Annotated in this window: 48 protein-coding genes (1 of these 48 only partly in view); 19 read left to right on the top strand and 29 right to left on the bottom strand. The window is 61.4% G+C overall.

The window, feature by feature from the left end; translation table 11 throughout:
• A protein-coding gene (locus ACTJJ6_RS21955; protein ID WP_028128093.1) for a sugar kinase crosses the window boundary here: on the bottom strand, nt 1–611 show its 5' portion. The gene continues 322 nt to the left of window position 1, outside the view; 611 of the gene's 933 nt are visible here — the first part of the coding sequence; it begins with the start codon at nt 609–611; the stop codon falls past the left edge of the window.
• A 238-nt stretch (nt 612–849) separates the two neighbouring features.
• Between ACTJJ6_RS21955 and pdeH the strand changes: the two genes are divergently transcribed.
• The gene (pdeH, locus tag ACTJJ6_RS21950; protein WP_079450475.1) at nt 850–1,641 is read left to right on the top strand and encodes a cyclic-guanylate-specific phosphodiesterase; all 792 of its coding nucleotides are present in this window, start codon (nt 850–852) and stop codon (nt 1,639–1,641) included.
• 91 nt (nt 1,642–1,732) lie between these two features.
• Nucleotides 1,733–3,772 carry an AsmA family protein gene (locus ACTJJ6_RS21945; RefSeq protein ID WP_123867988.1) on the top strand — a complete coding sequence of 680 codons (2,040 nt, stop codon included), beginning with the start codon at nt 1,733–1,735 and terminating at the stop codon, nt 3,770–3,772.
• Here ACTJJ6_RS21945 and ACTJJ6_RS21940 read toward each other — a convergent pair whose 3' ends face one another.
• From ACTJJ6_RS21940 to yhjD, 3 genes are all read right to left on the bottom strand, one after another.
• Nucleotides 3,773–4,540, bottom strand: a complete 768-nt coding sequence (locus ACTJJ6_RS21940; RefSeq protein WP_440804424.1) for a CDP-diacylglycerol diphosphatase — start codon at nt 4,538–4,540, stop codon at nt 3,773–3,775. It abuts the gene before it with no gap.
• A 101-nt stretch (nt 4,541–4,641) separates the two neighbouring features.
• Complete coding sequence (locus tag ACTJJ6_RS21935) at nt 4,642–5,964, bottom strand: MFS transporter (RefSeq protein ID WP_016930463.1); 1,323 nt, start codon at nt 5,962–5,964, stop codon at nt 4,642–4,644.
• A 329-nt stretch (nt 5,965–6,293) separates the two neighbouring features.
• Nucleotides 6,294–7,313 (bottom strand): inner membrane protein YhjD, encoded by a 1,020-nt coding sequence (yhjD, locus tag ACTJJ6_RS21930; protein WP_016930462.1) that lies wholly within the window; start codon nt 7,311–7,313, stop codon nt 6,294–6,296.
• A 341-nt stretch (nt 7,314–7,654) separates the two neighbouring features.
• On the opposite strand from yhjD, the gene ACTJJ6_RS21925 reads away from it, so the two are divergent.
• A complete protein-coding gene (locus ACTJJ6_RS21925; RefSeq protein WP_016930461.1) occupies nt 7,655–8,521 on the top strand; it encodes a crotonase/enoyl-CoA hydratase family protein in 867 nt (288 codons plus the stop codon).
• 16 nt (nt 8,522–8,537) lie between these two features.
• Here the strand turns inward: ACTJJ6_RS21925 and pdeR are convergent, their stop codons facing one another.
• Nucleotides 8,538–10,532 (bottom strand): cyclic di-GMP phosphodiesterase, encoded by a 1,995-nt coding sequence (gene pdeR / locus ACTJJ6_RS21920; protein WP_016930460.1) that lies wholly within the window; start codon nt 10,530–10,532, stop codon nt 8,538–8,540.
• Nucleotides 10,533–11,063: 531 nt separating this feature from the next.
• Here pdeR and spy point away from each other — a divergent pair.
• A complete protein-coding gene (gene spy, locus ACTJJ6_RS21915) occupies nt 11,064–11,555 on the top strand; it encodes an ATP-independent periplasmic protein-refolding chaperone Spy (RefSeq protein ID WP_028128096.1) in 492 nt (163 codons plus the stop codon).
• Nucleotides 11,556–11,649: 94 nt separating this feature from the next.
• On the opposite strand, the gene ACTJJ6_RS21910 is transcribed toward spy, so the two are convergent.
• Nucleotides 11,650–12,867: a Tm-1-like ATP-binding domain-containing protein gene (locus ACTJJ6_RS21910; protein ID WP_028128097.1), complete on the bottom strand. Its 1,218-nt coding sequence runs from the start codon at nt 12,865–12,867 to the stop codon at nt 11,650–11,652.
• A gap of 250 nt (nt 12,868–13,117) precedes the next feature.
• Between ACTJJ6_RS21910 and ACTJJ6_RS21905 the strand changes: the two genes are divergently transcribed.
• The 4 genes from ACTJJ6_RS21905 (at nt 13,118) to ACTJJ6_RS21890 (ending at nt 21,802) form a co-directional block, all read left to right on the top strand.
• Nucleotides 13,118–13,771 (top strand): TetR/AcrR family transcriptional regulator, encoded by a 654-nt coding sequence (locus ACTJJ6_RS21905; RefSeq protein ID WP_042706136.1) that lies wholly within the window; start codon nt 13,118–13,120, stop codon nt 13,769–13,771.
• Between the two features lie 478 nt (nt 13,772–14,249).
• Nucleotides 14,250–17,273 carry an autotransporter serine protease gene (locus ACTJJ6_RS21900; protein WP_097101220.1) on the top strand — a complete coding sequence of 1,008 codons (3,024 nt, stop codon included), beginning with the start codon at nt 14,250–14,252 and terminating at the stop codon, nt 17,271–17,273.
• 118 nt (nt 17,274–17,391) lie between these two features.
• Nucleotides 17,392–20,496, top strand: coding sequence for an autotransporter outer membrane beta-barrel domain-containing protein (locus ACTJJ6_RS21895; RefSeq protein ID WP_440827439.1), 3,105 nt, complete (start codon nt 17,392–17,394; stop codon nt 20,494–20,496).
• A 454-nt stretch (nt 20,497–20,950) separates the two neighbouring features.
• Nucleotides 20,951–21,802 (top strand): helix-turn-helix domain-containing protein, encoded by an 852-nt coding sequence (locus tag ACTJJ6_RS21890; protein ID WP_016930454.1) that lies wholly within the window; start codon nt 20,951–20,953, stop codon nt 21,800–21,802.
• On the opposite strand, the gene ACTJJ6_RS21885 is transcribed toward ACTJJ6_RS21890, so the two are convergent.
• From ACTJJ6_RS21885 to ACTJJ6_RS21875, 3 genes are all read right to left on the bottom strand, one after another.
• Nucleotides 21,792–23,576, bottom strand: a complete 1,785-nt coding sequence (locus tag ACTJJ6_RS21885) for an ATP-binding response regulator (RefSeq protein WP_016930453.1) — start codon at nt 23,574–23,576, stop codon at nt 21,792–21,794. The genes ACTJJ6_RS21890 and ACTJJ6_RS21885 overlap by 11 nt on opposite strands.
• Nucleotides 23,573–24,067 (bottom strand): molybdopterin-dependent oxidoreductase, encoded by a 495-nt coding sequence (locus ACTJJ6_RS21880; protein WP_004931017.1) that lies wholly within the window; start codon nt 24,065–24,067, stop codon nt 23,573–23,575. Before ACTJJ6_RS21880 ends, ACTJJ6_RS21885 begins: the two co-directional genes overlap by 4 nt.
• Nucleotides 24,068–24,228: 161 nt before the next feature.
• Entirely contained in the window at nt 24,229–25,578 is a 1,350-nt protein-coding gene (locus tag ACTJJ6_RS21875; protein WP_016930452.1) for an aminotransferase-like domain-containing protein, read from the bottom strand.
• A 139-nt stretch (nt 25,579–25,717) separates the two neighbouring features.
• Here ACTJJ6_RS21875 and ACTJJ6_RS21870 point away from each other — a divergent pair, with 139 nt between their 5' ends.
• The 3 genes from ACTJJ6_RS21870 to ACTJJ6_RS21860 all read left to right on the top strand — a co-directional run bounded on the left by ACTJJ6_RS21870 (nt 25,718) and on the right by ACTJJ6_RS21860 (nt 27,817).
• Nucleotides 25,718–26,347: a LysE family translocator gene (locus ACTJJ6_RS21870; protein ID WP_016930451.1), complete on the top strand. Its 630-nt coding sequence runs from the start codon at nt 25,718–25,720 to the stop codon at nt 26,345–26,347.
• A gap of 33 nt (nt 26,348–26,380) precedes the next feature.
• A complete protein-coding gene (locus ACTJJ6_RS21865) occupies nt 26,381–27,232 on the top strand; it encodes a PhzF family phenazine biosynthesis protein (RefSeq protein ID WP_016930450.1) in 852 nt (283 codons plus the stop codon).
• 66 nt (nt 27,233–27,298) lie between these two features.
• The gene (locus ACTJJ6_RS21860) at nt 27,299–27,817 is read left to right on the top strand and encodes a DinB family protein (RefSeq protein WP_110147503.1); all 519 of its coding nucleotides are present in this window, start codon (nt 27,299–27,301) and stop codon (nt 27,815–27,817) included.
• Nucleotides 27,818–27,895: 78 nt separating this feature from the next.
• On the opposite strand, the gene gorA is transcribed toward ACTJJ6_RS21860, so the two are convergent.
• Nucleotides 27,896–29,248 (bottom strand): glutathione-disulfide reductase, encoded by a 1,353-nt coding sequence (gene gorA / locus ACTJJ6_RS21855; protein WP_016930448.1) that lies wholly within the window; start codon nt 29,246–29,248, stop codon nt 27,896–27,898.
• Nucleotides 29,249–29,378: 130 nt separating this feature from the next.
• Nucleotides 29,379–30,221, bottom strand: coding sequence for a 23S rRNA (adenine(2030)-N(6))-methyltransferase RlmJ (locus ACTJJ6_RS21850; protein WP_004931012.1), 843 nt, complete (start codon nt 30,219–30,221; stop codon nt 29,379–29,381).
• 135 nt (nt 30,222–30,356) lie between these two features.
• Between ACTJJ6_RS21850 and ACTJJ6_RS21845 the strand changes: the two genes are divergently transcribed.
• The 4 genes from ACTJJ6_RS21845 (at nt 30,357) to rsmJ (ending at nt 34,155) form a co-directional block, all read left to right on the top strand.
• On the top strand, nt 30,357–30,761 hold the full coding sequence (locus ACTJJ6_RS21845) for an ASCH domain-containing protein (protein ID WP_033631853.1): 405 nt from the start codon (nt 30,357–30,359) through the stop codon (nt 30,759–30,761).
• A gap of 16 nt (nt 30,762–30,777) precedes the next feature.
• Nucleotides 30,778–31,239, top strand: coding sequence for an HIT family protein (locus ACTJJ6_RS21840; RefSeq protein WP_049300429.1), 462 nt, complete (start codon nt 30,778–30,780; stop codon nt 31,237–31,239).
• Nucleotides 31,240–31,357: 118 nt separating this feature from the next.
• Nucleotides 31,358–33,400, top strand: a complete 2,043-nt coding sequence (gene prlC, locus ACTJJ6_RS21835) for an oligopeptidase A (protein ID WP_016930445.1) — start codon at nt 31,358–31,360, stop codon at nt 33,398–33,400.
• A gap of 8 nt (nt 33,401–33,408) precedes the next feature.
• Nucleotides 33,409–34,155: a 16S rRNA (guanine(1516)-N(2))-methyltransferase RsmJ gene (rsmJ, locus tag ACTJJ6_RS21830; RefSeq protein ID WP_028128290.1), complete on the top strand. Its 747-nt coding sequence runs from the start codon at nt 33,409–33,411 to the stop codon at nt 34,153–34,155.
• Between the two features lie 28 nt (nt 34,156–34,183).
• Here the strand turns inward: rsmJ and ACTJJ6_RS21825 are convergent, their stop codons facing one another.
• From ACTJJ6_RS21825 to ACTJJ6_RS21780, 10 genes are all read right to left on the bottom strand, one after another.
• On the bottom strand, nt 34,184–34,783 hold the full coding sequence (locus ACTJJ6_RS21825) for a KpsF/GutQ family sugar-phosphate isomerase (RefSeq protein WP_164053900.1): 600 nt from the start codon (nt 34,781–34,783) through the stop codon (nt 34,184–34,186).
• Nucleotides 34,783–36,420 (bottom strand): FGGY-family carbohydrate kinase, encoded by a 1,638-nt coding sequence (locus tag ACTJJ6_RS21820; RefSeq protein ID WP_016930442.1) that lies wholly within the window; start codon nt 36,418–36,420, stop codon nt 34,783–34,785. The genes ACTJJ6_RS21825 and ACTJJ6_RS21820 overlap by 1 nt, the downstream gene beginning before the upstream one ends.
• 10 nt (nt 36,421–36,430) lie before the next feature.
• Entirely contained in the window at nt 36,431–37,384 is a 954-nt protein-coding gene (locus ACTJJ6_RS21815) for an ABC transporter permease (protein WP_016930441.1), read from the bottom strand.
• 1 nt (nt 37,385) lies between these two features.
• Nucleotides 37,386–38,375 (bottom strand): ABC transporter permease, encoded by a 990-nt coding sequence (locus ACTJJ6_RS21810; RefSeq protein WP_004930997.1) that lies wholly within the window; start codon nt 38,373–38,375, stop codon nt 37,386–37,388.
• Entirely contained in the window at nt 38,368–39,867 is a 1,500-nt protein-coding gene (locus ACTJJ6_RS21805) for a sugar ABC transporter ATP-binding protein (RefSeq protein WP_164053902.1), read from the bottom strand. Before ACTJJ6_RS21805 ends, ACTJJ6_RS21810 begins: the two co-directional genes overlap by 8 nt.
• Before the next feature lie 105 nt (nt 39,868–39,972).
• On the bottom strand, nt 39,973–40,959 hold the full coding sequence (locus ACTJJ6_RS21800; protein ID WP_028128102.1) for an autoinducer 2 ABC transporter substrate-binding protein: 987 nt from the start codon (nt 40,957–40,959) through the stop codon (nt 39,973–39,975).
• A 328-nt stretch (nt 40,960–41,287) separates the two neighbouring features.
• Nucleotides 41,288–42,631 carry an NADP-specific glutamate dehydrogenase gene (gdhA, locus tag ACTJJ6_RS21795; protein WP_016930438.1) on the bottom strand — a complete coding sequence of 448 codons (1,344 nt, stop codon included), beginning with the start codon at nt 42,629–42,631 and terminating at the stop codon, nt 41,288–41,290.
• 199 nt (nt 42,632–42,830) lie between these two features.
• Complete coding sequence (gene uspA / locus ACTJJ6_RS21790) at nt 42,831–43,268, bottom strand: universal stress protein UspA (RefSeq protein WP_004930988.1); 438 nt, start codon at nt 43,266–43,268, stop codon at nt 42,831–42,833.
• Between the two features lie 267 nt (nt 43,269–43,535).
• On the bottom strand, nt 43,536–44,444 hold the full coding sequence (locus ACTJJ6_RS21785) for a LysR family transcriptional regulator (protein ID WP_016930437.1): 909 nt from the start codon (nt 44,442–44,444) through the stop codon (nt 43,536–43,538).
• Nucleotides 44,445–44,547: 103 nt separating this feature from the next.
• Nucleotides 44,548–45,321: an SDR family oxidoreductase gene (locus ACTJJ6_RS21780; protein ID WP_016930436.1), complete on the bottom strand. Its 774-nt coding sequence runs from the start codon at nt 45,319–45,321 to the stop codon at nt 44,548–44,550.
• A gap of 433 nt (nt 45,322–45,754) precedes the next feature.
• Between ACTJJ6_RS21780 and uspB the strand changes: the two genes are divergently transcribed.
• Nucleotides 45,755–46,090: a universal stress protein UspB gene (uspB, locus tag ACTJJ6_RS21775; protein ID WP_004930978.1), complete on the top strand. Its 336-nt coding sequence runs from the start codon at nt 45,755–45,757 to the stop codon at nt 46,088–46,090.
• A gap of 73 nt (nt 46,091–46,163) precedes the next feature.
• Here uspB and pitA read toward each other — a convergent pair whose 3' ends face one another.
• The gene (pitA, locus tag ACTJJ6_RS21770) at nt 46,164–47,666 is read right to left on the bottom strand and encodes an inorganic phosphate transporter PitA (RefSeq protein ID WP_151254288.1); all 1,503 of its coding nucleotides are present in this window, start codon (nt 47,664–47,666) and stop codon (nt 46,164–46,166) included.
• Nucleotides 47,667–47,966: 300 nt separating this feature from the next.
• Here pitA and ACTJJ6_RS21765 point away from each other — a divergent pair, with 300 nt between their 5' ends.
• A complete protein-coding gene (locus ACTJJ6_RS21765) occupies nt 47,967–49,166 on the top strand; it encodes an NAD(P)/FAD-dependent oxidoreductase (protein ID WP_406889166.1) in 1,200 nt (399 codons plus the stop codon).
• A 28-nt stretch (nt 49,167–49,194) separates the two neighbouring features.
• Here the strand turns inward: ACTJJ6_RS21765 and add are convergent, their stop codons facing one another.
• Together add and ACTJJ6_RS21755 are read right to left on the bottom strand one after the other, a co-directional pair.
• A complete protein-coding gene (add, locus tag ACTJJ6_RS21760) occupies nt 49,195–50,187 on the bottom strand; it encodes an adenosine deaminase (RefSeq protein ID WP_049300432.1) in 993 nt (330 codons plus the stop codon).
• 9 nt (nt 50,188–50,196) lie between these two features.
• Nucleotides 50,197–51,138, bottom strand: coding sequence for a nucleoside hydrolase (locus ACTJJ6_RS21755; protein ID WP_440803914.1), 942 nt, complete (start codon nt 51,136–51,138; stop codon nt 50,197–50,199).
• A gap of 160 nt (nt 51,139–51,298) precedes the next feature.
• Here ACTJJ6_RS21755 and ACTJJ6_RS21750 point away from each other — a divergent pair, with 160 nt between their 5' ends.
• Nucleotides 51,299–51,982, top strand: coding sequence for a Crp/Fnr family transcriptional regulator (locus ACTJJ6_RS21750; protein WP_151254287.1), 684 nt, complete (start codon nt 51,299–51,301; stop codon nt 51,980–51,982).
• Here ACTJJ6_RS21750 and ACTJJ6_RS21745 read toward each other — a convergent pair.
• The 4 genes from ACTJJ6_RS21745 to ACTJJ6_RS21730 all read right to left on the bottom strand — a co-directional run bounded on the left by ACTJJ6_RS21745 (nt 51,979) and on the right by ACTJJ6_RS21730 (nt 54,842).
• Nucleotides 51,979–52,398, bottom strand: coding sequence for a VOC family protein (locus ACTJJ6_RS21745; RefSeq protein WP_016930429.1), 420 nt, complete (start codon nt 52,396–52,398; stop codon nt 51,979–51,981). The genes ACTJJ6_RS21750 and ACTJJ6_RS21745 overlap by 4 nt on opposite strands.
• Before the next feature lie 127 nt (nt 52,399–52,525).
• Nucleotides 52,526–52,942, bottom strand: coding sequence for an SRPBCC family protein (locus tag ACTJJ6_RS21740; RefSeq protein WP_028127813.1), 417 nt, complete (start codon nt 52,940–52,942; stop codon nt 52,526–52,528).
• Between the two features lie 36 nt (nt 52,943–52,978).
• Entirely contained in the window at nt 52,979–53,776 is a 798-nt protein-coding gene (locus ACTJJ6_RS21735) for an SDR family NAD(P)-dependent oxidoreductase (RefSeq protein WP_028127812.1), read from the bottom strand.
• 55 nt (nt 53,777–53,831) lie between these two features.
• The gene (locus ACTJJ6_RS21730; RefSeq protein WP_016930426.1) at nt 53,832–54,842 is read right to left on the bottom strand and encodes an aldo/keto reductase; all 1,011 of its coding nucleotides are present in this window, start codon (nt 54,840–54,842) and stop codon (nt 53,832–53,834) included.
• 142 nt (nt 54,843–54,984) lie between these two features.
• On the opposite strand from ACTJJ6_RS21730, the gene ACTJJ6_RS21725 reads away from it, so the two are divergent.
• A complete protein-coding gene (locus tag ACTJJ6_RS21725) occupies nt 54,985–55,884 on the top strand; it encodes a LysR substrate-binding domain-containing protein (RefSeq protein WP_016930425.1) in 900 nt (299 codons plus the stop codon).
• Between the two features lie 33 nt (nt 55,885–55,917).
• On the opposite strand, the gene ACTJJ6_RS21720 is transcribed toward ACTJJ6_RS21725, so the two are convergent.
• On the bottom strand, nt 55,918–57,123 hold a 1,206-nt coding region (locus tag ACTJJ6_RS21720; RefSeq protein ID WP_440827437.1), incomplete at its 5' end, for a virulence factor SrfC family protein.

Below are 57,123 nucleotides of genomic sequence, written 5' to 3'. Positions count from 1 at the left end.
AATTCTTCGTCATCCAGCGTCAAAAAGGCGATGTCGGTGCAGGCCAGCACCTCGCGGTAGGCCTGCTGCGTTTCCTCACGGCTTGGCCACAGACGCGGGCGGTAGTTGTTGTCGAAGATCACCTGGCCGCCGTTGGCGCGACAGCGGCGCAGCAACGTCAGCAGCTTCGTGCGGTCGGCAGGCGCGAGGATCGCCAGGCTAATGCCGCTGAGGTACAGGTAATCGAACTGCGCCAGCCGCGCGCACAGTGCGTCGGCCTGCGGTCCAGCAAGCCAATAGCGGGCGGCGGCGTCATTGCGCCAATAGTAGAAAGTGCGTTCGCCGGCGGCGTCGGTTTCGATCACGTACAGGCCCGGCAGCTTGTTGTCGAACTGCTGAATCAACCCGGTCTCGATCTTCTCCTGCCGCCAGGCCTGCAGCATCTCGCCGCTGAAGCTGTCGGTGCCGAGCGCAGTGACGTAATGCACCTGCAACGTCTGTTTCGGCATTTGGCGGGCGAGGTAGACGGCGGTGTTGAGGGTATCGCCGCCAAAGCCGCGCGTCAGCTGTGCGCCCTGCTGTGACAGCTCGATCATGCATTCGCCGATCACGGCGAGGTTTCGGATAGTCATCGTCAATAAGCCCTGGCTAAAGAAGAAGCAACAGCCACCAGTCTCCACGCAAGGCGGTAAGGGAGTCAATAAATTAAAACAGTGTTTTAATTTTTTATGATCGCGATCGGCCAACGCCGACAGGGTGAAGAGGAAAGCGTGCGGCAATTCGTGCTTAAAGTTTTACGTGGCGTGGCCGATAAGTTGGGTAAAGAAACAGCGGCAGCGCTCTCACTTCCCCGCCACGGCGATAGTACCGATGATAACCAATCTGATCTCGGGTCTGCTGGCGCCCTGTTTTGCCCTCTATGCCTGCGCCAAATCGCGGCGCTACTGGCGGCAATGCCGGCGCTTGTATACCTTCCAGCCGATTTATCGCACCAGCGGCGCGCTGTTGGCGGTGGAACTGCTGACGGCGGTGCATCACCCGAATGAGCCGGACAAGCGGCAATCCCCGGAACAGTATTTTGCCTCGCTCGGCGTCGCCCAGCGTTTGCGGGTGGTTCAGGAACAGCTGGCGCTGTTGCAGCGCTGGCAGGCGTTGTTCATCCGCCACGCGGTGATGGTATCGGTCAATATCGACGGCATCGCGCTGCAAGCATTGCAGCGTCATCGCGCGTTGCAACGGCAGATCGCCGAGATGCCCTATCTGCGCTTCGAGCTGGTGGAGCACGCCGCAACGGCATCAAACCGCCCGCTGCAGCAGATTGTCGGCGGCGAGCGGCTGTGGCTGGACGATTTCGGCAGCGGGCTGGCCAACTTCACCGCCGTCGGTGCCTGGCGGTATCAATACATCAAGGTGGCGCGCGAATTGTTCACCTTGCTCAAACAATCGGAAGAGGGGGTGCAGCTGCTCGGCACCCTGATCAAGATGATGAACCAGCACAGCGACGGGGTGATCGTCGAGGGGGTGGAAACCGAGCAGGAGTGGCGCCTGGTGCAGCGCTCCGGCGCGTTGGCCGCACAGGGCTACTACCTTTCCCGTCCGGCGTGCTTTGAAACGCTGCACAGCGTGCCGACGCTGTTCGCCGCGCCCGGCGCGTCGGCGTGAACTCCGGCCTATCCTCAGCTAGGCTTAAACGGGGCTGCTAATTCCTTTTCCTTTTATTCGGCAGCCTGGCTTATGCGCTGAGGGAGCCGCTATGACAAGAACAGGAAAGGTTTTCAGCTGGCTGGGCGGCATTGTGCTGCTGGCGATCGCCGCACTGGCGATCTTCATCGCTACCTTCGACTGGAATCGACTCAAGCCCACCATCAACGACAAAGTGTCGGCCGAACTGCGGCGGCCGTTCGCCATCCGCGGCGATCTGGGCGTCGACTGGTCACGTAATCCGGATGAGGGCGGCTGGCGCGCCTGGGTGCCCTGGCCGCATATTCATGCCGAAGACGTGTGGCTGGGTAATCCGAAAAACATGCCCGGCGACAGCATGGTGACGCTGCAGCGCATCGACGCCAGCATCGCACCGCTGGCGCTGCTGGGTAAAGAGCTGCTGATCCCGCGCATCTGGCTGAAGCGGCCGAATGCGTCGTTGCAACGCCTGGCCAACGGCGACAACAACTGGACGTTTGACCTGGCCGGCGGCCAGGATCCCAAGCAGCCGCCTTCCGACTGGTCGTTCACCGTTCACGATATCGTGTTCGACAAGGGACAGATCGCCTTTAAAGACGCCACGCTAAAGGCGGATTTCCGCGCCGTTATCGATCCGCTCGGCAAACCGCTGCCGTTCAGTGAAGTGACCGGCAAACAGAGCGGCGGCAAGAGCGCTACACCCGATTATGTTTTCGGCTGGCAGGTGAAAGGCAAATATAACGGCGAACCGCTGAGCGGCAGCGGCAAGATCGGCGGCATGCTGTCGCTGCAGAGCGCCGATTTGCCGTTCCCGCTGCAGGCCGATGTGCGCTCCGGCAGCACCCGGGTGGCGGTGGCGGGCACCTTGTCCGATCCGCTGAATCTCGGCGGCCTGGACGTGCAGCTGAAATTTTCCGGCGACAGCCTGGGCAACCTCTATGGCCTGACCGGCGTGCTGTTGCCGAACACGCCGCCGTATGCGACCGATGGCCATCTGATGGCTCGTCTGCATCAGCCGGGCGGCGCCGTGTTCGAGTATCAGAAATTTGACGGCAAAATCGGCGACAGCGACATTCACGGCAGCTTGAAGTACGTCGCCGGTAAACCGCGGCCCACGCTGAGCGGCGCGGTGAGCTCCCGGCAGCTGAGGTTGGCGGATCTGGCGCCGCTGATCGGCGCGGACTCCAACGCCGCCAAAGCCGGGCGCGGCGAGAAGAGCCGCCAGCCGGCGGATAAGGTGCTGCCGGTCGAACAGTTCGATACGCAAAGCTGGCGCAAGATGGATGCGGACGTGAAGTTTGCCGCCGCGCGCATTGAACGCGGCAGCGATTTGCCGCTGAGCGATCTGGCCACGCACCTGAAACTGAACAATGGCGAACTGCGCCTGGATCCGCTGCGCTTCGGCATGGCGGGCGGCAGCCTGAGCGCCGTCGTGCGCCTCGATGGCGGCAAAAAGCCGATGCGCGGTCAGGTAGATATGCACGCGCGCAAACTCCAGCTCAAACAGCTGTTGCCGAACGTGGCGGCGATGAAGCGCAGCCTCGGGCAGATGAACGGCGACGCCAGACTGACGGGCAGCGGCAATTCGGTGGCCGAACTGCTGGCGACCAGCAACGGCGACCTGCGCCTGTTGATCAATAACGGGGTGATCAGCCGTAGCCTGATGGAGATCCTCGGTCTGAACGTCGGCAACTATCTGGTGGCGCAGCTGTTCGGTGACGACGTGGTGGGCATCAACTGCGCGGCGGCGGACGTCGGCATCCGCAGCGGCGTCGCCGCGCCGCGGCTGTTCGTGTTCGACACCGAAAACGCGGTGATCAACATCACCGGCAACACCAACCTCGCCACCGAACGGCTGGATTTGTCCATCGATCCGGAAAGCAAGGGGATGCGCGTGCTGACCCTGCGCTCGCCGCTGTACGTGAAAGGCACCTTCAAGCATCCGGACGCCGGGGTCAAAGCCGGGCCGCTGATCGCGCGCGGCGCGGCGGCGGTGGCGTTGGGGGCGGTGCTGACGCCGGCGGCGGCGCTGCTGGCGCTGGTCTCGCCCAGTGAGGGCGGCGAGGAGAACCCGTGCGGGCAGATCCTGCGGGAGATGAAAGGCAAAAAATAATCAGGCGTGCGGCGGCGGCGTGAGCAGCCGGCAGTCGTGATCCTGGATCTCTTCCGCCGAGGCCAGGGTAAACGGCAGCAGGCTGCGCTCGGTCGCCAGCAGCAGGAAATCGCCGTCCGGCAGCGCGGTCATCGCCAGGCCGAAGCTGCCCATGCGCCCGTCGGCGCGCGGCAGGCCGGAGGCCAGCAGGCGGAAGGCGCCCTGTTGTTCCAGTTCGGCGGGGGTCACCCGCCGCCCCAGATAGTCATGCCCCAACAGGCCGCCGGGCAGCGGTTGCCATTGCTCGATGAAATCGGGGCCAATCTGCGCCAGCCGCTGTTTTACCGCCGGCGACAGACAGGAGATATGAATGTGCAGCTGGTTTTGCGTGCGGCCATATTCCGAGTTGATCGCCAGTGAAATATCGCCGTCGTCGATGGGTTTGCCATAACGCTCCGCCATCACGTGGCGCGCGCGCCAGGCCTGCGCGAAGAAATTCGGCGTGGCGGCGTCCAGCAGCGCCGGGCTTTCGATACCGGTGATTTTGGCGCTGGGCATCAGCAGGTATTGCAACGGCCCGTTGCGATCTTTAAACACCACGAAACCGGCCGGCGCATCCACCTGCGCGCAGGGCGCCGGGTTGTCATGCGCTTGCTGATTGGGCAGACATTGCTGGCTGACGATGCGCCATAGCGCATCGGGATGGTCAGGCTTCAACCCGTAATAGAGCGCGATGGCGAGAGCCGCCAGCAGCGCCACGCAGACAAATACCCCACGACGCAAAGACATCGGCCGATCCTGTTACCGAGAGAAACATTCAGCATAGCCCGGTTTTATGACAGGAAACGAACAACGCGTGCGGCCCCCCGCAGTGAGGGGGCCGCAGAGGATCACAGCGACTGGTGGCGGGTTTCTTTCATCAGCAGCAACGCCAGCAGCGTCAGCCCGGCCATCGCCGCCAGGTACATGCCGACGTAGAACAGCCCGTAGTGGGCCGCCAGCCAGGTGGCGATATAGGGCGCCACGGACGCGCCGAGGATCGATGCGACGTTGTAGGAGAACGACGCGCCGGTATAGCGCACTTCGGTAGGGAACAACTCCGGCAGCAGCGCGCCCATCGGGCCAAAGGTCAGCCCCATGATGCTCAGGCCGCACAGCAGGAAGCCCATCACCAGCGCCTGGTTGCCGGAACCCAGCAGGGTCGGGAACAGGAACGCGAAGCCGATCATCAGCAGGGTAATGGCGATCATGGTCTTGCGGCGGCCGAACGCGTCCGCCAGCAGACCGGCGATCGGCACCATCACGCCGAAACCAATCACCGCCACCATCAGCATCCACAGGAAGCTGTTGCGGGAGTAACCGAGGCCCAACGGCTGCGGCGCGGTGCCGTAGGTCATCGAATACACCGTCATCAGATAAAACAGCGTGTAGGTCGCCAGCATGATGAAGGTGCCGAGGATGGTGGCTTTCAGATGCTTGCTCAGCAGCGTGCCGAGCGGCACTTTCACCTGTTTGCCGGCCTTGGCCGCTTTGGCGAACACCGGCGTTTCATGCAGCGATACCCGCACATACAGGCCAATCAGCACCAGCGCCGCGGAGAGGATGAACGGCACGCGCCAGCCCCATTCCATAAATTGCTGGTCGCTCAGCAGCCATGAGAGCAGCAGGAAGGTGCCGTTGGCGAAGAAGAAACCGATAGGCGCCCCCAACTGGGGGAAAGAACCGTACAGCGCGCGCTTTTTGGCCGGCGCGTTTTCCGTCGCCAGCAGGGCTGCGCCGCCCCATTCGCCGCCCAGCCCCAGGCCCTGGCCAAAGCGCGCCAGCGCCAGCAGGATAGGGGCGAAGATGCCGATGGTTTCATAGCTCGGCAGCAGGCCGATCAGCACGGTGGAAATCCCCATGGTCAGCAGCGAGGCGACCAGCGTGACCTTGCGCCCGACGCGATCGCCGAAGTGGCCGAACAGCGCAGAGCCGATAGGGCGCGCGACAAAGGCGACGGCGAAGGTGGCCAGCGACTGCAGCGTCGCGGTGGTCGGGTCGCCCTGCGGGAAGAAGATGTGTGGGAACACGATCACCGCGGCGGTGGCGTAGATGTAGAAGTCGAAGAACTCGATGGCGGTGCCGACCAGCGAGGCGACGATGACTTTCCCGCGGGAATTCACCGGTGTAGACGCGTCGTCGGCGTCGAGTGGGGGTGCGATGGTGGCTTGCATATCTATTTCTTATTGTTGGAGGGGGTAAAAATCCATCTTAGTGACAGCATTCCGCCTTTTCAACGCTGTAACTTTGGGCAACGCCGCCGCTAACCGGTTAAAAAGACTAATGTTTTACCGGGCTTCTTTTCTGTAGCGTTAAACGTTGAGAAATGGGTTTCATACAGAGGGAATGGCTGTAAAAACGGGAAAGAAAAGTGAATGGGTAGTTTGTTATGCTGGTTTTCCGAATGTCATGCCGCATGATTTAGAGGGATTGACTGGGTTTTTGCTTATTAACCAGAGGAAAGTGCCGGCGTGTGCGATAACACCGGCACGATTGCATGGCTTCAGGGGGCCGGCGGCTCGCGTTCCGGCAAGGCTTTGTCGCCTTGGTAGTCGGCGGTAGCGATCCAGGCGGCACAAAACAGCGTCAAACGGGCGAAGAAGTAGAAGAACGCCATCAGCCCGATCACCGAGCCGAAGGCCGCGCCGGAAGGCGACTTCGCCACCTGCGGCAGCGTCATCGTCATCACGAACTTGATCACCTCAAAGCCGATAGCCGCGAGCAAGGTGCCGCGCAGCAGCGCTTTTTTCTTCGGTTTGTGGCGCGGCAGCATCCAGAAAATCCACAGGAACAGCAGATAGTTGGCGAAGATCGAGATCGACAGCGCGATCAGCGTCAGCGCCGGCCGCAGCCATTCGATGCCGTCCAGCCCCAACGCGTTGACGATCGCCGCCTGCGCCGACCCGGCGACCGAGGTCAGCGACAGCGTAATAATGAGCGCGACCACCAGGCCGGTCAGCGAGATGAAGTCGCGGGTGTACTTGAAATAGATTTTCTCCTGATCCTGCGGATTGCGCTCCCAGACATCGCGTGACTGCGCGCGGATCGCCTCGCGCAGGTTGCCCATCCAACTGATGCCGGAATAGAGCGCCAGCGCCAGACCGGTCAATCCCACGGTGGTGCGCTGCTGAATGGCGGTGTTGACGGTATTCTTCAGCGTGCTGGCCAACGTCGGATCGCTGATGCTGCCGACGATCCGGTTGATCAAGCGGGCCAGCAGATCCGGGTTGGAAGCCAGCACGAAACCGGCGGCGGCGAACGACACCATCAGGATCGGGATCAGCGAGAGGAATGAAAAGTAGGTGATGGCGGCGCCAAACTGGCTGCCCAGCCGATCGTTAAAGCGTTCGGCGGCGCGCAGCAGGTGCGCCACGCTCGGCCAGGCTTTGATGCGTTCAATCAGACGTGAAAAACCGCTGATGCGGCGGTCGAGCGTCTCATGGCCGGTCTTGATGGCGATAAGCGGCTTCGGCGGCGTGTCTTGTGTGGGCTGGCGGCGTTCCTGGTCTGGTCCTGTAGGCATTACTTCACGATTTCCTTAACGTTAAACGGCATGTATCAGCGTTGATTATAGCCAAAGCCCTGCGGCGTTTTGAGCGCCGGGGCGGCAAACGGTCAATTTGCGAGCTTAACGCGTTAGCGCCCGGCATGAAATGCCGGGGATGGCGCGATAGGTAAAATTCCTATGAAAACCCCGTGGCGCCTCGGTTTTTTTCACTTCTCTACCTCCAATTTTTATCTGTTTCGTCGGCGAGAAAGCGTTTACTCATGATGTGGCGTCGCGCTTTGCCGCTCGCCGCCCCGCTGCAGCCGTAGGGGCTGGAACGGTCTCATCCGTCATCAACAGAAAAACTGGAAGGTCTTATGAAATTGCTTAATCACCCCACCTGTCGTCCGTTTACCGAAGCGGGCAATCTGTCGCAGATCTCCGCCTACTATGAAGAGGGGCGGCACATCATGTGGATGCTGCTGCGCGCCGCGCCGCGCCCCTGCTTCAACCAGGCGTTGATTGAAGACATCATGACGCTGGCGCAGGCGGCGAAGGAGTCTTCGCTGCGGTTCGACTTCTGGGTCACCGGCTCGCTGGTGCCGAACATGTTCAACGTCGGCGGCGATCTGCAGTTCTTCGCCGAAGCGATCAAAAACCGCAAGCGCGAGGCGATGATGGCCTACGCGCGCGCCTGCATCGACTGCGTGCATGCGGCGGCACGCGGTTTCGACACCGGCGCGATCAGCATTGCGATGGTTGAAGGCAGTGCGCTGGGCGGCGGTTTTGAAGCGGCGCTGGCGCACCATTTCGTATTGGCGCAAAACAATGCGCGCATGGGGTTCCCGGAGATTGCGTTCAACCTGTTTCCCGGTATGGGCGGTTACTCGCTGGTGGCGCGCAAGGCGGGCATGCGCTTGGCCGAGGAGCTGATTTGGGGCGGCGAGTCGCACACCGCAGAGTGGTTCGAGAGCCGCGGGCTGGTAGACCAGCTGTTCCAGCCCGGCGACGCCTACCTGGCGACGCGCACCTTCATCGATACCATCCGGCCGAAGCTCAACGGCATGCGCGCCATGCTGCGGGCGCGTCAGCGCGTGTTGCAGCTGACGCGTTCCGAGCTGATGGACATTACCGAAGATTGGGTGCACTCGGCCTTTACCATTGAGGAAAAAGACCGTGCCTACATCGAGCGGCTGGTGATGTTACAGGATCGCCATACCCTGAACCTGCGTCGTGCCGGCTAACGTTAACGCGCCCGCCTCATGCGGAGGGTGAGCGCGGGCGATAGGACTGCAGCCAATGCTCCAGCTGTTCCGGGAGCATTGGCCGCGCGAACAGAAAGCCCTGTTTTTCGTCCACGCCGACCTCGTCGAGGAAGTGGTTTTCGCTCTCGGTCTCCACCCCTTCGGCGATCACGCGGAAGGCCAACGCCTCCGCCGCCGCGACGATCGCGCGTACCAGCGATTGCGATACCGGATTGAAATTCACCCCGCGCACGAAGCTTTTATCCAGCTTGATGGCGTCCAGAGGAATGCGTGCCAGCTGCGCCAGCGACGAATAGCCGGTGCCAAAGTCGTCGAGATGCACCTGCGCGCCCAGTTCGCGCAGCCGGGTGATCAGCGCGCGCGCGCGGTTCTCGTCTTCAATCAGGCTGCTTTCGGTCAACTCGAAGTCCAGCAGACAGGGGGCCATGCGGTGACGGTGCAGCACCCCGAGCAGGTCGTTGACGATGCCGTCGTCGGCCAGCTGACGGGCAGAGAGGTTGACCGCCACCCGCAGATTCAATCCCTGCTCTTGCCATTGAGCCGCCTGCCCGGCGGCGGTTTGCAGCACCCATTGGCCCAACGGGCCGATCAGGCCGGACTCCTCGGCATAGGAGATGAACTGCAGCGGCGGGATCAGGCCGCGCTCCGGCGAATCCCAGCGCACCAGCGCTTCCACGCTGTGCACTTCGCCGCTGTGCGCGTCGATTTTAGGCTGGTAATACAGCACCAGCTGATTTTGTTCCAACCCTTTGCGCAGATTGGTGTCCAGCCACATGTATTCGGCGACGCGTTTGTTCATCTCCGGCGAGAAGACGGTATAGGTGCGTTTTCCGTGCTCCTTGGCGACGTACATGGCGGTATCGGCGCTGCGGATCAGGCTGTCGAGATCGTTGCCGTGCTCCGGGCACAGCGCGATGCCGATCGAACAGCCGGTATACACCTCAATCAGACCGATGCGAAAAGGGGTCTTCAGCCTGTCGATAATGCGCTGCGCCAGCGTTTGCAGGCGCTCGCGATCGCTTTGCGGCGCCAGCACCAAGAATTCGTCGCCGCCGAGGCGGGCGAGCACTTGATCCGGGCTCAGGCAGCCGAGGATCGCCAGCGCGACCTCGACCAGCAGCCGATCGCCGAACATATGGCCGTAGGCGTCGTTGACCTTTTTGAAGTTGTCGAGATCGAGGTACACCAGGCCGAAACTCTCTTCGCCGCGCGTGGCGATGGCGTGATTGATCTTGTCCTGGATGGCGTTGCGGTTCGGCAGGCCGGTGATGAGATCGGTGTTGGCCAGCACCCGTAGCCGCTCTTGCGCGCGGCGTTCTTCGGTGATGTCGGTACCGGAACAGATCAGAAAGACTTCGTTTTTGCCGCTGCCGCTGTGCACGAATTTGTTGCGGAACAGGAACAGCCGTTCGCCCTTGACCGTCTTCACCCAGCGTTCCACCTCATAGGACGAACCGTTGCGGAAGAAGCCGGCGATGTTGCGCCGCGAAGCGGCGGCTTCTTCCGGGCTCATAAACAGCTGGAAAACGTTTTTGCCGATCACCTCGTGTTCGTGCAGTCCGGTGTACTCCTCGCTCAGTCGGTTGAAGCGCTGGATGCGGCCGTGCTGATCGACGATCACGATCACCGAGTTGGCTTCGGACACCACCTGCTCGGCGAAGGAGAGGCCGTGCACCAGGTCGCGCGCCACCGATTGGGTGTCGCTGAAGGCGGAAGCGGTGCCCGCCCATTCGAGGTTGTTGACGCGGCGCCCGACCAGATGCAGATGCAGCGGTTCACCGGCCAGCGTAATGGTCAGATCAAGGCTGGCGGTCACGCCGGTCAGACGGCGGATTTTCGCCGCTTCCATGGCGCTGAGCGCCACCGCGATATGAGCTTTGCCCTTAACGGCGGACAGCTCCAGGGCATTGCTGTCAAACGCCAGCCGCCAGTGGGGGCTTTGGGTGCCGAAGTGAGCGCTAAGAAGCTCAGGGCCTTGGTCTGCGGGCATGACGATTCCTCAAAAGAGCACGGGCGGGCGGGCGGCACAGCTCCGGGCAGCCTGTTGGCCCGAAAGCGATCGCCGTACGCATCTGTGCATCATATAACAGGTTTTCACAGGCGGGGCGGGTGATGGAAACTATTATATAAGCAATGATTAGTTTTGCGGTGTAAACGTCGCCCGGCGCTGCTTGTCTTAAAGTGTAGGAGAACATCGGATCGTGTGATGCTTACTGATTTCCCCTGCTATCGGAAAACGGTTGATGCAAGGTTGCCGTGCAGGTGAGTAAATTATAGCGATGAGGGGAAAGCGGAAAAATAACTCCACCGGGGGGATTTTTGCCGAGAAATTAAAATTTCCATCAAATAAACGCCATCTTCATAGTTTTCTCATAATTGGTGAATAAATCCGAGACGGGTTTTAAAAAGTTTACACACCCTCGCATTACTTGAAATTTATCAGCCTATTATTATCTCCGACAACGAATGAGCCTGTTAACGTACAGCGCTCCTGATGAAGAAAATTTTTAAGGAAATGATTATGCGTAAATTGACGGCTTTATTTATTGCTTCCACGCTGGCTCTGGGTTCTGCTTCCGCGGCGTTCGCCGCCGATACGGCGACGGCTCCGGCGGCGGATGCGGCGCCGATGAAAATGATGCATCACAAGGGTGAAGGCAAAGGCGGCCCGTTCGCCGGGCTGAACCTGACCGAGCAGCAGCGCCAGCAGATGCGCGATATCATGAAAGAGTCGCACCAGAAGCGCGGGCCGGGCATGAAAGAGGAGCGCCAGGCGCTGCACAATCTGGTCGCTTCCGACAGCTTTGACGAAGCGAAGGCGAAGGCGCAAATTGACGCGATCGGTAAAGCGCAATCCGAACGCATGCTGGCACGCGCCAAAGCGGAAAATAAAATGTATAACCTGCTGACGCCTGAGCAGAAAAAACAATACAATGAGAATTATCAGAAACGCGAGCAAAAGATGATGGACCACATGAATAAAATGAAGGAGCAGATGCCCGCCGGTCAGTAATATCCGCTCGCGGTAAATAATAAAGGGCCAGACTATTTGTCTGGCCCTTTTTCTATTTGGCGTTATCACCGGCAGGCTTTGCCGTGGGTGATCATCATTCACCGCCGACAATGTGCCGAAACTGTTCGGCAACGGCCTGCGCAAAGCGCGGGTCGTTAATATGATAAGGCGTTTTTATCAACCGGCGTTTGCCGGTGGCGTGCACCGTTTCTTCCAGCGCTTGCGTAAAGGCGGCCAGCGCCGCCGGATCCCAGAACGGTTGGCCGGGCGCATCCAAAGCCGATACGCCGCCCGCCGGGATAACGAAACGCACTTCGCCCGCGCAGGCGTTGATTTTTTCGCCCATCCAACGCCCCATTAACGCATTCTCCCGCGCACTGGTGCGCACCAGCGTCACTTGCGGGTTGTGATGGTGACGCAGACGGTTGGCATAGTGAGCCGGCACCGTATTCGGCGCGCCGAAGTTGATCATGTCTATCGCGCCGCAGGAGAGCACGCACGGGATGCCGGTACGCGCGATGGCACCGAAACGATCCGCATTGCAGGGCAGCATGCCGCCAAACAGGTAATCGGCCACTTCGGTCGTGGTCAAATCGATGGCGCCGTGCAGTTGGCGGTTATCGATCAGTTTTTCCAACGATCTGCCGCCGCTGCCGGTCGCATGAAACGTCAGACAATCCCATTGCGATCCCAGCTCGGCAACCAACGCCTGAACGCAGGGCGTGGTGACGCCAAACGTCGTCAGGCCGATCGCGGGATTGTTGTCGTGATAGTCGACGGCGGCGAAGTGCACTGCGCCGGCTATCTGGCGCGCCGCGTTGCCCAGCACCCGTCGCGAGATGCGATTCAGGCCGGCGAGATCGGTGACCGAATACAGCATGTTGATATCGCTGGCGCCGACATAGGCGGAAACGTCTCCCGCCGCCATGCTCGAGACCATCACTTTCGGCAGGCCGATCGGCAGCTGCTGCATGGCCGGCGTGATGATGGCGGTGCCGCCGGAACCGCCCAGGCCAAGCAAGGCGGCGATATCGCGGCGCGTCAGGATAAAACGTTCGAAAGCGGTCGCCATGGCGGCGATCGCCTGGCCGCGACTGGCGCAGAAGACCGCGTCGGCGCCTGCCGGATGGTGGCGTGCGACGTCTTCTGGACCGATATCGGCCGGGGAGTCAAACGGCAAGCGACGAGTGGAAAGATCGACGGTTCGCGTGGGTAAATTCAGGGCAGCGATCAGCCGCCGTACATACTCCAGCTCTTGTCCTTTCGTATCTGCTGTGGTAGCAATATAGACAAAATTTGAAGTGTCTTTCATGTATTTTCCTGGGGTGTTTCTAATTTTTATTTAAAAATCATTTTATTATATTTTTATAGGGTGCCCTGGTGTTGGCGTTTAAATTAAATTGATTAATGTATTTATATAATGAGACGGCAGTATCATTTTTGCAAGGGCAGCTCAGTGCAAAATGGGACTCCTGTCTCATTTTTGAGCTTTTCAACGTGGCCGGCGCTTTGCCGGCAGCCAGTCGACAGAGGCGCATCCTCTGTTGTGCAAGCGTGTGCAGATGCATGAGGTTTATGTGCCGATAGATGCCTTTCCCACCCCGTTTGATCCTTCACTGACTTCCACCCGGGCAAAAACCTACCGTTTGTTGCTGGCCAGCGCGATGACGCTGTATGACGAAGGGGCGTTTCCTTCGATCACCGAACTGGCGGCGCATGCGCAGGTATCACGTGCGACGGCCTACCGCTATTTTCCGACCCAGAGTGCGCTGATTAGCGCCGTGGTGGCGGAAAGCCTGGGGCCTATTCTGGAATGGCGCCCGCAAGACGATGACGCCCTGAAACGCATCCGGCAGTTGCTGACTTTCGCCTATCCTCAGATGGAGCGGCACGAGGGAGCATTGCGCGCGGCGCTGCAACTCTCTTTGCAACAGTGGGCGCACGCGACGCCGGGCGAGAAATTCGTGCGCGGCAACCGCAAGCGTCTGTTGGCGCTGGCGGTGGAACCGCTGCAGGGCAAACTGCCGCCGGACTCTCTGCAGAGAGTGATTCATGCTTTCTCGCTGATTTACGGCTCGGAGGTGTTCCTGGTGCTGAAAGATATCTGGGGGCTGGAGCTTGAGAGCATTCAGGACGTCACGCAATGGATGGCCAAAGCCATTCTGCGTCAGGCGGAAGAGGACGCGACGAACTGCAAAAAAACATCAGCAGGATAATCCAATTTTTGCCGATGACCGAGTGAAAAACCAGCATAATTCACTGAGTGAATATTGGCAAAATTTATAATTAAAAGTGATAAAAGACGCCTGTTAAGCACTTTTCAGGCGGCCGCATCCTTTATGCCTCCCTAGGTTATATTTTTATTTATCAGCAAATTATAATTTATCCCTTCACGTGTTATCGCCATTTTGATACCGGCAAACGTCATTGTCATTTCTTATCGGCACTGGCCTGATTCCCCCCTGAAACATTCTCTCCTCCCGTTGAGCTGCCGGATGACACATTAAGCGCACTTGAGATTGTTGTGCTTTATTTATTTGGTGTTACCAAACTGTTACACAAAAAATCTTATAAAACATTTGCAAACAACAACGGACGGTATCTGGGATGGAGAAGAAACTTAGAGGAGTCAAATCCGCTCGGGCGGCCTTCGGCTGGCCTGAAATCGGAGTTCATCGCGCACAATGGAGCGCGATGCTGATCTGCCTGACGGCGATTGGCGGGGCGCAGGCCTCCAGCTATATAGAGAACGGCAAAGCGGGCGATCCGGCCAGCTGGCGCAGCAGTGAGTTTAATGCGGAATGGGGGCTGGGGGCGATCCACGCCGACCAGGCCTACGCCGCCGGTTATACCGGAAAAGGCATCAAACTTGGCATTTTCGATCAGCCAGTCTACGCCAAGCACCCGGAGTTCGCCGGTGAGAATAAGGTGATCAATCTGGTTACCGAAGGCATCCGCGAATATACCGACCCCTATATTCCGGTGAAAAAAGGCGACGCTTTCCGCTATGACGGCACGCCGAGCGTGGATTCCGATGGCACGCTCGGTTCGCACGGCACCCACGTGGGCGGCATCGCCGCCGGCAGCCGAGACGGCGGCGCCATGCACGGCGTGGCGTTCAACGCGCAGATCATCAGCGCGGAAAACGGCGATCCCGGCCCGGAGGACGGCATCATCCTCGGCAACGACGGCGCGGTGTACCAGGCCGGTTGGGATGCGCTGGTGGCCAGCGGCGCGCGCATCATCAACAACAGCTGGGGCATCGGCATCACCGAAAAGTTTGATGAGGGCGGTTATGACCCGGCTTATCCGCATTTCACAGTAAACGATGCGCAAAAGCAGTTCGATCAGATCAAACAGATCCTCGGCACCAAGCCCGGCGGCGCCTATCAGGGCGCGATCGACGCGGCCCGCAGCGGCGTGGTCACCATCTTCGCCGCCGGTAACGACGGCAATCTGAATAACCCCGATGCCATGGCCGGTCTGGCTTATTTTGTGCCGGACATTGCGCCGAACTGGCTCTCGGTCGCCAGCCTGCAGGATCCGACCAATACCGGCGATTACAGCATCAGCACCTTCTCTTCTCGCTGCGGTTACACCGCCAGCCTCTGCGTCTCGGCGCCGGGCACCCGGGTATACAGCTCGATAATCGAAGGCACCAGCGTGGAGAATCTGACGACCGGTTACGCCAAATACAGCGGCACTTCGATGGCGGCGCCGCACGTGGCCGGCAGCGTTGCCGTGCTGATGGAGCGTTTCCCGTATCTGAATGGCGCGCAGGTGGCGGAAGTGCTGAAAACCACCGCCACCGACATGGGCGCGCCGGGCATCGACGCGCTCTACGGCTGGGGGATGATCAACCTGGGCAAGGCCATCAACGGTCCGGGCATGTTGGTGACCGCCGAGGATATTCCCGAAGAATTCCGCATTCCGGATCCGACGGGCGTGGCCTACGGCCCGACCCAGTTTGTAGTGGATCTGCCGGGCGTCGGCGCGGTGCTGGACAAGGGCAAACCGACCGAGCGCGTCTGCAGCGATGTGTTGTGCGGCCTGGATTTCTGGAGCAACGACATCTCCGGCCATGGCGGCCTGACCAAACAGGGCATCGGCACGTTGGTGCTGACCGGTAACAACACCTATTCCGGCCCGACGCTGGTCAATCAGGGGCGGCTGGCGATCAACGGCTCGGTCACCTCGGCCGTCAGCGTGCAGAGCGGCGGCATCGTCGGCGGCAGCGGCACGGTCGGTTCGCTGACCGCCCGCCGCGGCGGCACCGTGGCGCCGGGCAACTCGATCGGCACCCTGAACGTGGCCGGCGACGTCAGCTTCGAGCCGGGTTCGCGCTATGCGGTGGAAGTGGGGCCGAACGGCCAGAGCGATCGGATCCAGAGCGGCGGAGCGGCGACGATCGGCGGCGGCGAGGTGGCGGTCACGCTGGAGAACAGCAGCAACCTGCTGACGCAAAGCGAGGTGCGCAGCCTGCTGGGCCAGCAGTACACCATCCTGAGCGCGCAGCAGGGGGTGAGCGGGCAGTTTGACGCGGTGGCGCCGAACTACCTGTTCCTCGGCACCGGGCTGAGCTACCAGCCGACCGGGGTAACGCTGAGCGTCGGGCGTAACGGCACGAGCTTCGCCAGCGTGGCGCAGACGCCGAACGAACGGGCGGTGGCGGCGGCGGCGGATGCGCTGGCGGCGGGCAACCCGGTGTACGAGAGCCTGCTCAACAGCGGCACGGCGGGCGAGGCGCGGCAGGCGTTCCGTCAGCTGTCGGGGCAAATCCATGCGGACATCGCGTCGGCGCTGGTGAACGACAGCCGTTACCTGCGTGAGGCGCTGAACGGGCGTCTGCGTCAGGCGGAAGGGCTGGCGAGTTCGTCGGCCATCAAGGCGGACGAGGACGGCGCCTGGGCGCAGCTGCTGGGAGCGTGGGACCATGCGTCGGGCGACGCCAACGCCACCGGCTATCAGGCCTCGACCTACGGGGTGCTGGTGGGGCTGGACTCGGCGGCGGCGGCCGACTGGCGGCTGGGGGTGGCGACCGGCTACACCCGCACCTCGCTGCACGGCGGGTACGGGTCGAAGGCGGACAGCGACAACTACCACCTGGCGGCGTACGGCGACAAGCAGTTCGGGGCGTTGGCGCTGCGCGGCGGGGCGGGCTACACCTGGCACCGCATCGACACCAAGCGGTCGGTGAACTACGGGATGCAGTCGGACCGCGACACGGCGAAGTACAGCGCGCGCACCGAGCAGCTGTTCGCGGAAGCGGGCTACAGCGTGAAGGGCGAGTGGCTGAACCTGGAGCCGTTCGTCAACCTGGCGTACGTGAACTTCGAAAACAACGGCATCGCGGAAAGCGGCGGCGCAGCGGCGCTGCGCGGCGACAAGCAGCACACCGACGCGACGGTGTCGACGCTGGGACTGCGCGCGGACACTGAGTGGCAGGTGAGCCCGGGCACGACGGTGGCGCTGCGCAGCGAGCTGGGGTGGCAACACCAGTACGGCGGGCTGGAGCGTGGCACCGGGCTGCGGTTTAACGGCGGCAACGCGCCGTTCGTGGTGGACAGCGTGCCGGTGTCGCGCGACGGGATGGTGCTGAAGGCGGGTGCGGAAGTGGCGGTGAACGAGAACGCCTCGCTGTCGCTGGGCTACGGCGGGCTGCTGTCGCAGAACCATCAGGACAACAGCGTCAACGCCGGCTTCACCTGGCGCTTCTAAGCAACATCGACTCAATCCTTGTACGGGAACCGCCTGCGGGCGGTTCCTTTTTCACATCCTGCTAATGAGAACCCGGCGCACCTGGGGCGTCGGCCAATAACAAGCAAAAGGTAAGGAAATGACAACAACAATGGGTTTTGATAGCAAAGGAAACGCTCGCCGCTCGCCGTGGCGGCTGAACGCGCTGGTCTGCTGCATGGCGCTGGCGGGGTATGCGCAGGCGGCGCCGCACGAGGTGAGCGGCCAAGCCGGCGATCCGGCCAGCTGGCGCAGCGCCGAATTCAACGCCAACTGGGGGCTGGGGGCGATCCACGCCGATGAGGCCTATGCCGCCGGCTACACCGGCAAAGGGCAGAAGGTGGGCATTTTCGATACCCCGGTCAACCGCCATCCCGAGTTCGCCGGCGACGGCAAACTGATCAACGTGGTCACCGAAGGCTATCGCGCCTATACCGATCCGCACCGGCCGGGGATTAACGCCGGCGATCGCTTTTACTTCGACGGCACCTTCCACTTCTACAGCGGTTCACAGGGCATGCTGAGCAATCACGGGGTGCACGTCGCGGGCATCAGCGCGGCGAACCGCGACGGCGTCGGCATGCACGGCGTGGCCTTCGATTCGCAGGTGATCAGCGTCGATAACGACAACGACGGCCCGGCCTACGGCGAATTCCTTGGCCTGGACGGCGCCGTCACCAATGCCGGCTGGCAGGCGATGATCAAGAGCGGCGTGCGGGTGATCAACAACAGCTGGGGCGTCAGTATTCCCGATTTCCTGTCCGACGGCGGCCGCGATCCCAACGCGCTGCACTTTGAGCTGAAGGATGCGCAGGAACAGTTCGATCAGGTCAAACCGCTGCTCGGCAGTTTGGCCGGCGCAGGCTATCAGGGCGCCATCGACGCGGCGCGCAAAAATATTCTGGTGCTGTTCGCCGCCGGTAACGACGGCAACTACAACCAGCCGGATGTGATCAGCGGCCTGGCCTATTTCGTGCCGGACATCGCGCCGAACTGGCTGTCGGTCGCCAGCGTGGCGCAGGATGCGACATCGACCAACAGCGTGCCTTACACCATCAGCAGCTTCTCTTCCCGTTGCGGCTATACCGCCAGCTTCTGCGTCTCGTCGCCGGGCAGCAAAATCTACAGCACCGTGGCCAACGGTTCCGATCCGGCCAACCTGGTGTCGGACTACGGCAATAAAAACGGCACCTCGATGGCGACGCCGCACGTCACCGGCGCGGTGGCGGTGTTGCTGCAGCGCTTCCCGTACATGAGCTCGGCGCAGATTGCCGACGTGCTGAAAACCACCGCCACCGACATGGGCGCGCCGGGCATCGACGCGCTCTACGGCTGGGGAATGATCAACTTGGGCAAAGCCATCAACGGCCCGGGCATGTTCTATACCGTCGAAGATATTCCTGCGGAGTTCCGCATTCAGGATCCGACGGGCGTGGCTTACGGCCCGACCCAGTTTGTCGCCAATATTCCGGGTCTGGGCGCCGAGGTGGATGCCGGCACGCTGCACGCCAGAAAGTGTGACGACATCAGTTGCGAACTGGAAGTCTACTCCAACAACATCTCCGGCCATGGCGGCCTGACCAAAGAAGGGAGGGGCACGCTGGTCATGACCGGCGCCAACACCTATTCCGGGCCGACGCTGGTCAATCAGGGGCGGCTGGCGATCAACGGCTCGGTCACCTCGGCCGTCAGCGTGCAGAGCGGCGGCATCGTCGGCGGCAGCGGCACGGTCGGTTCGCTGACCGCCCGCCGCGGCGGCACCGTGGCGCCGGGCAACTCGATCGGCACCCTGAACGTGGCCGGCGACGTCAGCTTCGAGCCGGGTTCGCGCTATGCGGTGGAAGTGGGGCCGAACGGCCAGAGCGATCGGATCCAGAGCGGCGGAGCGGCGACGATCGGCGGCGGCGAGGTGGCGGTCACGCTGGAGAACAGCAGCAACCTGCTGACGCAAAGCGAGGTGCGCAGCCTGCTGGGCCAGCAGTACACCATCCTGAGCGCGCAGCAGGGGGTGAGCGGGCAGTTTGACGCGGTGGCGCCGAACTACCTGTTCCTCGGCACCGGGCTGAGCTACCAGCCGACCGGGGTAACGCTGAGCGTCGGGCGTAACGGCACGAGCTTCGCCAGCGTGGCGCAGACGCCGAACGAACGGGCGGTGGCGGCGGCGGCGGATGCGCTGGCGGCGGGCAACCCGGTGTACGAGAGCCTGCTCAACAGCGGCACGGCGGGCGAGGCGCGGCAGGCGTTCCGTCAGCTGTCGGGGCAAATCCATGCGGACATCGCGTCGGCGCTGGTGAACGACAGCCGTTACCTGCGTGAGGCGCTGAACGGGCGTCTGCGTCAGGCGGAAGGGCTGGCGAGTTCGTCGGCCATCAAGGCGGACGAGGACGGCGCCTGGGCGCAGCTGCTGGGAGCGTGGGACCATGCGTCGGGCGACGCCAACGCCACCGGCTATCAGGCCTCGACCTACGGGGTGCTGGTGGGGCTGGACTCGGCGGCGGCGGCCGACTGGCGGCTGGGGGTGGCGACCGGCTACACCCGCACCTCGCTGCACGGCGGGTACGGGTCGAAGGCGGACAGCGACAACTACCACCTGGCGGCGTACGGCGACAAGCAGTTCGGGGCGTTGGCGCTGCGCGGCGGGGCGGGCTACACCTGGCACCGCATCGACACCAAGCGGTCGGTGAACTACGGGATGCAGTCGGACCGCGACACGGCGAAGTACAGCGCGCGCACCGAGCAGCTGTTCGCGGAAGCGGGCTACAGCGTGAAGGGCGAGTGGCTGAACCTGGAGCCGTTCGTCAACCTGGCGTACGTGAACTTCGAAAACAACGGCATCGCGGAAAGCGGCGGCGCAGCGGCGCTGCGCGGCGACAAGCAGCACACCGACGCGACGGTGTCGACGCTGGGACTGCGCGCGGACACTGAGTGGCAGGTGAGCCCGGGCACGACGGTGGCGCTGCGCAGCGAGCTGGGGTGGCAACACCAGTACGGCGGGCTGGAGCGTGGCACCGGGCTGCGGTTTAACGGCGGCAACGCGCCGTTCGTGGTGGACAGCGTGCCGGTGTCGCGCGACGGGATGGTGCTGAAGGCGGGTGCGGAAGTGGCGGTGAACGAGAACGCCTCGCTGTCGCTGGGCTACGGCGGGCTGCTGTCGCAGAACCACCAGGACAACAGCGTCAACGCCGGTTTCACCTGGCGCTTCTAAGCCAAGCGGTCATTACAGGGTCAACGGAGCCGGCATGCCGGCTCCGTTTTTATTTGCGGCTGCGGGGTGAGTCCGTATGATGGCGCGGCGCCAGGGCAATAAAAAACCGGGACCCTGACGGATCCCGGCTTAAAAGTGGGTAAAACAGATTAGCGCTAAAGGCTCAAGCCCCGTTTTGCTTATGCAGTCCAAGCGATGTGAGCATCGTCTCAGTAGCGGCAACGGAACAAATTTTCCCTGGTGTTACTATGGTTATTATTAAAAATCGTGCTGGTGTTATTTTTTATAGTGTATTGCTGTATGTCTCTTTTGATACCATGTTTGACGATACAACATGGTATGTCAAGCAACGTTTTTAACGCATAATTGCATGGGATGCTAGTTTTAGGTGTGGCTTTTTCAGCAGAAATAATCAAAACGACTGATAAATCAGTAAAAAAAATCGAAGGAACAAATGGATAACAATCATCAAAAATTCGATTCACAGTCGATTGCCAATCGGGTCAGGGAGCTGTTTTTACATTACGGGATTGGAAAACGTCAGCATGCCCGCGAACTCAGCCGCATCTTGGATCTGAGTTTTTCACATGCGCACCGCAAATTGAAAGGGCAAAGCCCCTGGACGCTGGAACAGATCAACAGCGTCGCGGCCGCGTTGGGAGAAACGCCGGCGGCGATCGCCGATTTGAGCGCCGAACATGAGACGACCGAGCCAAACATGGCGCGTGATGCCATCTTTTTCGTGGCGGGGGTGGCGATGCCCTGCGTCGGGCACATTGGCGACGAACTTCCTGCCGGGCGGCCGGCGGAATTTGTGGCGCTGCGCGTGGAGGGGCAATGGCATATCTATCGCGCCGATGAGGCGCCGGCAGGCCCGCGTTACGGCGTCGAACTGATAGAAATCCGGCCCGGTTACGGCGATGACGAGCGGTTGAGCATCGCGGTATTGGACGATTCGCATCAGGCGGCCGATGAGTTGGCCAAGTACCTCGGCGGCTGCGGTTTCAACGCAGTGGCGTTTTACGATGTCGACAGCTTCTGCCAAGCGCTGCAGCAAAGCCTGTTCGACGGTTACGTGGTGGACTGGCTGATCGGTGAGGAAACGGCGGATCGCTGTATCGCCACCATCCGCGCCTCCGACAACCCGGACGCGCCGGTACTGGTGCTGACCGGCGAACTGGGCACCGACCGACGCGAGTCGGAGATCGCTCAGGCGATGCGCGAGTACGATGTGCTCGGTCCTTATGAAAAACCGGTGCGGCTCCATGTGATCGAAGCCGCACTGCAACGCTGTTTTAATCTTTAGCGGGGAACACCTCGGCCAGCGCGCTCGACAGCGCATCCAGCCGAACCGGTTTCATCAGGTAGTTATCGAACAGGGCGCGCTGATCCGCCGTCAGCTGCTCCGGCGTATAGGCGCTGATGCCGATGATTGGCACATGGCGGTTGGGGCCGCGACGATTGCGCAGCTGCCTGGCCAGGGCGGCGCCGTCGATGCCCGGCATCTGCAGATCCAGCAACAGCGCGTCGTAAGGGCGTCTGAGCAGTTTCTGCAACGCGCGCTCCGGCGAGTCGCACAGTTCGTGCTGGTAGCCCAGCTTGTCCAGCAGCGCCGCAAAGGCATCCCCCACCGACTTGTTGTCATCCACCACCAGCACCTGCTGCGGCTTTTGCTGCAGGGGGGCATTGGCGGCGGCGGGCTCGTCGGCGCGCTCTTCTTCACTGATCTGCACCGGAATGCTGACGATAAAGGTGCTGCCTTTCTTGATTTCGCTGTATACCGTGATAGTGCCGTTGAGCAGCGTCACCAGGCCGTGCACGATCGCCAGCCCCATTCCCACGCCGGCATACTGTTTGGTATGCGACTGATCCAACTGGGTAAAGGGTTTGAAGATCTGATCGAGCTGGTCTTTTTCAATACCGATGCCGGTGTCGGTCACTTCGATGATCAACGAATTGCCGCCCGGCTGGCGGCGCAGGCAGCTGTGCAGCGTAATGCTGCCGCTTTCGGTGTATTTGTAGGCGTTGGTCAGCAGGTTGACGATAATCTGCCGGATGCGCAGCGGATCGGAGTGCACCAACAGGTGGCTGCACTCCACTTCGCAGCTCAGTTTGACCTGCTCTTTGCGGGTCAGGGTGGCGATTTCGTTGGCGGTTTCCGCGATCAGCTTCTGCGCGTCGAACGGCACGATGCGCAATTCCATCATGCCGCTGTCGAGGTGCGCGTAGTCGGTCAGATCCTTCATCTGGCTTTCGATTTGCTGCGCGGCGGTCTCCAGCCGCTGGAAAGTGTCCGCATGCTCCGCCGACACTCGGGTGTTCACCAGCACGTCGATGGCCGACATCACGCTCTGCAATGAGGTGCGCAGCTCGTGGCCGATGGCACCGAGGAAGGCGTTTTTGGTGCGCGTCGCTTTCTCCGCCTCAATGGCTTTGGCCTGCTGGCGAATGGTCAGCCGCTGCTGGCGGAACACGATCAGGGTGATGGCGATCAGCGCGATCACCGAGAACATGACGATCACCAGCCCATAGAAAATAATGTGCCGTTTCTCGATGTAATCCTCATAGGCTGCGGTGCGCTGCTTCACCTCGGCGTGGTCGGTCAGGTTGGCCATTTCGATAGCGTAAGGCTTGATGGCCTTCATGGCCGCGAAAACCTGGCTGAAGTCGATTTTCGGGTTATCCAGCAGTTTATCGATGCGATCCATCTGCAGGCGCATCTGCTTGACCACTTCCGGGTAGCCCGGCTCGGCGTACAGCGGTTGCGTGGATTCGGAGACGGTTTCCAGCACGTAAAAGCGCGAATAGAGGATTTCGAACCGCAGTCGCAGATTGTCGCTGTCCACCTGCGCGGCATGGCTTTGCTGCTCGACCAGCGTGTCGAACTCCGCCAGCTTGATGGAGAACTTGGCGATAGACCAGGAGTAATTCTCTTGCGTGCCGGCGATGGCATACAGCCCTTTTTTCGACAGGGTGGCGCTGTAGTAATAGAGCGTGACGGTCGAAGCCACTAAAAACAGCGCGGCAAAGATGGCCGGGATCGCCAGCCTGCTGCCGTTCTTAAAGGTCGTCAGCTTCATTTGATCACGATCCTGTCGACTTGCCAGATAAAGCGTGAATTGTACAACGGCGAGTTCAGTTCAGGCCCGGCGGCGTCGCGCGGGTAAACCAGGAACAGCGGGCCGAAGTTTCTGAGCTTCAGCATTTCCCCGTCCATCCTGTAGGCCAGGATCATGTTGTATTTCTTGACGTCGGACAGCGGCACGTCGATGTAATAATCGTTCAGCGCGTAGAAAGTCAGCGTCTCGCCCTTGGCGCCGACGCGCTCCAGGATATCGGCCACCGAAATCCCTTCAAATTTTCTCTGCGGCGTCCAGGAAGTGGAGGTGGTGATGCTGCGCACCGGCATCGCCAACAGCTGCTTATCGGTGAACAGATAGCTTTTTTTGACCGGGTCGGTCACGTTGTCGATCTTGCCCGCCACTTCCAGGGTAAAGCTGAGCGCGCTGCTCTGGGCGATAATCAGGGCCACGCAGGCCATCGCAAGGGTTTTGCATAGTTTGAACAGCATCGGTGTTCTCCAGAGGCGCGGGGAGGTTGTATCAGTCCCGCTAATTTATCAGGCAGAATAATGGCAGAAAAAGCAGGCGGGTGCGAAGGGAATAGTAAACCGCACAAAAAGAACAGTCCTGAGCCGGTCGGCCCGTGCGCGTAACCTTTCTCTTCCGTTTGTCAGCCGTTCCGATGCTCTTTCAACAGCTGTGCCAGCTGCGTCAGGCCTGCCGTTAGCTCGTCCGGCGAGGGGGAGCCCAGGCACAGGCGAATGCCCGTCGCACGTTCGTCGCGGGCCACCATCACGGTGTCCGGCGGTGTCACCTTTACGTTGACCAATGCGGCGGCGGCGGCCACAGACTCGGCGGTTTCGCGCGGCATCGGCAGCCAGACATGATAAGCGTCGGGATGCGATACGCAGTCGTCGGCATCAAATATCGAGGTGGCCAGATGCACTCTTCGCTGAGCCTCATGGCGCAACGCTTGCGGTATCGTCTCGATTGCGCCGCTGGACAGCCACTCCTCCACCACAGCGCAAGACAGTGGCGAAGGCGCGAAAGGAATATCTTGCAAGGCTTCTTCCGCCGCAGTTTGCATGCCGGGCGGCAGAGTCAGCATGCCAATCCGCAACCCCGGGCCGAGCGTTTTCGACAGGCCATTGACATGGAACGCCCGCTCGGGCGCCAAAGCCGCGAGCGCAGGCGCCGCAGAGTGACCCAGCGCGTAGACGCCATCCTCGATGATCCAGACATTCGCCTGCCGACATATCTCGACGATAGCCTGCCTGCGCTCGGCGCTCATGGTGGCGGTCGTCGGGTTATGCAGCGTCGGCGTCAGATAGACCGCGGTATGGCCGGAGGAGACTCGCTCGAGCGCGCTCGCCAGCGCCTGCGGCACCATGCCTTGCGCATCGATCTCCACGCCGATCAGGCGATGGCCTTTACGTCGGGCCAGCGCGATCGCGCCGGGGTAGGTGAGTCTCTCCGTCAGTATCGTGCCGCGTGACCCGCAGGCCAGGTCAAACGCCAGCGAAATCGCCTGACGGGCATTGCTGGTCAGCGCCAGGTGCGACGGATCGATCGTGACGCCGGCGTTTTCCAGCCAGCGGGCCAACAAACGCCGGTGCTCCAGATGCCCGGTCGGAGGGGAATAGAAGTTCAGATGGTCCGCATCCATTTTCCGCGCAATGCCGGCCAGCGTGCGCGCCAGCAAACGATCGGTAAGCATCGCCGGCGGCGCATTGGATGAAAGATCGATTTCGTGTTTTTCACGGGCGCGGCGAATCGCCACGAACATCCCGCGGCCTTTCACGCTGCGAACCAGCCCGCGTCGTTCCAGGATGGCGTAGGCTTTGGTCACCGTGCCCAGACCGATCGCCAATTGCCAGGCGAGGGGACGGTGAGCCGGCAAACGATCGCCCCCTTGCAGCTTGCCCTCGATAATGTCGTCAGCCAACGCCAGCACCAGCCGTTCGACGGTAGTGGCTTCCACGTTGGCCAGGCGGGGTTGCCAGGGGGATTGAAGCCGCATGGTCGCTCTCCGGAGAAAGAATATAGTGTCACGTGACACTATTTAAATAGGCGAAAAGTGTAACACATACTATGTTGGTGAGGAGTCCCGGCGTTTTCAACAACGGCTCGGCCGTAAGGCGGGTCAGCGGAGTTTTTCCATGATGGTCAGTCAGCTTGCGTTGGTTTACGGCGCCTATCTCCTCGCAACCGCCAGCCCCGGCCCCAGCAACATGGCGATCATGGGCGTGGCGATGCGTGACGGCCGCAGGCCCGCATTGGTGCTGGCCGCCGGCGTGATGACCGGATCGCTGTGCTGGGCGATGTTGGCCGCGACCGGCCTTTCCGCCGTGTTGGCCACGTATGCGCAGGCGCTGTGGACCATCAAGATCGTTGGCGGCGTGTATATGCTGTATCTGGCGCTGCGCGCCGGAAAGTCCGCGTTACGCACGTCCGCCGCGACGTCGGGCATGGCCGCGGAGCGCGATGCGCGGCCTTATCGGGCGCTTTATCGGCAGGGCGTGCTGATGCATCTCGGCAATCCCAAGGCCATCATGTCCTGGATGGCGATCATGTCGCTGGGATTGCGGCAAGGCGCGCCTGAGCAGGTTTTACCGGCAATTATTGGCGGTTGCGCGCTGCTCGGCGTGACGATTTTCGGGGGGTATGCCCTGTTGTTCTCAACGGCGCCGATGATCGCGTTTTACACCCGGGTGAGGCGCTGGATTGAAGGAACGCTTGCGCTGCTGTTCGCTTTGGCGGGCCTGGAGCTGTTGATATCGCGGGGGTAATGAACGCCCGGCGTTAACCTGAGGAGAGAAGCGATGGTTTTTGGCATGCAGATGGTGGATGTCTTTGGCGCCGGGCCGCTCGCTGGCAATCCGTTGGCGGTGATCACGGGCGCCGAAGCGTTGTCGACGGAGGACATGCAGCGTTTGACGCGTTGGTTCAACCTGTCGGAGACGGCCTTTTTGCTGCCGCCGACGCACCCCCAGGCGGATTACCGGGTGCGGATATTCACGCTGGATCGTGAAATGCCGTTTGCCGGGCACCCGACGCTCGGCAGTTGTCATGCCTGGCTCACTGCGGAGGGTATGCCGCGCAATGATGCGGAGATCATCCAGGAGTGCGGGGCGGGCTTGGTGAGCATTCGCCGCGAGGCCGGACGGCTGTGTTTTGCCGCGCCGCCGTTGATTCGCTCCGGGGCGCCTTCAGAAGCGGCGTTGGCCGACGCGCTGCGGTTTTTGGGGATCGCGCCTGAGGAGGCGCTCGATGCCGCCTGGATCGATAACGGTCCGGGGTGGCTGGGGATCCGGCTGGCCAGCGCCGAACGGGTGCTTTCCCTGACGCCGGCGAGAAGCTGGCCGCGCAGGGTCGACATTGGCGTCGTCGGTCCACATGCCGATGGTGACGCAGCCTTCGAAGTTCGCGCCTTTTTGAGCGATCATCTTGGCGCTATCGTCGAAGATCCGGTCACCGGCAGCCTCAATGCCTCCCTGGCCCAGTGGTTGTTCGCAAGCGGCGTGGTCAGCGGCGGCTATATCGCCGCTCAGGGGCGCTGCCGTGGGCGCAACGGACGCGTGCATGTCACCCGCGACGCGAGCGGCCGGATTTGGGTGGGCGGTGATACGCGCACTCAGGTCGAAGGGCGGCTGCAAGGGATTGGCACGGCGTAGAACGCGCCGCCGCACCGCGTGCGGCTGAGCTGAATATCGATTTTCATCCGATAAGGAGTGAGCAGTATGTCTGCAACGGCCATCGATACCTTGAAAATGCTGGTGCGTTACAAAGCCTGGGCGAACGCCTTGACCTTTGACTGTGTGGCGGCCTTGCCGGAAGGCGAAGCGCTGCGGCCGCGCCCGACCCGTTTCGGCAATATGGTGCATACCTTGAATCATGTGTATGTGGTGGACGATATCTTCAGGCACCATCTGCAAGGCCGCAAGCATGGCTACCTCGCGCGCAACACCGAGCAAACGCCTGCGCTTGACGACTTGCGGTGCGCGGTGGAGGAAATGGACCGCTGGTATATCGAACAGGTGGACAGCTGGTCGCCGGAGGCGCTGGCGCAAGTGGTGCATTTCGCGTTCGTCGGCGGGGGGGAAGGCCGCATGACGCGGCAGGAAATCGTGCTGCATGTCGTCAACCACGCTACCTATCATCGCGGTTTTGTCGGCGATATGCTCTATCAGGTGCCCTTTGCTTCACCGGCGAACGATTTGCCGGTGTTTCTTCGCGATCATTACCGCCGGGCGCCGTGAGGCGAGCGAGATAAATAAAAAAAGCCAGACGCTTTCGCGCCTGGCCTGTTACGCGCCGGAACCCGGCGAGGTTGCGCCTCAGCGCATGGTGACGAACTCTTCCGCCGCGGTCGGGTGGATCGCCACGGTGTTGTCGAAGTCCTTCTTGGTGGCGCCCATCTTCACCGCCACCGCGAAGCCCTGCAGGATTTCATCCATGCCGAAGCCGATGCCGTGCAGGCCGACGATCTTCTCTTCTTTACCTGCGCACACCAGCTTCATGCGGCACGGCTGACGGTGCTGCGTCACGGCGCTGTACATGGCGGTGAAGGAGGATTTGTACACCTTCACGTTGTCCGCGCCGAACTTCTCGATGGCTTCCGGCTCGGTCAGACCGACGGTGCCGATCGGCGGGTGGCTGAACACCACGGTGGCGATGTTGCTGTAATCCAGGTGTTCGTCCGGCTTGTTGTTGAACAGGCGCTCGGACAGACGGCGGCCGGCGGCCACGGCGACCGGGGTCAGCTCTACCGCGCCGGTGTTGTCGCCCACCGCATAGATGCCTTTGACGTTGGTGTTCTGGAACTTATCGACGTCGATGTAGCCTTGTTCGTTGGTTTTCACCCCGGTGACGCCGAGGTTCAGGTTGTCGGTCGCCGGTTCGCGGCCGATGGCCCAAATCAGGCAGTCGACGGTGAATGCCTTGCCGTTTTCCAGCTGCAGCGTCAGGCTGCCGTCGGCGTTCTTGACGATCGCTTTCGGCACGGATTCGGTGTGCAGGCTTGGTCCTTCGGTGTTCATCACTTCCACCAGGGTTTCGACGATCATCGGATCGAAGGTGCGCAGCGGCGCGTGCTTGCGCACGAACAGATGCGTTTCCGCGCCCAGCGCGTTCAGCACGCCGGCGATCTCTACGGCGATATAGCCGGCGCCGACGACGGCGACGCGTTTCGGCATGGCGTCCAGCTCAAAGAAGCCGTCGGAGTCGATGCCGTATTCCGCGCCCGGAATAGCCGGATGGCTCGGGCGGCCGCCGGTGGCGATCAGGATGTGGTCGGCGGTGATGGTTTCGCCGTTCACTTCCACGGTGTGCGCATCCACGAAGCGCGCGAAGCCTTTGATCACGTCGACCTTGTTCTTGCCCAGCACGTTGTCGTAGGAATTGTGGATGCGGTCGATATAGGCGGTGCGGTTGGCGACCAGCTTTTTCCAGTCGAAGGCGTTGACGGTGGTGTCGAAGCCGTAGTCCGGGCCGTACTGATGGATGGCCTCGGCGATCTGCGCCGCGTGCCACATGACTTTTTTCGGTACACAACCCACGTTTACACAGGTGCCGCCCAGCTCTTTGGCTTCAATCAGCGCACACTTTTGGCCGTACATGGCTGCCCGGTTGATCGATGCGATACCGCCGCTGCCGCCGCCAATTGCTAGATAATCGTAATGTTTCGTCATCTGGGATTTCCATGAGTTGTGAATTTGAAGAGGGTAAGAGTTTAACGCCTGACCGGGGTTTGTCGCAAAGATTGCGTCGATGGCTGCGATAGGCGGACGCAGGGCGCGGCAAACCGCGCCCTGATGGGGATTATTCCGGTACCACCCAGTTCACCAGATGGTGACCGATGCCCGACGGCACCAGCACCTTGTGCAGCCACGGCAGCACGTTCTTCATCTGCTGTTCCAGCTTCCACGGCGGGTTGATGACGATCATGCCGGAGGCGGTCATGCCGCGCTGATCGCTGTCGGGTTTCACCGCCAGCTCGATCTGCAGGATGCGGCGAATGCCGGTGGCTTCCAGATCGCGCAGCATGCGTTTGATCTGCTGGCGCATCACCACCGGGTACCACAGCGCGTAGGTGCCGGTGGCGAAACGCTTGTAGCCTTCCTGAATGCCTTTGACCACATCCTGGTAATCGGTCTTCATTTCATACGGCGGGTCCATCAGGATCAGGCCGCGGCGCGACAGTGGCGGCAGCTGGGATTTCAGCTGCTGATAGCCGTCGGCGCGCTGCACTTTGGCGCGCTCGTCTTTCTGGAACTCGCTGCGCAGCAGCGGGTAGTCGCTCGGGTGCAGCTCGGTCAGGTGGATTTTGTCCTGCGGGCGCAGCAGCTGGCGGGCGATCAGCGGCGAGCCGGGATAGTAGCGCAGCGTGCCGGAACGGTTGAAGTTGTGCACCACGCTCATGTAGGCCGCCAGCTCTTCCGGCAGATCGTCGCGTTGCCACAGCAAGCCGATGCCTTCCAGGTATTCGCCGGTGCGCTCGGCGTGTTCGCCGCTGAGCTGATAACGGCCCGCGCCCGAGTGGGTATCCAGATACAGGAACGGCTTCTCTTTTTCCTTCAGCGACTCGATGATCAGGCTCTGAACGGTGTGTTTGAGCACGTCGGCGTGGTTGCCGGCGTGGAAACTGTGGCGATAACTTAACATGACGGGTGGCGGTTCCTTGTGCTCCGCAGACGGAGCATTCAATGCAATAAGGCTTATAATCTGCACAGTATAAACTGTCTGGCCGGGAAAAACCGGACTCCGTTGCCGCAGACGTTAACAGAAAGGGACAGGACGATGAGCAAACAGGCGATTTTGGCGAATTACCCCGACGCGGCGCGCTGGGCGTTCGGCGACGGCCCCGCGTTAGCCGACGAGCTGCTGGGATTGGTGCTGAGCGGGGATAAAACCGCCACCTGCAGTTCCTATGCGAGCTATCGTCGGGAACAAACCCCGCGGATCGGCGATTACAGCATCGTTCTCGATGGCCGCGGCGAACCGGCCTGCGTGATCAGAACCCTGGCGCTGCGCCTGGTGCGCTACGATCGGGTGACCGCCGAGATGGCGGCCAAAGAGGGTGAAGGCGACAAAAGCCTGGCATTTTGGCGCGAGGGGCATCAGGCATTCTTTACCCGCGAGGGGAGCTTTGCGCCGGACATGTGGCTGGTATTCGAAGAATTCGAACGGGTTGAAACGCTGTGAATCACAAGGAGAAAAGATGAGCTGCATTTTTTGCGACATCGTGGCGGGCAAGGCGCCGTGCCATAAAATCTGGGAAGACGACGACCATTTGGCGTTCCTGTCCATCTTTCCCAACACCGACGGTTTCAGCGTGGTGATCCCCAAGGCGCACCACCCGAGCTACGCGTTTGATCTGCCGGACGAGGTGCTGAGCGCGTTGATGCTGGCGACCAAGCGGGTGGCGCGGCAGCTGGATCGCGCGTTCGAGGATGTCGGCCGCTGCGGCATGGTGTTCGAGGGCTACGGCGTCGACCACGTGCACGCCAAATTGATCCCGCTGCACGGCACCGCGTCGCTGGAACAGTGGCGGCCGATCGAAGCGACCTCGCCGAAGTTTTTCACGCGTTACGAGGGCTATATCTCCTCCCACGATGCGGCGCGCGCCGACGACGAACAGCTGGCGGCGCTGGCTGCCCGCATCCGCCAAAGCGCCATTTAAGGCACGAACGATCAACGCCGGGCATTGATTTTCCTGCTGCCTGGCTCCATGTTAGAGATTCATACGCATTTTAAGGCTCGCCCGTGCGGCGGGCCCCAACGCTAATCAGGACTGCCCTATGACAAATCCGTTGCTGACCCCGTTTTCCCTGCCGCCTTTCTCGGCGATCCGCCCTGAAGATATCGTGCCAGCGGTGCAATCCGCGCTGGCGGACTGCCGCGCTGCGGTAGAGCGCGTGGTCGCGCAGCCGGGCCCGTTCACCTGGGACAATCTGTGTCAGCCGTTGGCGGAGTCGGACGATCGCCTGTCGCGCATCTGGTCGCCGATCGGGCACCTGAACTCGGTGAAAAACAGCCCGGAGCTGCGCGCCGCCTATGAGCAAGCGCTGCCGCTGCTGTCCGAGTACGGCACCTGGGTCGGCCAGCACGAAGGGTTGTATCAGGCCTACCGCAGCCTGAAAGAGGGCGCGGCTTTCGAGGCGCTGAGCGTGCCGCAGCGCAAGGCGGTGGACAACGCGCTGCGCGACTTCGAACTGTCGGGCATCGGCCTGTCGGCAGACAAACAGCAGCGCTATGGCGAGATCGTTGCGCGCCTGTCCGAACTGGGCTCCACCTACAGCAACAACGTGCTCGACGCCACCATGGGCTGGAGCAAACTGATTACCGACGAAGCCGAGCTGAGCGGCCTGCCGGAAAGCGCCCTGGCGCAAGCGCAGGCGATGGCGCAGGCCAAAGAGCAAGACGGCTGGCTGCTGACGCTGGACATGCCGAGCTACCTGCCGGTGCTGACCTACGCCGACAACCGCGCGTTGCGTGAAGAGATGTACCGCGCCTTCGCCACCCGCGCCTCTGACCAGGGGCCGAACGCCGGCAAATGGGACAACAGCGAAGTGATGGCGGAAACGCTGGCGCTGCGCCACGAGCTGGCTCAGCTGCTGGGCTTCGCCACCTACGCCGACAAGTCGCTGGCGACCAAAATGGCGGAAAGCCCGGAGCAGGTGATCGGCTTCCTGAGCGATCTGGCCAAACGCGCCCGCCCGCAGGCCGAGCAAGAGCTGGCGCAGCTGCGCGCCTTCGCCAAACAGCACTATGGCGTGGACGAGCTCGACGCCTGGGACATCACCTACTACGGCGAAAAACAGAAGCAGCACCTGTTCTCCATCAGCGACGAGCAGCTGCGCCCGTACTTCCCGGAGCAGCGGGTGGTGGAAGGGCTGTTCGAAGTGGTGAAACGCATTTACGGCATCACCGCCAAAGAGCGTAAAGACGTGGAAACCTGGCATCCGGACGTGCGCTTCTTCGATCTGTTCGACGCCGACGGCGAGCTGCGCGGCAGCTTCTACCTCGATCTGTACGCCCGCGAGAACAAACGCGGCGGCGCCTGGATGGACGACTGCGTCGGCAGCCTGCGCAAGGCCGACGGCACGCTGCAAAAACCGGTCGCTTACCTGACCTGCAATTTCAACCGTCCGCTGGGCGACCAGCCGGCGCTGTTCACCCATAACGAAGTGACCACGCTGTTCCACGAATTCGGCCACGGTCTGCATCACATGCTGACGCAGATCGATACCGCCGGCGTCTCCGGCATCAACGGGGTGCCGTGGGATGCGGTCGAACTGCCGAGCCAGTTTATGGAAAACTGGTGCTGGGAGCCGGAAGCGCTGGCGTTTATCTCCGGCCACTACCAGAGCGGCGAGCCGCTGCCGAAGGCCATGCTCGACAAGCTGCTGGCGGCCAAGAATTACCAGGCGGCGCTGTTTATCCTGCGCCAGCTGGAGTTCGGTCTGTTCGATTTCCGCATGCACTTCGAATACAGCCCGGAGAAAGGCGCGCAGATCCTGCCGACGCTGGCGGAAGTCAAGAAAATGGTGGCGGTGGTGCCTTCGCCGAGCTGGGGTCGCTTCCCGCACGCCTTCAGCCACATCTTCGCCGGCGGCTACGCGGCGGGTTACTACAGCTACCTGTGGGCGGAAGTGCTGTCGGCCGACGCCTACTCGCGCTTCGAAGAGGAGGGGATTTTCAACGCCGAAACCGGCAAATCCTTCCTCGACAACATCCTGTCGCGCGGCGGGTCGGAAGAGCCGATGGCGCTGTTCAAACGCTTCCGTGGCCGCGAGCCGCAGCTGGATGCTATGCTGCGCCATTACGGCATTAAAGGATAACCCGACACGTGAGCGTGTGTTTATTGTGTGAAGCAGGCGCCGATCCCGGCGCCTTGTCTGTTTTGGCGCAGCGCTGGCGGCTGACGTCCGACGACGACGCGCCGATGGCGCTGGTATTGACCCCGCAGCGGCTGGAACTGCGCAAGCGCGACGAGCCTAAGCTGGGCGGGATCTACGTCGATTTCGTCTCTGGCGCCATGGCGCATCGGCGCCGCTTCGGCGGCGGCCGCGGCGAGGCGGTAGCCAAAGCGGTCGGCATCAAGGGCAGCTACCTGCCGGACGTGGTGGACGCCACCGCCGGGCTGGGGCGCGACGCCTTCGTGCTGGCGGCGCTGGGCTGCCGGGTGCGGATGCTGGAGCGCAATCCGGTGGTGGCGGCGTTGCTGGACGACGGTCTGCAGCGCGGCTATCAGGATGCGGAAATCGGCCCGTGGCTGCGCGAGCGTCTGACGCTGCTGCACGCCTCCAGCCTGACGGCGCTGGCGGATCTCAGCCCGCGCCCCGAGGTGGTGTATCTCGATCCGATGTTCCCGCACAAGCAGAAAAGCGCGTTGGTGAAGAAAGAAATGCGGGTGTTTCAATCGCTGGTGGGCAGCGACGATGACGCCGACGGCCTGCTGGAACCGGCGCGCCGTTTGGCGACCAAGCGCGTGGTGGTGAAACGCCCGGACTACGCGCCGCCGCTGGCCGACGTGCCGGCGCACGCCGCCACGCTGACCAAAAGCCACCGTTTCGATATCTACATGCCGCTGTAATGTCAGCCGGGCCCGCCGTGTCGGGCCCTCAGTTTTCCTCCCGCAAACTTTTCCCCACGCCGCCGCCCGGATGCACCGCCAGCAAGGCGCTCTTGTCGTAACCGCTACGCGCCATCAGGCAGGCGCAGGCGGCGTCGAAGATCGCCAACACCAGCACGATCGAGGTAGTGGCCAGCATATTCAGCGGATCTATTTCCTGTTGCACCCCGGTGGCGATCGTCAGCTGCGCCGCCAGCGCGATGGCGGAGTGCGGGTTTTCCGTCACCGCGATCAGCGGCACCCCCTTGGTCTGCAGCGTCGGCAGCAGACGGGTCAGCTCGTCGGAATTGCCGCCGCGCGAGATCAGGATCAGCAGATCGTCCGCGCGCAGAAAGCCCAGATCGCCGTGCGCCGCGCCGGTGGCGTCGAGGTAGACCGCCGGTCGCTCCACGCAGGCCAGCATGTGGGCTATCTTGCGCGCCGCAATTCCCGAGGTGCCGACGCCGGTGACGGCGATTTTACCGCGGCAGCCGGCCAGCAGCCCCAGCAGCCGCTGCCAGGTGTGCGCGTCGAGGCGTTCGCCCAGCTGCGCCAGTTCCCGGCTGTAAGTTTGCCAGCCCTGTACGGCCTGCCGCCATTCCTGCTGCATCACGCCTCCTCCTGCATCAGCCGGCGGTATTTCATGTGGTCGTTGTACAGTTCGTGGAACACCCGGTATTTGCGGTCGTAGTAGCTTTTTATCTGGTTGGTCTGCGGCGTAACCGTCTTGCCGATGCGGCTCATGGCGCTCATCGCCTCCGGCAAGGTGTCGAATACGCCGGCCGCCACGGTGCCCATCATCGCGCCGCCCAGCAGCATTGCTTCGCTCTCCTCCGGCAGCAGCATGGCGCAGCCGGTGGCGTTGGCGTGCTCCTGCACGAAGATCGGGTTCTTGGTGCCGCCGCCGCTGGCCATGATGGTATCGATGCTGTAGCCGCTGTGGTTCATGGTTTCGATGATGTGGCGGGTGCCGAGCGCGATGGCCTGAATGGTGGCCAGGTAGTGCAGCGCCATGTCTTCCGGCGTGCGCGACAGCTTCAGCCCGGTCAGGATGCCGGTCAGCGTCGGGTTGGCGCGCGGCGAGCGGTTGCCGTGGAAGTACGGCAGCATATGAATGTCCTGCGTCAGGAAGGCGATGTTCTCCGGTTCGCCGGCCATGCGGCGCAGAATGGCGTTCAGCACCTCATAGATGGTCTGCCCCTGGGTTTTCGCCTGCGCCAGCAGCTCCTGATAGCACGGATGCGACTGGATGACGTGGTCGATCAGCGCGCCGGTGGCGGACTGGCCGCCTTCGTTCAGCCAGTATTCCGGCAGGATCGCCGAGTAATACGGCCCCCAGACGCCGCCGATAAAGCGGGCGGTGCGCGACATCGCCATATGGCCGGTGGAGGTACCGCCGATCAGCGCGACGCGGCGATTGAAGTCGGCCACCTCGCCGGAGACGCCGGTGGCGCCCAGCGTGCCGAGGGTGCCGGCGTGCGCGTCGATGATCGATACGCTCACCGCCGTGCCGGCGATCAGTCCCATTTCAGCGGCGGCGCGCTGAGTCAGGCCGTGGCCCAGCGGCTCGCCCATCATTTTGACGTCGCTGCCGATCTTGGCCGCGTCGTGTTCCAGCACGTCTTCCAGCCCGATCTGCTGGAAGTAGCTCTTGTCCCAACGCTGTTCGTGGCCGAGATAGGTCCACTTGCACACCGTCGAGCACAGCGAACGGGTGGCGTCCTGGGTGGCGCGCCAGGTGAGGAAGTCCGGCAGATCGAACAGGTAACCGGCGTTGGCCCAGGTGGTGGGCATGTGCTGTTTCAGCCACAGCAGTTTCGGCGTCTGCATCTCCGGCGAAATGATGCCGCCAACGAAGTCCAGCACCCGGTGTTTGGTGGCGTTGATGCGCTCGGCCTGGGCGATCGCCCGGTGATCCATCCACACGATGATGTTCTGCTCGGTGCGGCCGGAGGGGCTGACGGTCAGCGGTTTGCCTTCTTTATCCAACACCACCAGCGAACAGGTGGCGTCGAAGCCCAGCCCTTTGACCTGGATCGGGTTGATGTCGGCCTGGTTGACCGCGTCGCGCACCGCATTGCACACCGCTTGCCAGATGTTATCCGACGACTGCTCGACGAAATCCGCCTTCGGCCGGTACAGATCGATGGCCCGGCTGGCCTGGCCGACCATGCGGCCATTGAGATCGAATACGCCTGCGCGCGCGCTTCCGGTGCCCACATCTACGCCAATAAAATAGCTCGCCATTATTTTCTCCTCAGGCTTTTCGATTCTGTAACGCGATAAACAGGATCAGCACGCCGCCCCACAGGGCCATGGTCAGGTAGCTGCTGACCCCCAGCAAATTGAGGCCGCTTTCCAACATTTGCAGCACGATCAGCGCCAGCACCAGCCCCAGAATACGGCCGAAACCGCCGTCCGGGTTAATGCCGCCCAGCACCGAGGCCAGAATGGTCACCAGCAGATAAGATTCGCCGTAGCCGGCCTTGGCCGAGTTGAACTTGGCCATCATCAGCAGCGCGGCTCCCCAGCCGAGCAGCGCCGACAGGATATACACTGCGATCTGCACCCGCGCGGTGTTCACGCCGCTGAAGCGGGTGGCCTGCTCGTTGGAGCCGATCAGGTACAGGCTGCGCCCCAGCGTGGTGTGCTCCAGCAGCAGCCACAGCCCGACCGCCACCAGCAGGAACAGGATCAGCGCCACCGGCACGCCGAGCACGGCGCCGTTGCCGAGAAATTGAATCGCCGCCGGGAAGCCGGAGATCACCGCGCCGTTGGACAGTAGAATATTCAGGCCGGTGATCAGCGTCATGGTGCCGAGCGAGGCGAGGATCGGCGAAACGCCGATCCAGGCCACCAGCGCGCCGTTCAGCGCGCCGATCGCCACCGCCACCAACAGGCCGGCCAACAGCGCCAGCGCCAGGAACAGCGGCTGGTCGGGATGGCTGACGATGATCGCCGCCATCACCAGCGAACAGGCGTTGGCGCCGGCGATGATCGACAGGTTGATGCCGCCGGTCAGCATGGTGATGCCCATGCCGAGCGCCAGCAGGCCGAGGATCGGCAGCTGCGAGGCGATCGACTGGAAGTTGCCGAGGCTGAAGAAGCGGGATCCGAGCAGCCCGGCGAACAGCAGCGCCACCGCGATGATGATCGCGCCCTGCAGGCGAATGATCCGGTCGTTTGGGATCAACCGAGTTAACTGCGTCATGTCAGATCTCCTTGAGCAGCTTGCGTTTTTCGTTCCAGGCGGTGGTGCTGATGCTGATCAAAATGATCGCGCCGCTGAATACCTGGTGCCAATAGGCCGAGACGCTGAGCAGCGTCAGCCCGTTTTGCAGGAAGGCCAGCAGCACCACGCCGAGCAGGGTGCCGGTCAACGATCCGCGGCCGCCGCTCATGCTGGTGCCGCCCAGCACCACCGCCGCCAATACCGTCAGCTCGAAGCCGAGCAGCGAGTTGGGCGCCACCGACTGGGTGATCTGCGCCTGCACCACCGCCGCGACGCCGGCCAGAATGCCCATATAGCCGTAGACGCAAAAATGCAGCCGCAGCAGATTCAACCCCAGGCGCGACGCCGCGTCGCGATTGCCGCCCATGGCGTAGATCTGGCGCCCCAGCCGGGTGCGGTTCATCAGCACGCCGGTGACGACGATGGTCGCCAGCAGGCACAGCAGCGGCAGCGTCAGGCCGTAGTCGTAGCCGTCGGCGCCCTGGAACGAGAACCAGTTGATGCCGTTCATGAACCAGTCAGGGAAGCCGTACAGCCAGGTGCCGTTGGTGGCGTATACCAGCAGGCCGTAGAACAGGTTAAGGGTGGCGATGGTGATGATGATCGCCGGCACCTTGAGCCAATACACCAGGAAACCGTTCACCAGCCCGAGCAGCAGGCCGACGCCGATCGCCAGGGCGAACGCCAGCGGGAAGCTGCCGCCGTGCTGGATCACCCAACTGGCCATCACGTATTGGGCGATGGCGGTGATCGCCGGGAACGAAATGTCGATGCCGCCGGCGATCAGCACCACGAACAGCCCGCAGGCCAGAATGCCGAGAATGGCGTAGCTGGTGGCGACGTCGGTCAGGTTGCCGAGCGTCAGAAACTCGTCGGTGCCGGCGCTCAGGCCGATCGCCAGCAGCAGCACCAGCAGGCCGAGATAAAACTCGTGCCGCCCGGCCAGGCGGGCCAATAATGACTTATCCATTCACCACCTCGGCGATCTGTTGTTCGGTACTCTGGTGCGGCGCGAATTCGGCGATCAGCTCGCCCTTGCGCATCACCATCACCCGATGGCTGTTGTAATAGGCTTCCGGGATCTCGTCGCAGATCATCAGCACCGCCATGCCCAGCTGCGCCAGATCGCGGGCGATCTGGTAGATCCCCTCTTTGTTGGCGATGTCCACGCCGACGGTGGGCGAGTCGAGGATCAGGATCTTCGGCTGGGTCGCCACCCATTTAGCGATGGCGATACGCTGGGCGTTGCCGCCGGACAGGGTCTTCACCGGCAATGCGCTGTCGGACACCTTGATGTTCAAATCGCGGATCAGCCGGTTGACCAGCTCGGTCGCCTTGGCGTGATCCAGCAGCCCGAGCGAGGTATGCAGCCGATCGAAGACGGTGACGATGGTGTTGTCGTAGATCGATTGCTCCATGATCAATCCCTGCGTCAGACGATCCTCCGACACATAGCCGATGCCGTGGCGCACCGCTTCGCGGTTGTTGTGCAGCTGCACCGCCCGGCCCTCGATGCGGATCTCGCCGCTGTCCGGCCGCGTCATGCCGAACAGGCTGAGGCACAGTTCGGTGCGGCCGGCGCCGAGCAGGCCGACGATCGAGACGATCTCGCCGCCGCGCAGCGCTAGATTGACGTTGCGGTATTTCTCGCCGCGGCTGAGGTTGCGCACCTCGAGCAGCGGCGCCTGTTCGGCCGGCGGCAGCGGCGGCAGCGGGTTGTAATGGAAGCGTTGGCCGGTCATCAGGAACGCCAGTTCATGGCTGTCCAGCTCGCTGGCCGGCCAGGTGCCCACCAGCTTGCCGTCGCGCATCACGCTGATGCGATCGGCGACTTCCATCACTTCATCCAATCGGTGGCTGACGAACACCACGCAGATGCCGGCTGCTTTCAGTTCGTTAACCACCCGCAGCAGGCCGTCGACCTCCTGGCGGGTCAGCGAGGCGGTCGGTTCGTCCATGATAACCAACCGCGCCTCGGCGGCGATGGCGCGGCAAATCGCCACCAGCTGCCGATCGGCGATTGACAGTTTTTCCACCTTTTTATCGGGATCGATGTGTACGCCGACCCGCGCCATGGCGTCCAGCGCCGTCTGGCGCATCACCCGCTTGCGCACCCAGAAGTGGCCGCCGGGCAGGTAACGGTGGATGGCGATGTTTTCCGCCACCGTCAGGTTAGGGAACAGCGACAGGTCCTGGTAGATCACCTGTATGCCGTAATAACCGGACAGCTGCGGCGTCAGGGCGTGGAAGAGTTTGCCTTCCAGCGAAATATTGGCACCTTTTTCCGGCTGATAGACGCCGGAGATGATTTTAATGATGGTGCTTTTGCCGCAGCCGTTTTGCCCGGCCAGACAGTGCACTTCGCCTTTATTCAGCGTCAGGTTGATCTGGTCTAATGCCAGCACGCCTGGGAATCGCTTGCTGATATTCTCCAGGGTGATAAATGCGGGGGAGGCTGTCATAACGTTAACCTGTGCTTGCGTAGCGGCCGAAGCCCTGGGCGCAGCAACGCTGCGCCCCTACGAGGGTTTAACTACTTTCCCGGTGTAGCGAAATTACGCGAAAAATCAGAATCCGAGCGATTTGGCGTTGTCTTTGGTCACTTCCAAAATCTTATTAAACCGAATCACTTTGTGTTCCATATCGACGTCGGCCTTGCCGAGACCCTCGATCGACAGGTCTTTGTTCACGTCCTTGCCCTGCAGCAGCTGATCGGCCACCGTCACCAGCGCATAACCGGCGTCTTTCGGATCCCACAGTAGCGCTTTCTTGATGTCGCCGCGCATCAGGTAAGGGGCGGCCTGCGCCGGCATGGCGATGCCCACCACCGCGATTTTGTCCTTGGCGCGCTTCTTGGCCACCGCCTGGCCGGCGCCGATCGGGCCGAGCGAGCCGAAGCCGATGATGCCCTTCATCTGCGGATAGGTTTTCATCAGATCCAACGTGGTGGCGTAGGATTTGTCGATGCTTTCCGCCACCGGCAAGCGCGAGGTGACTTCAAACATGTCCGGGTATTTTTCTTTCTGGTACTTGATGGCGGAATCGGCCCAGGCGTTGTGCAGCGGCACGGTCAGCGAGCCGACGTAGATGGCGTAGCCGCCTTTGCCGCCCATGTCTTTCGCCAGTTCATCGACGTTGGCCTGCGCGTATTTCTCGCTGTCGATGGTCTCGATGTCCCACTGGCCGATCTGCTGGTCCGGGGATTCATGGGTCAGCACCACGATGCCTTTGTCACGCGCTTTTTTCAGCACCGGTTCCAGCACCTTGGCGTCGTTCGGCACCACGATGATGGCGTTGACGTTCTTGGCGATCAGATCCTCAATCACCTTGACCTGCGCGGCCGGATCCGGCGTAGAAGGGCCGGTCTGGTAAGCGTTGACGTCGAGTTTTTTCGCCGCTTCGTTGACGCCCACTTCCATGCGGTTGAACCACGGAATGCCGGTCACTTTGGCGACCACGGCAATCTCATATTTATCAGCGGCGAACACAGGTGTTGTCGATAACATGCACGCAGAAACCACACATGCATTTAATAATGCGAGGTTAAATTTCATTAGCTGTACCTTTTTTATCTGTAGGGGTGGCGGTTTTTCCACCGCTGCAGATTACAAAGGAATGGAAGAGGGGGCGTAGCCGAAGTTAACGAAATGTGATCTGCGCACATTTAAGTAAAATATTGACGCATTTAATGTTAAATAAATGTTTAATTATTTGGCAGTGGTAAATTTACTACCAACTAAACGGCTGTAAATAACTTTTTATTAACTTTTAATTAACGTATTCGCATCATTTTGATGGCTTAGACGCGGAAAAAAATGCCGGCGAAGGAGCCGGCATTGAAGCATTTAATCGATGTGTGAACAAGATCACCTTTGCGCCCGATTACAGCACGCCCTGGGCCAGCATCGCCTCCGCAACCTTAACGAAACCGGCGATATTCGCGCCGTGTACATAGTGGGTTTGCTTGCCCTCGCCGCCGTATTCCACGCAGGCATGGTGAATATCCGCCATGATATGTTGTAAACGTACATCCACTTTTTCCGCCCGCCAGCCGATGCGCGCGGCGTTTTGCGCCATCTCCAGCCCCGAGGTGGCCACGCCGCCGGCGTTGGCCGCCTTGCCGGGAGCGAACAGCACCCCGGCGTCGAGGAAGGCGTCGGTGGCCTGGATGGTGGTCGGCATGTTGGCGCCTTCCGCCACCGCTTTCACCCCGTTGCGGATCAGCGTCTGCGCCGCCTCGAGATCCAGCTCGTTTTGGGTGGCGCACGGCAGGGCGATATCCACCGGCACGCTCCACGGCTGCTGGCCCGCCAGATAGGTCAGACCGCGCTCACGTGCATAGTCCGCCACCCGGCCGTAACGCTGGTTTTTGATCTCCGCCAGGTGCGCCAGCTTCTCGGTGGTGAAACCGTCTTCGTCCACCAGGGTGCCGCCGGAATCCGACACGGTGATCACGCGCGCGTCCAGCTCCAGCGCTTTCTCGATGGTGTACTGCGCCACGTTGCCGGAGCCGGATACCGCCACCCGCATGCCCTCAAAGCCCAGGCCGTGGCGCTGCAGCATGGCGTCGGTGAAGTACACCAGGCCGTAGCCGGTCGCCTCGGGGCGGATCAGGCTGCCGCCGAAGGAGAGGCCTTTGCCGGTAAACACGCAGGCGGTGTTGTTGGACAGTTTTTTCATCATGCCGGCCATAAAGCCGACTTCGCGGCCGCCGACGCCGATGTCCCCGGCCGGCACGTCGGTGTCCGGGCCCAGATGGCGATACAGCTCGGTCATCAGCGCCTGGCAGAAGCGCATGATCTCCCCCTGGCTTTTGCCCTTGGGATCGAAATCGGAGCCGCCTTTGCCGCCGCCCATCGGCAGGGTGGTCAGCGCATTCTTGAAGGTCTGTTCAAAGCCGAGGAACTTCAGGATCGACAGGTTCACCGACGGATGGAAGCGCATGCCGCCCTTGTAGGGGCCGATGGCCGAGTTGAACTGCACGCGGAAGGCGCGGTTGACCTGCACCTGGCCGCGATCGTCCACCCAGCTGACGCGGAACTGAATGATGCGCTCGGGCTCCACCAGGCGCTCCAGCAGCGCCTGTTCGCGATAGCGCGGATTGCGTTCGATAAACGGCCACAGCGAGGTGAACACTTCGCGCACCGCCTGCAGATATTCCGGCTGGTGGGGGTTATGGCGTTGTAACGAGGACAGGAAAGACTCTACCGATACGGCATATTCCATGGATAACTCCTTTTCGCATTAAATTTCCCCCGCTATTTCTTATAGATATGGGTATAGGCGATGCCCGGGGGAGGATGTTGTGTCTTTAGCGACTATATCATCGGAGGGCGGTTGATTATCAAGCGATTAATCGGCGTGGCGGCATGAAAAACGCCCGCAGGGCGCGGGCGTTGGTCAGTTAAGTTAGCAGGCGCTTACTTTATTCGTCTTCTTCATCGCGCAGCGGCACGATCAGCATATCGATGTGCACGGTATTGATCAGCTGGCGCGCGGAAGACATCAGCTTGCTCCAGAAGTCCTGATGGTGGCCGCACAGCACCAGGTCCATATCGTATTTCTTGATGGCGTCCACCAGCACCTGCGCCAGATCGCCGCTGCCGCTCAGGGTCTCGGTGATCGGGTAGCCGGCGTTTTGCGACAGCTCGGTCAGCGCCTGATGGGTTTCTTCAGAGATGCGTTTTTGCATGTCGCCGAGATTGACGTCGATCAGGCCGGTATAGAGGTCGGAATAGTTGACATCGACGTGGATCAGAGAAACTTTGGCGTTATACGGCCGCGCCATAGAGACGGCTTTTTCTACCAGGATCTTGCTTTCCGGGGATAGGTCCACCGCGATCAATATGTGTTTGTAAGCCATAAGAATACTCCTTCCATAAACATGCCGATTAAAAAGGGTTAGCAGGCGTTCCGTGTACCCGCCTGGCGCTGTTGGTTCCATAGTATCATTTGGATAACGCAATGATATGTTGGGGCGATCACACTGCGCCGCATCGGAAATCTCTGCGCACGATACCTTTCGTTGTACACCCGCGCGGCGTAAAAACCTATGGGTTATGCGGGTTTTAACGGTCTGACCGCTTGAATTATAAGCGTTATTAAACAAAGTATAGCGCTAAATGTGCAATCAGCGCTCCAGATGCGGCTGCAGCAGGCTTTCAAACCACTCATGAAACACCGCCAGACGCCTTGAGCGCTGGCGGCGATGGGGGTAGATCAGGGCGATCGGCATGGAGGCGGCGCGGTAACCGGGCAGAACTTCCACCAGTTCACCGGCGTCGAGCAGGTGTTGTACGTCGTAGCGCGGGATTTGCATCAGCCCCAGCCCCGCGCGACAGCAGGCGATATAGCTTTCGGCGTTGTTGACCACCACCCGGCTGGGCAGTTCGAGCCGTTGCGTATGGCCGTCGCCGGTCAGGTATTCCCAGGGGGATTCGCGGCCGGTTCTGGGCGAGGCGTAGCCGATGCTCCAGTGCCCCTCGGCGAGATCACCGGGGTGGAGCGGATGACCGAATTCGCTCAGGTAGGCGGGGCTGGCGCAGTTGATCAGCGCGATATGGCCGAGCGGGCGCATCACCAGGCTGCTGTCGTGCAGATCGCCGACGCGCACCGCGCAGTCGACCCCTTCCTGCACCAGATCGATGGCGCGATCGGCGGAGCCGAGCGCCAACTGCAGGTGAGGATGGCGCCGCAGCAAGCCGGGCAGCGCCGGAGCGATCAGCCGGCGGGCGATGCGGCTCGGCACGTCGACGCTGAGCCGTCCGGAGGCCTGCCGTTGGCTGGCCTGAAATGACTGATCGATGTCTTCCACTTCGGCCAGCAGCGGGCGCAGCCGCTCGAGCAGCTGTTCGCCGTCGGCGGTCAGCCGCACCTGCCGCGTGGTGCGGTGCAGCAGGCGCACGCCCAGCTGCGTTTCCAATTGCTGCACGGCGGCGGATACCGAGGCGCGCGGCACCTCCAGCGCATGGGCCGCCCGGATAAAGCTGCCCATTTCCGCCACCTGTACGAATACGCGGTATTGATTGAATCTGTCCATCTCGTTGACCTGCTGTTCCTTGGCGCCGTTCCCGACAGAAAGTGTAGCCGCATGGCGCGGTTGCGTGCGAGCAGGTGCGGGGGCCTCTCCGCCCCCGTCGAACTTATTTGGTGGTGTAGCCGCCGTTGATCAGGATGGTTTGGCCGGTTATCCACCAGCCGTCGCTGACCAGATGGCGGATGAACGGCACCACGTCTTCGATATCGGTCAGGCCGGTTTTACTGAACGGCGACAGCGCTGCCGCCGTCTTGTGGTAGGCCACGGCGTCCGCGCCTTCAGCCGGGTAGAAGAACGGGGTATCCATCGGGCCGGGACCGACCGCCGTCACGGAGATGCCACGTTCGCCAAACTCCTTGGCGGCGGCGCGGGTGAAGTGCTCCACCGGTGCTTTGGTGCCGGCGTAAGCGGCGTAGAACGGCGTGAAGGCGCCGAGCAGCGAGGTGACCAGCGTGCAGATTTTACCGTTGTCGTTAAGGTGCTTGCCCGCCGCTTTCAGGAAGAAGAACGCGGTTTTGGCGTTGACCGCGGTCATTTCGTCGTACTCGGCTTCGCTGATGTCGATCATCGGCTTTTTCAACACTTTGCCGACGGTATTGATGGCGATATCCGGCTTGCCGACGGCGGCGACCGCGTCGGCGAACAGCTTCTCGACCGCGCCCGCGGTGGTGAGATCGGCCTGCAGCGCGACACCTTGCGCCCCGGCGGCCTGAATGGCGGCGACGGTTTTTTCCGCTTCGGCTTTGGAAGCGGCGCTGTTGTAGTGGATCACCACCGCTTTGGCGCCTTGTTCAGCCAAATCGCGCGCGATCAGCCCGCCGAGGTTCTTGGCGCCGCCGGCGATGAGGACGGTTTTTCCCTTGATTGAATGGTTTGCCATAACAGTTTCCTTGGATGAACGTAACGGAAACCTGAGTCTAGCCAGCGTGGGGGGAAAGATCAGCGGCGCAGCGCGGGATAGACTATCCAGAAATGCGACATAATCGAAACGGATGGTTATCGCTTATAACGCCCCGGCAGGTGACTTTTCGGTACAGGGCGGTAAATTTTATCCACTGCTCAGGCCAGTTTGCGTTCCATTAACCTACAATGATGAATATGGGCTTCACCATTTCTCCTCTGAGTAGAACCATGCCGTGCAAATCTCTCTGTGCGGCGCGGCAACGTCTTTGGAGGCGGTGGGTTATGGGCGTGGCTCGTGCAGGCAAAAAAAGGGGATGAGAGCGGTAAGCTCCAGCAGAGTATCGGGTAATGAGGTAGGGCGGTTGGACCCGGCGGATGGCCGCGGATAACAACGCCTTGAGGGGGTAATCATGATCAGTACCGTCGCGCTGTTTTGGGCCTTATGTGTGGTGTGTGTGGTAAACATGGTGCGGTATTACTCTTCTCTGCGCGCGTTGCTGGTGGTATTGCGCGGCTGTGACCCGTTGCTGTACCAATACGTCGACGGCGGCGGCTTCTTCACCGCCCACGGCCAACCCAGCAAGCAACTGAGGCTGGTGCGCTATATCTTCGCGCAGCGCTATGTCGAACACCACGATCCGGAGTTTATTCGCCGCTGTGAGCGGGTGCGCGGGCAGTTTATGCTGACCTCGGCCCTGTGCGGCCTGGTGGTCATCTGCCTGATAGCGATGATGATTTGGTATTAATGCCTTTCTGTTTCCCTTAATGCAGGCAAAAAAAAGGCGGCCCTGCGGCCGCCTTCCTCATGATGCTTATCGCTTAGATCAGCTTCAACGCAACCCAATACAGCGCACCGGAAAGCAGAATCGAGATTGGCAGGGTCAGTACCCAGGCCAACAGGATGTTCTTCACGGTTTTGCTCTGCACGCCGCCGCCGTCCACAATCATCGTCCCGGCAACCGCCGAAGAGAGGACGTGGGTGGTGGAGACCGGCATGCCGGTATAACTCGCCACGCCGATCGACAGCGCCGCGGTCATCTGGGCCGATACGCCCTGGGCGTAGGTCATGCCTTTCTTGCCGATCTTCTCGCCGATGGTGGTGGCCACGCGTTTCCAGCCCACCATGGTACCGAGCGACAGCGCCAGCGCGACGGCGACGATGATCCACATCGGCGCGTACTCGACGGTCTGCAGCAGATCCTGACGCAGGTTCTTCAGGAAGCGCTGGTCGGCGGATGAGGTTTCCGGCAGCTTGGCGACTTTATCCGCCGTGTCGGTCACGCACATCAGCAGGCGGCGCAGGTGGCTGCGCTGGTCAACCGTCAGCTGATCGTAGCTTTGCAGGTTGGTCAGCATGCCCTGAGCCAGCTCGATCGCCGGCATGGCGCGCGAACTGTCGCAGTGGAACTCGGCCGGTTTACCAGACGCAGCGTCGTCATCCGGGCTTGGCACCAGCGGCGTCAGCGATACCGCATGCGACAGCGCGTCGCCGTGCTGCTGGTAATATTGCTGCAGGTGGGTCACGGCGTCACGCGTACGGGTGATGTCATAACCGGTTGCATTCATATTGACCACGAAGCCGGCCGGTGCAACGCCGATCAGCACCAGCATGATAAGGCCGATGCCTTTCTGGCCGTCGTTGGCGCCGTGCGAGAAGCTGACGCCAATCGCCGACAGGATCAGCGCGATACGGGTCCAGAACGGCGGCTTGCGTTTGCCGTCGACCTTTTCACGTTCCGCAGGGGTCATGTGGATACGCTGGCGTTTCTTGGTGCCACTCCAATAGCGGCGCAAGGCGAACACCATCACTCCCGCCACCATCATGCCGACCAGCGGCGAGAACAGCAGAGAAAGGAAAATGCCAATCATTTTCGGGACGTTAAGCGCATCCACCACCGAAGTGTGGGTCATCAGGGCGTTGGTTAAACCGACACCGATGATTGCGCCTATCAGCGTATGGGAACTGGACGCCGGCAGACCGAAATACCAGGTGCCGAGGTTCCAGATGATTGCCGCCAACAGCATGGAGAAGACCATGGCTAATCCGTGTGCTGAACTGACGTTCAACAACAGATCGGTAGGCAGCAAGTGGACGATGGCGTAAGCAACACTCAAACCGCCGAGCATTACGCCAAGAAAGTTGAACAAACCTGCCATCACGACCGCAAGTTGCGAGCGCATGGCGCGGGTATAAATAACTGTAGCGACCGCATTGGCCGTATCATGAAAACCGTTGATGGCTTCATAAAACAACACGAACAACAATGCGAGAATTAACATCAGGCCGGTATGGAAATCCAGGCCAGCGAACAAATGCAGCATAAGCGTTACGCCAGTTTGTGGACATGAACGCCGCGCATTATCAGTGACAACCGGGGCCGGGGAAAAGGAAAATATGACGTTTTTTTGATTTGGACATGACGAAACGATGACGCGCCTATAACAAAAATATTGAATATCAACGCGTTATTCTCCTCTGACCTCTGTAATATTTTCTTACTGTGGCGTTGGCGGCGCCGGGGCTTTACAATCTTCCGCCGTGAATTTGGCGGTGACCGGCGGCGAAACGGCGTAATATGGCGCTCTTTTGTCGCGATTGTGGTTTTGATAAGTGAGGCTCAGGTGGAACAGTTTGATGTCGTAGTGATTGGGGCGGGCGCCGCCGGCATGTTTTGCGCCGCGCAGGCGGGGCAACTCGGTTGCCGCGTGTTGCTGCTCGACAACGGCAAAAAACCGGGCCGCAAGATCCTGATGTCCGGCGGCGGGCGCTGCAACTTTACCAACATGTACGCCGAACCGGCGGCCTATCTGTCGAACAACCCGCACTTCTGCAAGTCGGCGCTGGCGCGCTACACCCAGTGGGACTTCATCGATCTGATCAACCGCTACGGCATCGCCTACCATGAAAAAACGCTGGGGCAGCTGTTCTGCGACGATTCGGCGCAGCAGGTGGTGGATCTGCTGGTCAAAGAGTGCGAGCTGGGTCAGGTGACGATGCGCCTGCGCAGCGAAGTGCTGGGCGTGGAGAAAACCGAGAACGGCTACCAGCTGGCGCTCAATGGCGAAAAAGTAAGTGCTCGCTCACTTGTGGTGGCCAGCGGCGGATTATCCATGCCGGGATTGGGCGCGTCGCCGTTCGGTTACAAACTGGCGGAGCAGTTCGGCCTCAGAGTGTTGCCGACGCGCGCCGGGCTGGTGCCTTTTACCCTGCATAAGCCGCTGCTGGAGCATGTGCAGACGCTGTCCGGCGTGTCGGTGCCGGCGGTGATCACCGCCGAGAACGGCGTCAGCTTCCGTGAAAGCATCCTGTTCACCCATCGCGGTCTCTCTGGCCCGGCGGTATTGCAGCTGTCCAGCTACTGGCAACCGGGTGAGTATGTGAGCGTTAACTTACTTCCGGAGCTGGATCTGGCGGGCTTCCTGGATAACCAACGCCAAGAGCACCCGAACCAAAGCCTGAAAAACACCCTGGCGCTGCATTTGCCGAAGCGGTTGGTGGAGTGTTTGCAGACCCTGGGACAATTGCCGGAGGCGACGCTGAAGCAACTGAATGCGCCGCAACAAGCGGCGCTGGTTGATCTGTTGCAGAACTGGCGCGTGCAGCCGAACGGCACCGAAGGCTACCGCACGGCGGAAGTGACGCTCGGCGGCGTTGACACCAACGAACTTTCTTCCAAGACGATGGAGGCCCACAAGGCGCCAGGGCTCTATTTCATCGGCGAAGTGGTGGACGTGACCGGGTGGCTGGGCGGCTACAACTTCCAGTGGGCCTGGAGTTCGGCCTGGGCCTGCGCCCAGGCGCTGGCGGCGCAGGGGCGTTAAAACCCGCTCAGCCTTGACACGTGCCGGGTCACATTGGCCCGGCCTTGAGCTGATTCATTAATTTCATTTTAGTGTTGCCGTCGAGAAAACTCGCCTCCAGCGCCTGTCGGTTGCTGCGGTTAAAATCGTCATCCTGCCAGCCGAAGGCGTCATGCAACAGCTGATACTCCTTGTTCAGCGTGGTGTCGGCGACGGTGCGCGCATCGGTATTCACGTTCAGCCGCACTCCCATCCTTTTCAGCCGATCTATCGGATGATCGTCGATGCTGTCGAACAGATTGCAGACGAGATTGCAGCTGGGGCAGATCTCGAGCAGGACGCCGGTGGCTATCAGACGCTCGACGAGCGCAGGGTCCTCGATGCTTCTGACGCCGTGGCCGATGCGCGACACCTGTAGCTGCTCCAGCGTTTCCCGTACGCTGTCGGCGCCCTTCGCCTCGCCGGCGTGGGCGATGACGTTGCCGCCGGCGGCACGCACGGCGCGAAAGGCCGCCACATGGTGGGTCAGCGGGTAACGCGCTTCATCGGCGGCCAAATCCAGCGCCACCACGCCGCTTCCCTGATAATCGATAACCAGTTTCGCCGTTTGCAGGCTGGCGGCCGCGTCGAAATGCCGCAGCGTGCACAGGATCAGCCCGGCGGCGATGCCGTAAGCCCGCGAGGCGTGATGCATGGCCGCCAGCACCGTCTCGACCACCGCTTCACCGCTTAACCCCAGCCGGGTATGCAGCAGCGGCGCGAAGCGCAGCTCGGCATAGATGACATTATCCGCCGCCAACTGCGCGAATAAGTCCTCGACGGCCAGCGTTATCGCCTGGCGTGTCTGCAATAGATCTATTTGCGGCGCTATCTTGCTTAGAAAGTCCCCCAGATCGGCGCATCGTTTCGGCGCGACAAATTGCCGATTAAATGCCGTTCTGGTTATTTGCGGGTCGACCTTTTTTAAATAGTGGTAGCTTAAACAGGTATCCAAATGAACGTGTAATTCCACTTTCTTCAATTTTCTTGGATCGAATTTCATGCGAGTCACTTATTTCATTAACGGCTGAGATAACAACGAGAACAGTTTTTCTTTAAACAGGCCGGGCTTAATGCGGGTAATCACGCGCGCATTGGCCAGTTCGCCGGTAAGCTGAGTGGAATCAATGACGTAATGGCCGTAAGACCTCTCACTTTTATATTCTACCCATGAATACGCCTCCAGACTGGTCTCGACGATATCTGGATAGAGCGCCACCGCCATGGTGGTCGGATCGGGCAAATCAAACCCTTTGCGTTCGGTACGCCGTGCGTTGAACGCCATCAGCGCGCGATTGCAGCGCACGGCAAAGCGTCCCAGTTCGCCGAGGTTATTCAATCGTTCTATATCGCGTTCGTCGATAAACGCTTCCCCCATGCCGATCTCCCAGCCGACGAGAGTGAGCGGCAGCCCGGCAGTGAGCACCAGGTGCGCGGCCTCGGCATCGGCGTAAAAATTAAATTCGGCCAGCGGGGTGATATTGCCGGGCATCAGCCCGGAACCGCCCATCACATAAACCCTCTTCACTTTTTCGGCCAGCGTGGGCGCTTTCAGCACCGCCATCGCGAGATTGGTCAACGGCCCGAGGGTGACGATTTCCAGCTCGCCATTGAGCCGTGCGGCGCAGTCGATGATGGCGTCCACGGCATGAACGGGTTCGGCGCTCTGGCGCGGATCGGGCAAGGCCATGTCGCCCATGCCGTCTTCGCCGTGAATATGGTGCGAATGATAACGCGTTCGGAAAAGCGGTTTCGCCATGCCGGCATAAACCGGGGGCGCATAGGTTCCCGCTTTTTCCACGCAGATAAGTGCATTTTTGACGCACTGTTCAAGCGGGCAGTTTCCCGCGACGGTGGTGATCGCTTCCACCTTCACGTCGGGTGCGCGCAACGCCATCAGCAGCGCGACGGCATCGTCGGAAGCAGTATCGGTATCTATCAAAATATGTCGCATGGCCATCTCCTCGGGTGGGCTATGCGGAGAAAGTACCCAGACGACCTAAGGCAAAAAAGGTCAGATGTCCTTTTTCGTTCTGAAGCGCGTCGGCTATGCTGAACGCAGTCGAAAGCGAGGATGTAAGACGTTTAAGGATGAGCCCTGGGAGTGAATCGCCTTGAAAACGGTCGGTGACAGCAAGCTAAAAGAAGCTTTTATCGACGCTCACGATCTGCGAACGGCGCTTTCGCCCACGCTGCTCGCCGTACTGCGCCTGGTCAGCGTCGAAGCCGGCGAATACCTGGTGACGCAAAGCGATCGTTTGACCCACCTGTTTTTTCTCGTGCAGGGAAAATTGCAGGTTGAGAATTTTGATGTGAATGGCGCGCACATTGTCTTTTCCTTCGAAACGGATTTCTCGGTGATTGGCGATCTGGAGCTGTTCTCCCAGACGCAGCGCACGCTGTTCAGCACCGTGCAGGCGGTGACCGACGCGCTGCTCCTCGCGGCACCGATAGAGGCCATCAACAATCACGCCCTGAGCGACCCGGCGTTCCTCACCTTTATCTGCCGGCAATTGAGCACTAAGCTGCTGAATGCCTCTTTGCTGCATGCGAACGGCGTTTTTACGGCGGAGTATAAACTGCGAAAATTTTTATTATTCAAGATAAAGAACGAAGGGGAATTGATTGAGCTGGAAAACCGGGAGGCGCTGGCGGCGAGATTGGGCATCTCCGTCAGACAGCTGAGCCGCGCGCTGGCGCAGCTCGCGGCGGACGGCATCATTCAATTTAAAAACAAGTCACTGTGGGTGACGGATCGCCAACGGCTGTCCGACATCAACGGGAGCGCCAGGATCTAGCCGATCGCCGGCCCCTTCAATTCCACGCGATTGCCGTCCGGATCGCTGAAATAAATGGACGGGCCGTCGCCTTCAGCGCCATAGCGCGATTCGGCGGGATCCACGCCGATCCCCTGCGCTCGCAGATAGGCCAGCAGCTCGTCCTCGTTGAAAGGATCGATGCGCAGGCAGACGTGATCGACATTTTGCCGGTGACGATCGGGCGCCGCGCCGCCTTTTTTCCCCAACACGCCGTTAATATCCACCAGATCGATCATGGCCGCTCCGGCGCGCAGGTGCATCAGCCCCAAATCCGGCCGCTGTTTGGCGATATCACAGCCGACGATCTGGGTATAAAAATGCAGGCTTTTCTGCATATCGCGCACGCGCAGCACCACATGGTCGATAGTCTTCAGGCTGAAAGGGCGCACGGCCATCTCCTCAAACGGAAGTCTCCTTTACAGCATAAACGGCGCTGGCGGATTTATCCTGCTCCAGAGCTAAAGCCAAAAAAAACGGCCAATGGCTTTCACCATCGGCCGCGAGCGCTTGAGCATACCGGCGTTAGCGCGGGAAGTTGCCGCTCAGCGCATCCAGGCCGCCCTGGTAGATGCCGCTGAACAGGGCGACGGCCTCGTCGTCGCTGATGTTGACCGGCGTGAAGCTGCCCGACCATTCCACGCGCGCCACGTTGGCGTCGTCGGTGGCGTGTACTGACAGGGTGGACAGGTAATTCACCACCGGGAACGGCGCCTGCATGATGGAGTAGCTGTAGCTGCGTTGACGGTTGTCGAACGCTTCCAGCCGCTCGATGACGGTGCCGCCGTCGGCGGTGGTTAAGGTACGCACGCGGCCGCCTTCCGAAATGACGCTTTTCGGGATGAACGGCAGCCAGTCAGGCAGGGCGTCGAAGCCGCCGATCAGTTGCCATACGGTGTCGGCGGATGCCGGGATGTTCATAGATACGGATGTATTAGCCATTTTCTTTCTCTCTTGATATCGGTTTAGGGTACGGAATTACATTGCCAGGGTGTCGACGACGCCGCCGTCGACGCGCAGCGCCGCGCCGGTAGTGGCCGAAGACAGCGGGGACGCAAGGTAAACGGCCAGGTTGGCCACTTCATCGACGTCCGCCGCGCGCTGAATGATGGAGCTTGGGCGTTCGGTTTTAACGAACTCGTCGGCCTGATCGCGCGCGCTGCGCCCGGATTTGGCCGCCGCTTCCGCCAGCATCTCCTGCAGGCCTTCGGTAAAGGTTGGCCCTGGCAGGATGGCGTTGACCGTCACGCCGGTGCCGGCGAGGCGTTTCGCCAGGCCGTGAGACACCGCCAGGTTGGCGCTTTTGGTCACGCCGTAGTTGATCATGTCCGCCGGGATGGCGACGCCGGATTCGGACGACACGAAAATAATGCGTCCCCAGCCCTGTTCGGTCATGTTCTGCGCGTAGTGGCGCGCCAGACGCACGCCCGAGAGGACGTTGACGTTATAGAAGTGCATCCACTCGCTGTCGGGCACGGTAAAGAAGTCTTTATCGTTGAAAATGCCCAGGTTGTTGATCAGCACGTCAGCTTTAGGCTCCGCGGCGAACAGGGTTTCTGCCCCTTGTTCCGTGCCGAGATCGGCGACCACGCCGCGCACTTGCGCGCCGGGCACGTTGGCGCTGATGTCGGCGATAGCGTTATCGACCCCGGTTTTTTGACGGCCGACGATCACCACGGTGGCGCCCGTTTTGGCGAGTCCGCGCGCGATGCCCAAGCCGATGCCGGAGGTGGAGCCGCTGACGACGGCGACTTTGCCTGAAAGATCCAGTTTCATCATGTATATCACTCTGTAATGTGGGTAATGGGGCCGGGGGGCGGCCCCATAAAACTTAACGAATCGGCAGCGGCGCGTTGTCGGCCACCAGTTTCTGACGGCGCATCTCCGCCCAGAACTCAGCCGGGATCACTGCATCCAGCGCAGCCAGATCTTCGGCCATGCGGCCAGGACGGCTCGAACCGGGGATCACGGCGGCGACGGCCGGGTTAGCCAGCGCAAACTGCAGCGCAGCGGCTTTGACGTCTACCTGGAAGCGAGCGGCGATCTCTTTGATTTTCGCGACTTGCTGGCGAATAGCCGGGGACGCTTTCTGATATTCGAAATGTTCACCGCCGGCCAGCACGCCGGAGCTGTATGGGCCGCCGACGACGATATCGACATTCTGTTCCAGCGCTTCCGGCATCAGGCGTTGCAGGGCGCGTTCGTGATCCAGCAGGCTGTAGCGACCGGCCAGCAAGAAGGCATCCGGTTTAGGTTCATCGAGCGCCAGCGTCAGCTCGCAAGGCTCGACGCGGTTAACCCCGAGTCCCCAGGCTTTGATCACGCCTTCGTCACGCAGGCGGGACAGCGCGCGGAAGGCGCCGGTACGGGCGATATTGAACTGTTCCAGCCAGCTGTCGCCGTAGAAATCCTGAGCGACGTCGTGGATCCAGACGATATCCAGACGGTCGGTTTTCAGGCGCTTCAGGCTGTTTTCAATGGAGCGAAGCGTGCCGTCTTCCGAGTAGTCGTTCAGGATCTTGTTTTTCAAACCGTGTTCGAACAGGCCGCCTTTCTCACCCAGATCGCGGGCGGCGGGATCTTCCATTTCGTCCAGCATGATGCGGCCCACTTTAGTGCTCAGTACGAACTCATCGCGTGGGTACTGAGAAAGCGCTTCGCCCATGCGAATTTCCGACAGGCCGGAACCGTAAAGCGGCGCGGTGTCGAAGTAGCGGATGCCCAAGTCCCAGGCGCTGGTTACGGTAGCCCGCGCTTCTTCTTCTGGAATGGCGCGGTACATATTGCCGAGCGGCGCGCCGCCCAAACCGATCTTGCCGGGTAAAATATTTTTGATGCTCATGGTGAATCCTCAATACGTTATCTTTTCAGGGAAACTTGTGGGGCTCATACAGCGTCTGCCCCGTCACGAGGCTAAAGATAACTTGGCAAGTTGTGACTTGATAGGACATAATTTGTCTAAGTTAAGTCCTTTGAGGTCTGAGATGATCGATTTACGTCAGTTGAAATACTTTGTGGCGGTGGCGGAAGAAGAGCACGTCGGCCGCGCCGCCGAACGGCTGCACATTTCCCAGTCACCGCTGAGCCGGCAGATTTCCCAGCTTGAGGAGCGTCTGGGTTTGATGCTGTTCGAGCGCAATCAGCAGCGCATCCGCCTGACCGCCGATGGCCAGACGTTTCTGGCCGAAACCCGCGCGCTGTTGACGCACGCCACCCGGCTCGAATCGCTCGGGCGCCGCCTGGGGCGGGGGGAAGACGGCGGGCTGTGCATCGGCTATATCGAAAATGCGATGCACTCCGGCGTCTTGTCGAACGCATTGCGGTCGCTGCGGGTTTCCCGGCCGGATGTGCACATCGTGCTTTACAGCCAGCCTTCTTCCATGCAGCTGGAAGGGCTGCGGCAGCGCAGCCTGGACGTGGCGCTGGTCAATACGGCGCCGGATCGCGCGGATCCGGATTTTGAATATACGCAGGTGCTGGACGATCGCATGCTGCTGGCCTTGCCGCAGACGCATCCGCTGGCGGACAGAGAAACGCTGCAGCCGGCGGATCTCACCGATCAGGCTTGGATCTCGGTGATCCACAAAGAGGATGCCCATTCGCGCGACGACTTCGTGGCGGCCTGCGTGAAGGCCGGGTTCGATCCGGATATTCGGCTGGAGGCGGGCGAGCCGCTGACCGCGCTGGGGCTGGTCGCCGCCGGATTGGGGATGACGTTGATCCAGCACAGCCTGCGGCATAACGCGCCGCAAGGCGTAGTGCTGCGCGAACTGCCCTGGATGCAATACACCACGCAGCTGTGGGCCGTGTGGCACAAGGCCAACCTGCGCCCGCTGGTCACCCATTTCCGCGAAGTGATGTCGGCCGGTCCGGCCTGCCACTGACTGCGCGGCGGTGTCCGGCCCGGCTTGCGCCCGCTACGGCACAGCGCGTAGGGCGGCGACGATCGCCGTCAGTGCGCCGCGCTGCTCGTCTGCCAGCGCGGGCTGCGCCTGCGCGGCATTTTCCGCCAGCAGGGTCTGCAGGCCGATCAGCCAGTCATAGATATAAAACGCGGTATTTTTGGTTGGCGTCGGCGCCAGCCGGGTGAGCCGCTGCTGGCCGCTCCAGTCCACCGCCGGCTGCGGCGGCGGGGTAAAGATCGGCTGGCCGGGGTTGACGCGGCTCTCGGGGCGCGTTGCCGCATCGCGCCGCTGGAAGCCGAGCCAGGCGACGAAGTCGCCCAGTAGCGCCAGCGCCTGGCTGATCTGCCGATCTTCTCCCTGTTCCGGCAGGCCGCCGGCGCACAGCGCGCGCTCCAGTTCGTCGTCGAGCCGCTGGCGGCAGGCGGCGCCGATCAACGCATCGACCAGCAGTTCGAGATGCGGTTTGTCGACACCGAGCAGATCCAGCAACCGGCGGTTGTCCGGCAGGCTGCGCAGATGGTTGATCCAATCCGCGAATACCCGCGCGGCAAAGGGTGACGCGGGGGGCTCGCCGGAGGCCGGCGTTTCCGGTGCGCCGAACAGATCGATGTCGAGCCCGAACGGCGCAGGCGTCGCCGGGGTCGGCGCGGCGTGCTGCTGTTGCTGGTAAAGCTGGCGCAGCGTATCGCGCTGGGGCAACAGTCGTTCCAGCAGTTCGCCGTGGCGGCCGGCCTGCGCCTGCAGCGCGCGCAGCAGCTGTTGGGCGCGTTGCTGGGTCGCGTACGGATCGGCGGCGGTGAGCCAGTTGCCGAGCAGGCTGTCCGTCAGCTCGCGCTGCAACTCTTCGCGCAGCTCGAGCAGGCGCGCTTGCTTGTGGGCCGGGCGCGCCTGTGCGGCCAGGTAGTTCACCATGCGGCGGCAATCCTGCTCATCCAGCGCCAGCAGCGTGGCCCAGCTGTCACCGGGTTCGCCGACCTGACGCTGAACGGCGTCGTCAGGGCGCGGTTTGCCTTCCTGGCGTGAGTCGAACGGCGTGATTGCCCAAATTAAACCGGGTTTGCGGCGTTGGCGCAGCGCCGGGGTTTCCCCCTGGGTGTGGTCGACCCAACCGGCGAGCGCCTGGCCGATGCGCGCGGCGTCCTGCGGCGCGGCGGCGGCATCGGTCACCAGCAGCAGGTTGGCGTGCAGGCCGTCCGCGCAGCGGGTCAGCAAATGGGC

The sequence above is a fragment of the Serratia sp. 22278 genome, from assembly GCF_052045405.1.
Classification (GTDB): Bacteria; Pseudomonadota; Gammaproteobacteria; order Enterobacterales; family Enterobacteriaceae; genus Serratia; species Serratia marcescens.
Note: the sequence above shows the minus strand (reverse complement) of the source record. Positions and strands in the feature narration are given on the sequence as shown.

Bases quoted from the DNA above. Each gene is read 5' to 3' on its own strand.
- pdeH (WP_079450475.1), top strand. From the start codon at position 850: ATGATAACCAATCTGATCTCGGGTCTGCTGGCGCCCTGTTTTGCCCTC.
- ACTJJ6_RS21945 (WP_123867988.1), top strand. From the start codon at position 1,733: ATGACAAGAACAGGAAAGGTTTTCAGCTGGCTGGGCGGCATTGTGCTG.
- ACTJJ6_RS21940 (WP_440804424.1), bottom strand. From the start codon at position 4,540: ATGTCTTTGCGTCGTGGGGTATTTGTCTGCGTGGCGCTGCTGGCGGCT.
- ACTJJ6_RS21935 (WP_016930463.1), bottom strand. From the start codon at position 5,964: ATGCAAGCCACCATCGCACCCCCACTCGACGCCGACGACGCGTCTACA.
- yhjD (WP_016930462.1), bottom strand. From the start codon at position 7,313: ATGCCTACAGGACCAGACCAGGAACGCCGCCAGCCCACACAAGACACG.
- ACTJJ6_RS21925 (WP_016930461.1), top strand. From the start codon at position 7,655: ATGAAATTGCTTAATCACCCCACCTGTCGTCCGTTTACCGAAGCGGGC.
- pdeR (WP_016930460.1), bottom strand. From the start codon at position 10,532: ATGCCCGCAGACCAAGGCCCTGAGCTTCTTAGCGCTCACTTCGGCACC.
- spy (WP_028128096.1), top strand. From the start codon at position 11,064: ATGCGTAAATTGACGGCTTTATTTATTGCTTCCACGCTGGCTCTGGGT.
- ACTJJ6_RS21910 (WP_028128097.1), bottom strand. From the start codon at position 12,867: ATGAAAGACACTTCAAATTTTGTCTATATTGCTACCACAGCAGATACG.
- ACTJJ6_RS21905 (WP_042706136.1), top strand. From the start codon at position 13,118: ATGCATGAGGTTTATGTGCCGATAGATGCCTTTCCCACCCCGTTTGAT.
- ACTJJ6_RS21900 (WP_097101220.1), top strand. From the start codon at position 14,250: ATGCTGATCTGCCTGACGGCGATTGGCGGGGCGCAGGCCTCCAGCTAT.
- ACTJJ6_RS21895 (WP_440827439.1), top strand. From the start codon at position 17,392: ATGACAACAACAATGGGTTTTGATAGCAAAGGAAACGCTCGCCGCTCG.
- ACTJJ6_RS21890 (WP_016930454.1), top strand. From the start codon at position 20,951: ATGGATAACAATCATCAAAAATTCGATTCACAGTCGATTGCCAATCGG.
- ACTJJ6_RS21885 (WP_016930453.1), bottom strand. From the start codon at position 23,576: ATGAAGCTGACGACCTTTAAGAACGGCAGCAGGCTGGCGATCCCGGCC.
- ACTJJ6_RS21880 (WP_004931017.1), bottom strand. From the start codon at position 24,067: ATGCTGTTCAAACTATGCAAAACCCTTGCGATGGCCTGCGTGGCCCTG.
- ACTJJ6_RS21875 (WP_016930452.1), bottom strand. From the start codon at position 25,578: ATGCGGCTTCAATCCCCCTGGCAACCCCGCCTGGCCAACGTGGAAGCC.
- ACTJJ6_RS21870 (WP_016930451.1), top strand. From the start codon at position 25,718: ATGATGGTCAGTCAGCTTGCGTTGGTTTACGGCGCCTATCTCCTCGCA.
- ACTJJ6_RS21865 (WP_016930450.1), top strand. From the start codon at position 26,381: ATGGTTTTTGGCATGCAGATGGTGGATGTCTTTGGCGCCGGGCCGCTC.
- ACTJJ6_RS21860 (WP_110147503.1), top strand. From the start codon at position 27,299: ATGTCTGCAACGGCCATCGATACCTTGAAAATGCTGGTGCGTTACAAA.
- gorA (WP_016930448.1), bottom strand. From the start codon at position 29,248: ATGACGAAACATTACGATTATCTAGCAATTGGCGGCGGCAGCGGCGGT.
- ACTJJ6_RS21850 (WP_004931012.1), bottom strand. From the start codon at position 30,221: ATGTTAAGTTATCGCCACAGTTTCCACGCCGGCAACCACGCCGACGTG.
- ACTJJ6_RS21845 (WP_033631853.1), top strand. From the start codon at position 30,357: ATGAGCAAACAGGCGATTTTGGCGAATTACCCCGACGCGGCGCGCTGG.
- ACTJJ6_RS21840 (WP_049300429.1), top strand. From the start codon at position 30,778: ATGAGCTGCATTTTTTGCGACATCGTGGCGGGCAAGGCGCCGTGCCAT.
- prlC (WP_016930445.1), top strand. From the start codon at position 31,358: ATGACAAATCCGTTGCTGACCCCGTTTTCCCTGCCGCCTTTCTCGGCG.
- ACTJJ6_RS21825 (WP_164053900.1), bottom strand. From the start codon at position 34,783: ATGCAGCAGGAATGGCGGCAGGCCGTACAGGGCTGGCAAACTTACAGC.
- ACTJJ6_RS21820 (WP_016930442.1), bottom strand. From the start codon at position 36,420: ATGGCGAGCTATTTTATTGGCGTAGATGTGGGCACCGGAAGCGCGCGC.
- ACTJJ6_RS21815 (WP_016930441.1), bottom strand. From the start codon at position 37,384: ATGACGCAGTTAACTCGGTTGATCCCAAACGACCGGATCATTCGCCTG.
- ACTJJ6_RS21810 (WP_004930997.1), bottom strand. From the start codon at position 38,375: ATGGATAAGTCATTATTGGCCCGCCTGGCCGGGCGGCACGAGTTTTAT.
- ACTJJ6_RS21805 (WP_164053902.1), bottom strand. From the start codon at position 39,867: ATGACAGCCTCCCCCGCATTTATCACCCTGGAGAATATCAGCAAGCGA.
- ACTJJ6_RS21800 (WP_028128102.1), bottom strand. From the start codon at position 40,959: ATGAAATTTAACCTCGCATTATTAAATGCATGTGTGGTTTCTGCGTGC.
- gdhA (WP_016930438.1), bottom strand. From the start codon at position 42,631: ATGGAATATGCCGTATCGGTAGAGTCTTTCCTGTCCTCGTTACAACGC.
- uspA (WP_004930988.1), bottom strand. From the start codon at position 43,268: ATGGCTTACAAACACATATTGATCGCGGTGGACCTATCCCCGGAAAGC.
- ACTJJ6_RS21785 (WP_016930437.1), bottom strand. From the start codon at position 44,444: ATGGACAGATTCAATCAATACCGCGTATTCGTACAGGTGGCGGAAATG.
- ACTJJ6_RS21780 (WP_016930436.1), bottom strand. From the start codon at position 45,321: ATGGCAAACCATTCAATCAAGGGAAAAACCGTCCTCATCGCCGGCGGC.
- uspB (WP_004930978.1), top strand. From the start codon at position 45,755: ATGATCAGTACCGTCGCGCTGTTTTGGGCCTTATGTGTGGTGTGTGTG.
- pitA (WP_151254288.1), bottom strand. From the start codon at position 47,666: ATGCTGCATTTGTTCGCTGGCCTGGATTTCCATACCGGCCTGATGTTA.
- add (WP_049300432.1), bottom strand. From the start codon at position 50,187: ATGAAATTCGATCCAAGAAAATTGAAGAAAGTGGAATTACACGTTCAT.
- ACTJJ6_RS21755 (WP_440803914.1), bottom strand. From the start codon at position 51,138: ATGCGACATATTTTGATAGATACCGATACTGCTTCCGACGATGCCGTC.
- ACTJJ6_RS21745 (WP_016930429.1), bottom strand. From the start codon at position 52,398: ATGGCCGTGCGCCCTTTCAGCCTGAAGACTATCGACCATGTGGTGCTG.
- ACTJJ6_RS21740 (WP_028127813.1), bottom strand. From the start codon at position 52,942: ATGGCTAATACATCCGTATCTATGAACATCCCGGCATCCGCCGACACC.
- ACTJJ6_RS21735 (WP_028127812.1), bottom strand. From the start codon at position 53,776: ATGAAACTGGATCTTTCAGGCAAAGTCGCCGTCGTCAGCGGCTCCACC.
- ACTJJ6_RS21730 (WP_016930426.1), bottom strand. From the start codon at position 54,842: ATGAGCATCAAAAATATTTTACCCGGCAAGATCGGTTTGGGCGGCGCG.
- ACTJJ6_RS21725 (WP_016930425.1), top strand. From the start codon at position 54,985: ATGATCGATTTACGTCAGTTGAAATACTTTGTGGCGGTGGCGGAAGAA.